A 55,860-nucleotide genomic window follows, 5' to 3' on the forward strand; every position below is an offset into this window, starting at 1 on the left:
AGCGCTACGCGTCGGGGAGCAGGTCCGGGCGGACGCGACGGGTGCGCTCGAGCTGCTGCTCGTGCCGCCACGCGGCGACGCGGCCGTGGTGGCCGCTCAGCAGGACGTCCGGGACGTCGAGGTCCCGCCAGGACGCCGGCTTCGTGTACGAGGGGTACTCGAGCAAGCCGTCCTCGTGGGACTCCTCGACCAGGGACTCGGGGTTGCCGACGACGCCGGGCACCAGGCGCCCGACGGCCTCGATCATCGCCATCGCCGCGACCTCGCCGCCGTTCAGGACGTAGTCGCCCAGCGAGAGCTCGACGACGGAGCAGCGGGACGCCGCCCACTCGAAGACGCGGGCGTCGATGCCCTCGTACCGCCCGCAGGCGAACACGAGGTGGTCCGAGGTCGACGCGAGCGAACGCGCGATCGACTGCGTGAACGGGGTGCCGGCCGGTGTCGGGACGACCAGGGTCGAGGACCCGTCCGGTCGGAGCAGGGCCTCGAGTGCCTGGGCCCACGGCTCGGGCTTCATCACCATGCCGGCGCCACCGCCGTACGGGGTGTCGTCGACGGTGCGGTGCCGGTCGGTCGTCCAGGAGCGCAGGTCGTGCACGTGCAGGTCGAGCAGGCCGCCGGAGCGGGCCTTGCCGAGCAGGGACACGTCGAGCACGGAGAAGAACTCCGGGAAGATCGTGACGATGTCGATCCGCACGGGCTAGTCCGTCACCGTCTCGGGGCGGGACGTGTCCTCGGGGTCCTCGAACAGGCCCTGCGGGGGCGTCACGGTGACGGTGCCGGCCGCGATGTCGACGGCGGGCACGATGGCCGAGACGAACGGCACCAGGACCTCGCCGCGGGACGGGGTGTCGACCGCGAGCAGGTCCTGCGCGGGCAGGTGGTCGACGCGGGCGACGGTGCCGACCTCGACGCCGTCGCGGAGGACACGCAGTCCGACCAGCTGGTGGTCGTACCAGGCGTCGTCCTCGCCGGTCTCGGCGTCGGCGTCCTGCTCGACCCAGAGGATCGCGCGGGCGAGCGACTCGGCGCCGGTGCGGTCGTCGATCCCGGCGAAGAACGCGACGGGGTGACCGTTGTACCAGCGGAGCTCGTCGAGCTCGAGGGTCTTGCCCGACCACGGTGAGTCGTCGGGGACCTGGAGCGTGAACGTGGCGCCCGGGGTGAACCGACGATCCGGGTCGTCGGTGTAGAGCTCGAGCTTGATGCCGCCCTTGAGCCCGTGCGCCTTGGTGATCCGACCCACCCGGAGCTGGGTCGTCTCCCTAGGAATCGGTGTCCACCACGTCGACCCGCACGCGCTTGCCGTCGGCCAGGGCCGAGACGAGGGTGCGGAGCGCCTTGGCAGTGCGCCCGGCGCGACCGATCACGCGGCCGAGGTCCTCGGGGTGCACACGCACCTCGAGGACCTCGCCCCGCGCAGAGGTGGAGCTGGCGACGCGCACGTCGTCAGGGTGATCGACGATCCCCTTGACGAGGTGCGTCAGCGCGGATTCGAGCAAGGAATTACGCCTCGGTCGTCTCGGCGTCGGTGGCGGCCTCGTCGGCAGCCGGGGCGGCCGGAGCGGTCTTCTCCGACTTGGGCTTGAGGACGGCCTTCTTCGACGAGTCGGCCACGAAGGCCTGCTTCGGCTCGGCGACCTTGACCTTGGACTCGGTGTCCTTCTCGCCCTTGAACTTGGCCCAGTCGCCGGTCAGCTTGAGGAGGGCCGCGACCTGCTCGGTCGGCTGCGCGCCGACGCCGAGCCAGTAGAGCGCACGCTCGGACTCGATCTTGATGACCGAGGGCTCCTCGGTCGGGTGGTACTGACCGATCTCCTCGAGGACGCGACCGTCGCGCTTGGTGCGCGAGTCGGCGACGACGATGCGGTAGTAGGGCGCACGGATCTTACCGAGACGCTTCAGACGGATCTTGACAGCCACAATTGCTCCTGTTTGCTTTCGTTGTGGTTGAACTGGAACCGCGGGCGTGGGGGCACACACGGCGAAAGCTCGAGAGAGATCGCTCACAGCTGGATAGAGGGTCGAGCTGCGGCGATTCGACCGTTCATTCTTGCAGATTCCCGGCCGTGATGCGAGCCGACTCGCTACGGCGCGAGTCGGCGAACGGCTTCGAGTGCCTCGGACGTCGCGCGGACCGCGTCGACGCTCCGCGCGTCGCGGGCGCCGCCGACGACGGCGACCGACACGCCGGCGGCCTGGAGGCCCGTGATGAGTCCGTCGGTCGGCCGGCCGTCCGCCTCGTCGCCGGTCGGGAGCGCGGGCTCCTGCCCGGCGCAGACCACGACACTGTCCGCCGGCACGCCGACCTCGTCCCCGTGCTCGTCGCGGATCCACAGCACGCCGGGTTCGATGCGCAGGTACTCCTGCACGCCGCCGACCATCCGCACCCCGGCGTCGCGCAGCCGGCCGAGCGCCACCCAGCGCGAGGTGATGCCGACGCCCTGGCCGAACTTGCCCGACCGGCGGAGCACGGTGACGTCCGGACCGGGCCGGAGCGTGCGGTGCGCGGCGGGGAGCCGCTGCGGCATGTCGCCCACGACGGTCTCGGCGACGTCGACGTCCCAGCGCGCGCCGAACTCGGTGGCCCGACGTGCTTCGTCCGGTGACTCGGTCAGGAAGGCCGCCGTGTCGACGCCGATGCCGCCGCCGCCGATGATCGCCACCGTGCCGGCGGGGACCCCGTCGCGCAGGGCCTGCTCGTAGGACAGCACGTGCGGCAGGTCGGCGCCCGGCACGTCGACCGCCCGTGGCACGACGCCCGTGGCGACGACCACGGCGTCGCTGCCGACCAGGTCCGCCGCGGTGGCCGGGTGCCCGAGGTGCACGGTGGCGCCGCGGTCGGCGAGCTCGGCGCGGGCGGCCCGGACGGTGGCGGCGTAGTCCTCCTTGCCGGGCACGAGCGCGGCGAGGTCGAACTGTCCGCCGAGCCGGTCGGAGGCCTCCCACAGCGTGACGTCGTGACCGCGTCGCGCGGCGTCCACCGCTGCCGCGAGCCCCGCCGGTCCCCCGCCGACGACGTCGACCCGCTTCGGGTCGGTGGTCGGTCGGGCCGGGAACGCGACCTCGCGCGCCGCCCGCGGGTTGACCAGGCAGGACACCGGTGCGCCGATGATCGACCGGTCGAGGCAGGCCTGGTTGCAGCCGATGCAGGTGTTCACGAGGTCGAAGGACCCCGCGAGCGACCGGTCCACGATCGCGGGGTCGGCGAGGAACGGGCGCGCGAGGGCGACGGCGTCGAGCAGCCCGTCGGCCAGCACCGCCTCGCCGTCGCGCAGGTCGGTCATCCGGTTCGAGGCGATGACGCGGACCTCGGGGTGGTCCGAGGCGCGCACGACCCGGGCGATCCGCGACGCGTAGGCGAGCCACGCCCCGTGCGGCACGGCGGCCTGCACGGTGGGCGTGCGCGACTCGTGCCAGCCGATGCCGACCGAGATCCCGTCGAGCCCGAGGGGCAGCAGGTCGTGCACGAGGGCGTCGACCTCGTCGTCCGTCGACGACCCGGGCATGAGGTCGGCTCCGGAGAGCCGGATCGTCACGGCCAGGTCGGGCACCGCCGCGCGGACGGCCTCGACGACCGCCACCGTGAAGCGCCGTCGCCGTTCCGGCGAACCGCCCCACTCGTCGTCGCGCAGGTTCGTCAGCGGCGACTGGAACTGGTTGATGAGGTAGCCCTCGGACGCCATGATCTCGACGCCGTCGAACCCGGTGTCGCGTGCGGAGCGGGCCGCGGCGGCGAAGTCCTCGATGGTCCGTTCGACCTCGGCGGCCGTCAGCTCGGTCGGCACCACGCCGCGCGCCGCAGCCCACGGCAGTGCCGAGGGCGCCACGACCCGCTGGGGTGCCCCGTGCCGGTCGACCATGCCCGCGGCGAGTGCGTACCGACCGGCGTGGAACAGCTGCGCGAGGATCGTGGAGCCCTCGTCGTGCACGGCGTCGACCGCGGCGCGGAAGCGCTCGTCCGCTCCCCCGACGCCGAACACGGCGAAGTCCGGACCGCCGCGGGCCTCGTCGCTCACGGCGATGCCGCCGGTGATGATGCAGGCCGCCCCGCCCGCCGCGCGCTCGCGGTAGAAGGCGGCCATGCCCGCCCCGCCGTCGTCCTGCACCTCGAGTCCGGTGTGCATCGACCCCATCACCACCCGGTTCGACAGGTGCAGGGGACCGAGGCTCCACGGCGAGGAGACGACGGCGAGCTCGGGTACGGCGACGGTGCTCATGTGCCTACTCTGCCGGAGGCAGCACCGCGTCGCGAAGGGGCGACGTCGTGTCCGCCCAGAACGGCGGCGCGACCACGGTGAGTCCGCCGTCGACCGAGAGGGTCTGCCCGGTGATGTAGGACGCCTTGTCGGACAGCAGGAAGTCGACCGCGTCCGCCATGTCGTCGGCGGTGCCCGGGCGCTGCAGCGGCAGCTTCGACAGCACCGAGTCCATCGGCGCCATCCCCGGCACCGAGTTGTAGAAGTAGTCGAGCGAGTCGGTGTCGATGAGGCCGCCGTTCACCGCGTTGACGGTGATCCGGCGCGGACCGAACTCGACCGCCATGTACTGCATGTAGGACTCGCTCATCGCCTTGGCGGCACCGAGCGCGGCGTAGGTCGGGAACGCCCGGAGCGATCCGTACGAGGTCACGACGACGATGCGGCCACCCCGGTCCATGAGTTCCGCGGCGCGCTGGGCGCCGAGCACGAACGAGCGGGCGTTCGTGGCGTAGCTGCGGTCGAGGTGGTGCAGCTTGAGGTCGGCGACGGGCTTGAACGCGCTGGCGGCAGCGTTCGCGACGAAGTAGTCGAGGCGGCCGTAGGTGTCGCGCACCAGGTCGAACAGGGCGTCGATCGACTCCGGCTGCTCGATGTCGACCTGGGCGGTGATGCCGTCGCCGCCGGCGGCCCTGACGTCGGCCAGGGACTCCTCGGCCAGATCGGCGTTGCCCTTGTACGTCACCACGACGGTGACGCCGCGCTGGCCGAGCTTCTGTGCGAGCAGGCGGCCGATGCCGCGCGAGGCGCCCGTGATGAGCGCGATGGGTGCGTTGGTGCTGTCGGTCACTGCTGTCCTCTGCCTGTGTCGGGGAGTGCGTGGGATCGGACGGGAGGCGCGGGACGGGCCCGCCACGGGCCTCCCGTCCGGTGGGTGGTGGCGTCCTAGAACCCGGCCGCGCCGGTCACGACGGCGCGGCCGACGACCAGCTTCTGGATCTCGTTGGTGCCCTCTTCGAAGCGCTGCGCGCGCGCGTCGCGGTAGACGCGCTCGATCGCGTTGCGCTTCCAGTAGCCCTGGCCGCCGTGCACCTGCAGCGCCTTGTCGGTGACGCGGGCGAGCATGTCGACGGCGACCATCTTCGAGGCGCTCGACAACGTGCCGGCGTCGGGGCGCCCCTCTTCGTAGGCGCGTGCGGCCTCGAGCACCAGGGCGCGGGCGGCGGCGATGTCGGCGTAGTTCTCGGCCAGGTAGAACTGGATCGCCTGGCGGCTGGAGAGCTGCTTGCCGAAGGTCTCGCGCTTGTTCGCGTACTCGACGGCGAGCTCGTTCGCCCGCTCGGCGAGGCCGACGGCGCTCATCGCGACGGAGACGCGGCTCGGCAGCAGGAAGCCGCCGAGTGCGACCTCGAGGCCCTGGCCCTCCTCGCCCAGGCGGGCCGAGGCCGGGATCGGCGTCTCGGTGAAGCGGAGGATCGCGTGGTCGGTGCCGCGGATGCCCATGGTGTCCGAGTCGTCGATCACCTCGGCGCCCGGCAGCCCGCTGTTCGGCATGAGGAACGCGACCGTGCCGTCCTGGCCGGTGGTGCCCTCGAGGCGGGCGGCGATGAGCCAGTAGTCGGCCTTGACCCCGAACGTGATGAGGTGCTTCTCGCCGTTCATGACGTACGTGTCGCCCTCGCGGCGGACGGTGGTGCGGATGTCCGCGCCGGTGCCGGCCGTCGCCTCGGTCAGGGTGAACGCGACGAGCGCGTCGCCCGCGACGGAGGGCTTGACGACGTGCTCGATCTGCTCCGGCGTCGCGTAGGGGGCCATCGCGCGCCACGTGCCGTTGATGACGTGCACGAGCATCCGGATCGACGCGTGTGAACGCGAGACGATCTCCATGATCTCGAGGTAGCGCGAGAACGGGATGGCCCGTCCGCCGAGCTCGGTCGGTGCCGCGAGCGACAGCCAGCCCTTGTCCTTGAGCTCCTGGAAGAGCTCGGGGGCGACCTGGCCGGTGCGTTCGATCTCCTCCGCCCACTCCTCACCGCGGCCGCGGACCCACTCGGTGACCTCGGCCTTGAGCTGCTGGAAGGCCGTCTCGGTGTCCGGCTCCGTGACCATCGTCATCGTGTCTCGTTCTCCTTCGTCGCGACGAGTGCCGCTGCCTGGTCCCGCAGGACGTTCTTCTGCACCTTGCCGACCGCGTTGCGGGGCAGCTCGTCGATGTACTCGAGTCGCTCCGGCCAGTAGTACTTGCTCACACCCGCCTTGTCGAGCGCCTGCTGCATCGACGCGAAGTCGAGCCGGTCGGCTCCGGCAGCCGGCACGACGAACGCGCAGGCCCGCTCGCCCAGCCGCTCGTCGGGCATCGCCACGATCGCGACGTCCGTGACGAGGGGGTGCTGGTAGAGCAGGTTCTCGATCTCGACCACGGGGATCTTCTCGCCACCGCGGTTGATGACGTCCTTCACCCGGCCGGTGATCGACAGGAAGCCCTTGGCGTCGACCTTCGCCAGGTCCCCCGTCCGGTACCAGCCGTCCTCGGTGAAGACGTCGTCGGTCAGGTCCTGGCGGTCGAGGTAGCCGTCGAACATCGTCGGCGAGAGCAGCTCGAAGTTGCCCTCGGTGTCGGCCGGGAGCTCGTGGCCTTCGTCGTCGACGATGCGGATCCGGATGCCCGGCAGGGCGCGGCCGTCGTGCCCGTACGCGTCCGTCGGGTCGTCGGACGGGCTGGACAGCGCCCCGAGGCAGGTCTCGCTCGTGCCGAACGCACCGAGGATCGCGCTGCCGAGCACCGTGCTCGCCCGCTGGGCCAGCGCCCGCGGGACGGCCGCACCGGTCGGCACGAACACGCGCAGGCTCTCGGGAGCCGGGGCGCCGGCCTCGACCAGGTCGACGAGGTCGGTCAGGAACGGGGTCGCGCACTGCACGAACGACGCCTTCGCGACGCCGAACGCCTGCTCGAGCGCGACGGTGCCGTCCCACACCGGCTGGATGACCTGCGGCGCACCGAGCCGGAACGCGAGCAGCATGCCGTAGAGGAACCCGGTCTGGTGGGCGAGCGGCGACGGGATGTAGATCCGGTCCTCGCTCGTCAGGCCGGACTGCGCGACGTGCATCGCGGTCGCCAGGCCGAGGGTGCGGTGCGGGTGCTGCACGCCCTTCGGCTCCCCCGTCGTGCCGCTCGTGAACAGGAGCTGGCAGACGTCGTCGGGGCCGGGCGCGTGCGAGGTGATCTGGTCGACGTCCACCTGGACCGCGTCGATCGCGGTGTCCCAGTACCGCCAGTGCCAGTCGCTGGCGGCCACCCGGTCCAGGGCGTCCGCGGGCAGCGGCGGCTGGTTCGTCGGGGTGTCCGCGCGGCCGCGCGCCTCGGCACGGAGCACGATGACGTGCTCGACGGACAGGCGGCGGTGCTGCGCCTTCGCCTCGTCGATGACGTCGAGGAGTTCGAGCGCCGGGCGGCGCTTCCGGAACACGTTCGGCAGGAACACGACCCGGGCGCGCGACCGAGCGAGGGTCATCGTCGTCTCACGCGGGCCGAAGACCGGCATGATCGGCGTCGCCACCGCGCCGATCTGGATCGCACCGAGCGTGATCGACACGAACTCGCGCCAGTTCGGCAGCTGCATGGCGACCGACTCGCCCCGGCGGACGCCGAGCTCGAGCAGGAGCGCGGAGACCTTGTCGGCCTCGTCCTGCAGTTCCCGCCACGTGGTGTCCACGGGAGCCGCTCCGCCCACCTCGATGACGGCGAGGCCGTCGGGGTCGCTCGTCGCGAGCGCGCGGACCTTCTCGCTGAGCACCAGCGGGTCGGCGTCGACGCCGGCGAGCTCGGGCAGTTCCGGACCCGCGGCGTCGTCAGGCTGCGCACCGACGCCGGAACGGTCGCCCGGGCGGGTGTGCTCACCGAGGTCCGTGCCCTCACCGAGGTCGGTGCCCTCACCGAGGTCGGTGCGCTCGCCGGCGGCGTCGGCGGCGTCGATCCGGTCGTCGCGGGCGGCCCGTGCGGCGAGGCCGTCGCCGACCTCCATGTCGAGTCCGACCGAGTTCATCGCCTCGAGGAACGTCGGGTACGAGATCCGGTAGGCCCGCGGGTAGGTGAGCGCCGACGTCCCCTCGGCCTTCGAGGCGGCGACGGCCAGCGACATGAGCACGCGGTGGTCGTTGAACGAGGACATCGGCGCGCCCCGCAGGTCGCCGGGCCGCACGCCGGTGACGCGGAGCTCGTCCGCGCCCTGCTCGGCGCGGCCGCCCAGACGGTTCAGCTGGAGCATCGCGGCGACCCGGTCGGACTCCTTCAGGCGGATGTGCGCCACGTTCCAGAGCCGCGTCGTGCCCTCGGCGAAGGTCGCCATGGTCGAGAGCACCGGCAGCAGGTCCGGGATCGGCTGGCAGTCGATGTCGAGGGCGCGCAGGGGCGAGCCGTCGTGCTGGATCCGGACGAAGCCGGTCTCCTCGTCGATGCGCATCGGCACGCCCATCGCCGTCGCGAGGTCGAGGAACTCGCTCTCCGGGTGGTCCGTCTCGGCGGTCGTGGTGGCCGTCACACCGCGGAGCAGCAGGTCCGACTCGCGGATGCCCGCCGCGGCGATGCCGAACGCGGCCGAGCCGATGTCCGGCGGGATGACGTAGTCGTGCGGGGTCGCCTGCTGGCCCGCCGGGATCCGGTACTCGAGCCAGTCGTCGGAGACCTCGACGGTCAGCCCGAACTGCCGCATCATGCGCACGGTGAGCTCGACGTAGGGCTGCTCGTTGAGCCGGCCCCCGGTGATGTGGATCCGGGTCTCCTGCTCGGCGAACGGTGCGACCAGGAGCAGGCCGGACACCCACTGGGACAGCGTGCCGGCGATCGAGACGTCACCGCCGCGGGGTCGGCGGGGCTGGACCGTGACGGGCGGGCAGTCGTTCGTCGCTTCGAGCTCGACGCCCATCTGCGTGAGCGAGGTGAGCAGCGCCTTGATCGGCCGGCGCTGGAAGTACTTCATGCCGGAGAGCGTCATCGGCTCGTCCGCGAGCGACGCCAGGCCGGTCATGAAGTAGAGCGTCGTGCCCGAGGACCCCATGTTGAGGATGCCGTCGGCACCGCGGGACCCGTGGTCGACGACGTCGGTCGCCTCGTACCGGCCGCCGAGCCCGGTCACGTGGTACTCGTCCCCGCGACGCTTGACGTCGACACCGAGGGCACGGAGGGTACCGACGGTCCACTCGACCTGGCGGGTGGCGCTGATGCCGGAGACGATGCTCGTCCCCTTCGCCAGCGACGCGAGCACCAGGGCACGGTGCGCGTGGTACTTCGAGACCGGGATGTCCAGCGCTCCCACGAGCGGTGCGGACGTGCCGCGCACGACCAACTGCATGCGTACCTCTTCCTTCTTCGACATATCAACGGTACGCCCGCTGTGGAACTACTGTGGATCGGATCCGCACGACCGGGATCCGCCTTCGTTGTGCGTGTCCGACAACCTTCCGGGCAGGATGTACAGCATGGACATCCGCTTCACCGAGTCCCGCCCGTCGACCATCGGCGTGGAGTGGGAGCTCCCCCTGGTCGACCGCGCGACCGGCGACCTCACGCCCCGCGCCCCCGCCGTGATAGCGGCCGTCCACGAGCGGCTCGGTGACCGCGAGCGCGTCACCGAGGAGCTCCTGACGAACACCGTCGAGGTCGTCTCGAGCGTGCACTCGCGGGTGCGGGACGCCACGAGCGAGCTGTCCGGCATCATCGGCGAGGTCATCGACGCCGCCGAGCCGCTCGACGCCCAGGTGATGTGCTCCGGCACCCACCCGTTCGCCGTGTGGGACCAGCAGGAGATCACCCCGGACAGCGAGCACTACACGACGCTCATCGACCGCACGCGCTGGTGGGGGCGGCAGATGCTCATCTGGGGCGTCCACGTGCACGTCGGCATCGACGACCGCGACAAGGCGCTGCCCATCCTCGGCGCGATGCTCGCCTACGTGCCGCACCTGCAGGCGTTCACCGCGTCGAGCCCGTTCTGGGCCGGCATCGACACCGGGTACGCGTCGAACCGTGCGCTCATGTTCCAGCAGCTCCCGACCGGCGGCCTGCCCCCGCAGCTCGGCGCCTGGGCGAACTTCGAGGAGGTCGTCGACGACCTCACCCGCACCGGCGTCATCGACGGCGTGAAGGACCTGCGGTGGGACGTCCGGCCGTCACCGGGCTGGGGCACGCTCGAGAACCGCGTGTCCGACGGCATCTCCACCCTGCACGAGGTCGGCGCGGTGACGGCGCTCGTGCAGTGCCTCGTCACGTCGATGTCCGACCGGCTCGACGCCGGCGAGACCCTGCCGACCATGCAGCCCTGGTTCATCCGCGAGAACAAGTGGCGTGCCGCCCGGTACGGCATGGAGGCCGAGATCATCACGAACACCGCCGGCGACGAGCGGCTCGTCACCGACGAGGTGCACGACCTCGTGCAGCTGCTCGACCCGGTGGCCGAGCGACTCGGCTGCCAGGAGGAGCTCCACCACCTCGACACGATGATCGAGCGCGGCGCGTCCTACCAGCGGCAGCTCGCGGTCGCGCAGGAGCACGGCGGCGACCTGCGCGAGGTCGTCCGCCACCTCGTGACGGAGTTCCGCGACTCGCTCTAGCCCGCACGCGGTGCTGTTCCGCGCGTGGTGGGCTGTTCCGCGCGCGGTGCTGATCCGTGCGTGGTGGGCTGTTCCGCGCGTGGGAGGCAGTTTCGCGCGTAGGAGGCCGTTTCTTCCGCCCTCCTACGCGCGAATCCGCTTCCTACTACGCGCGCGATGGGACGGAACGCGCGCCGTGCACGCGCGCGTGGACGCACGCACAGACGGACGGGAGGCCCGGTGCCAGCTGGCACCGGGCCTCCCGTCCGTCAGGTGGTCGCGACTAGCGACCCAGGAACTTCTGCAGGCTGGCGAGCTCTTCCTCGGTCGGCGCCTTGCCGCCCTTGGCGGCGCCGCCGAGCCCGAGGCCCGATCCCTGCGGGGCCTGCTGCGGCGCGGCCGCGGCACCGGCGGCGAGGGCCGCACGCTTCGCCGGGTTGCCGACCTTGGACTTCTTCTTGCCGCCCTGCTGCTGCTTCTTGCCGCCGTGCATGCCCGGGATCGGGCCCATGCCCGGCATCTGCGGCACGCCACCACGGGCGACGGTCTTCATCATCTTCGCGGCCTGCTCGAACCGGTTCACGAGTGCGTTGACCTCGGTCACGGTGGACCCGGCACCCTTCGCGATGCGCAGTCGGCGAGACCCGTTCAGCAGCTTCGGGAGCTCGCGCTCCTGGGGGGTCATCGACTGGATGATGGCCTCCGTGCGGACGATCTCGCGCTCGTCGAAGTTGTCGAGCGCCTCGCGCATGCCCTTGGCGCCCGGGAGCATGCCGAGCATGCCCTTGATCGAGCCGGCCTTGCGCAGCTGCTGCATCTGGCCGAGGAAGTCGTTCAGCGTGAACGAGTCGGTCGCGATCTTCTCGGCGACCTTGCGGGCCTCGTCCTCGTCGAAGGCCGACTGGGCCTGCTCGATGAGCGACATGATGTCGCCGAGGTCGAGGATGCGGCTGGCCATGCGGTCCGGGTGGAACGGCTCGAAGTCGTCGAGCCCCTCGCCGGTGGAGGCGAACATGATCGGGCGACCGGTGACGCTGGCGACCGAGAGCGCGGCACCACCGCGGGCGTCGCCGTCGAGCTTCGACAGGACGACGCCGGTGAAGTCGACGCCGTCCTGGAAGGCACGGGCGGTGACGACGGCGTCCTGACCGATCATCGCGTCGATGACGAACAGGACCTCGTCGGGGTCGACGGCCTTGCGGATGTTCGCGGCCTGCTTCATCAGCTCGGCGTCGACGCCGAGACGACCGGCGGTGTCCACGATGACCGTGTCGTACTGCTGGTCGACGGCGGCCTTGATCGCGTTCTTGGCGACCTTGACCGGGTCGCCGACGCCGTTGCCGGGCTCCGGCGCGAAGACGTGGACGCCGGCCTGCTCACCGACGACCTGCAGCTGCTGCACGGCGTTCGGACGCTGGAGGTCCGCCGCGACGAGCATCGGCGTGTGGCCGTCCTTCTTGAGCCACTTGCCGAGCTTGCCGGCGAGGGTGGTCTTACCGGCACCCTGCAGACCCGCGAGCATGATGACCGTCGGCGGCTTCTTCGCGAACTCGAGCCGACGCTGCTGGCCGCCGAGGATGCCGACGAGTTCCTCGTTGACGATCTGGACGACCTGCTGCGCCGGGTTGAGCGCGCGGTTGACCTCGTCGGAGAGGGCACGCTCGCGCACCGCTGCGGTGAACGCCTTGACGACCTCGAGCGCGACGTCGGCGTCGAGGAGCGCCCGCCGGATCTCGCGGACGGTGCCGTCGACGTCGGACGGAGTCAGCCGACCCTTGCTCCGCAGGTTGCGGAAGGTCTCGGTCAGCCGATCGGAGAGTGAACCGAATTGCGCCATGATCCGTCGATTCTACCGGGTCGCCCTCCCGCTCGGGTGCCGCCGCCCTCGGTATCGTCTCGACATGCGTGCCGTACCAGCAGGACTCGACCCCGCCGTGGTCGCCGAGATCGACGACCGACTCGCCCGGCTGCAGACCGACCTCGGGGTCACGATCCCGTGGGCGGTCGAGAGCGGCTCGCGCGCGTGGGGGTTCCCGTCGCCGGACAGCGACTACGACTGCCGCTTCCTGTACGTGCGTCGACCCGACGACTACCTGTCGCTGTGGCCCCGCCGCGACGTCATCGAGACACCGGTCGACGAGGTGTTCGACGTGAACGGGTGGGACCTGGCGAAGACGGTCCGGCTCGCCGTGAACGGGAACGCCACGGTCGGTGAGTGGCTCCGCTCCCCGATCGTCTACACGGGCGACGAGGCGTTCCGCGACCGGTTGCTCGCGTTCGTCGCGAGCGTCGCGGACCGGGGTCGCATCGGCCGCCACCACCTGCACGTCGCGGACCGCCAGGCGGAGCGCGGAGTCACCCTGAAGCGGTTCTTCTACATCCTCCGGACCGCGGCCTCGCTGCGGTGGCTCCGTGACCACCCCGAGAGTGCGACCCCGCCGATGGACCTGCCGACGCTCCTCGCCGAGTCGTCCGCGCCCGAGGCGGTCCGGGAGGCCGCCGCGGAGCTCATCGTCGTGAAGGCCCGGACGCGTGAGCTGGGGCACGGTGAGCCGCCCGCGGTCCTGGCCCTGTTCGTGGCCGACGAGCTCGAGCGGGCGCGCTCCTTCGACGACCTGCCGCCGGAGAACAGGTCGGCCGAGGCCCGCGAGCGCGCGGACGCCTACTTCCTCGGCGAAGTGGAGCGGTTGCGCTGAGGCCGTCGGGCCCACGGCGGCGGCTCCGATCGGGGAGACCGCCCGGCGTGTGACCCCCTGTTGCGTCGTGTTTCGGCCCGTTGCGCACCTCGTTGCCCGGTCGTCACCGGGCCTCGTACGGTCACGCCATGACCGAGTCAGCAGAGGTGACAGCCCGCCCACGTGGCGCGCTCGTGTTCCGCACCGTCCGACCGGACGACCCGGCTGCGGCACCGATGCTCGCGGACCTCGAACGCGAGTACGACACCCGGTACGGCGACCACTCCGGCGAGCCGGCCTCGGTGGAGCTCGCGCGCTACCCGGTCGAGGACTTCGTCGCACCCCGTGGTGCGTTCGTGCTCCTCCACGAGGACGACCGGCTCGTGGCCGGCGGCGCGTTCAAGCCGTACGACGACGACACCGTCGAGTTGAAGCGCATCTGGACTGCTCGCGACGCCCGCGGGCGCGGGCTCGCCGGACTCGTGGTCGCGGAGCTCGAGGACGAGGCGCGCCGCCGGGGCTTCCGCCGCGTGTACCTGACCACGGGGCCTCGACAGCCGGAGGCGGTGTCGCTCTACCTGCGCGCCGGGTACTCCCCCCGCTACGACGTGACGCGGTCGCCGGAGGAGATCGGCATCCACCCGTTCACGAAGACCATCGCGGGGGACGCGACGGAGCCGCACCGCGCCTCCGGCGCGACGACCGGGACCGCGCCGACCACCACCATCGACGCTGCCGGCCGCGCCGCGCTGGACCGGCCGGTCCTCCCGCTGCGCCACCCCGTGCGGTGGCTCGCCGCTGCGGTGGTGCTCGTCCTCCTGCTCGACTTCGTCGAGACCCTCTTCACCAACGCCGCGTGGGGCTGGTCCACCGTCGGCAAGTGGCTGTTCAGCCCGGCGATCCTGACCGGCCTGCAGCTGACGCTCGTCGCGACCGCGCTCAGCGCCGTGATCAGCTTCGCGGGCGGTGTGCTGGTCGCCGTCGGCCGGCTGTCGCGGAACCCGGTGCTGTCCGGGCTGGCCTGGGGCTACGTCTGGTTGTTCCGGTCCGTGCCGCTCATCCTGGTGCTCGTCTTCCTCTACAACCTCGGGTCGCTCTACCCGAGGATCGGGATCGGGATCCCGTTCGGGCCACAGCTCGAGGTGCCCACCACGAACGTGCTGAGCGACCTGGCCATCGGTGTCGCGGCGCTGAGCCTCACCGAGATCGCCTACGCGTCGGAGATCGTCCGCGCCGGGGTGCTCGCCGTCGACCACGGGCAGCACGAGGCCGCCCAGGCGCTCGGCCTGCCCCGCCGCCGGCAGTTCGTCCGGGTGATCCTGCCCCAGGCGCTGCGCTCGATCGTCCCGGCGTTCGTCAACCAGGTGGTCGGGTTGCTCAAGGCGTCGTCGCTGCTGTTCTACGTGTCGCTGCTCGACCTGTTCGGTGTCGTGCAGAACCTGTCGAGCACCTACCCCACGGACATCATCCCGCTGCTCGTGGTCGCGACGATCTGGTACCTCGCGCTGACCAGCGCGGTGTCGGTCGTGCAGTACCACGTCGAGCGCTGGACGGCTCGCGGGTCCGTGCGGACGCTGCCACCCACGCTGTTCGGACGGGTCCGGGCCGCGGTCCGTCGTCGGTCCGGACGCGGTCCGGGCCGACAGGCAGCCGCAGCCGCCCCCTCCGGCAACGCTCCCACCATCGACGACGGGGCCGTCCGATGAGCGCCGACATCGCGATCCACGGAGCCGTGAAGGCGTTCGGCGACCAGCGCGTCATCGACGGCGTCGACCTGACGTTCCCGGCGGGCAGCGTCACCGTGGTCCTCGGGCCGTCCGGGTCCGGCAAGTCCACCCTGCTGCGGGCGATCAACCACCTCGAACCGCTCGACCGCGGGGTGGTCACGATCGGGGGTGAACCGATCGGCGTGCGGCTGCGGACCGGCCGGGACGGGACGCCGCGGTTCAAGGAGCTGCCCGAACGGCTGATCCTGCGGCAGCGTTCCCGGATCGGGTTCGTGTTCCAGCACTTCAACCTGTTCCCCCACCTCACCGCGCTCGAGAACGTCGCCGAGGGGCTGCTCGCGGCCGGGGTCGACCGCGCCACCGCCACCGCGCGGGCCCGTGACCTGCTCGGTCGGGTCGGCCTCGCGGAGCGGACGGACGCCCGTCCGCGACAGCTCTCCGGCGGCCAGCAGCAGCGCGTCGCCATCGCCAGGGCCCTGGCGCTCGAACCTGCGGTCGTCCTGCTCGACGAGCCGACCTCGGCGCTCGACCCGGAACTCGTCGGCGAGGTCCTCGACGTCATCGCGTCGCTCGCCGAGTCCGGCACGACGCTCGTCATCGTCACGCACGAGGTCGCCTTCGCGCGCGACGTCGCCGACCACGTGGTGTTCCTCGACCACGGCCGGGTCGTCGAGCAGGGACCACCGTCCCAGGTCGTCGACGCCCCCCGGCACCCACGGACCCGGGACTTCCTCGCACGCGTCCGCTGACCGCCCAGTCCGCCCTCACGAACCCAGGAGCACCATGCCCACCACCACCAGCACCACCACCCGCTGGCGCCACCGTGCCGGAGCCCTCGTCCTCGCGACCGGCGTCGTCGTCGCCCTGGCCGGGTGCTCGGCGGGCGGGTCCGCCGGCGACGGGGACCCCGGCTCGTCGGACGGTTCCGTCACCATCGGCGCGGCCTCGAACGGCGCCGGGACCGAGACGACCGTCACGGTGACCGAGGACGAGGCGCTGCACGACTCGCTGCCCGCCGCGGTCAAGGAGTCGGGCGAGCTGGTGATCGGCGTCGGCGCGCTCCCCGCCGGGTTCCCGCCGCTGGCGTTCACCGGCGACGACCAGAAGACGCTGACCGGGTCCGAGCCGGACCTCGGGCGTCTGGTCGCCGCGAAGCTCGGCCTGCAGCCGAAGGTCGAGAACGCGACGTGGGACAACATGTTCGTCGGCATCGACGGCGGCAAGTACGACGCCGCCTTCTCGAACATCACGGTGACCGAGCAGCGCAAGGAGAAGTACGACTTCGCCTCCTACCGCCGCGACGAACTCGCCCTGCAGGTCCTCCGGGGCTCGGACCTGACGTTCGAAGGCGACCCGTCCGTGCTGGCCGGCAAGACGATCGCCGTGAGCTCCGGGACGAACCAGGAGAAGATCCTCCTCGAGTGGAAGTCGCAGCTCCAGGCCGCCGGCGAGGACGTCACCGTCAAGTACTACCCGGACGGCAACGCCGTGGAGCTGGCGCTCGATTCCGGCAAGATCGACGGCTACTTCGGCCCGAACCCGACGATCGCGTACCAGAACACGCAGAGCGCGGGGAGTGCGCACCCGTCGGACACGGCCGGCACGTACTCGGGCGCCGGGTCGACGCTGCAGGGCCTGATCGCGGCGACGACGAAGAAGGGCAGCGGGCTCGCGGAGCCGATCCGGGGCGCGATCGACGAGCTCATCGAGGACGGCACGTACGCGAAGTGGCTGCAGGCGTACAACCTGTCGAACGAGGCCGTCGAGCAGTCCGAGGTCAACCCCGAGGGGTTGCCGCTCGACAACAGCTGACGGCGGTCGCCGGTCGGGACGGGAGGCGCGGTGCCAGCTGGCACCGCGCCTCCCGTCGTCCGTCCTCCGTCGTGTCACACACTGCTCGCGACCGGCCTGTCGGACGCCGCGGCCCGCCGGACCCACTCCGCCGCGAGCAGCTCGTGGGAGCGCACGCGCGCCGCGTGGTCGTGCGTGATCGTCGTGACGAGGAGCTCGTCGGCGCCGGTGACGCGGCCGAGGACCTCGAGCCGATCGGCGACGTGTGCCGGGTCACCGACGAACCGAGCGGCGAGCCGGTCCCGTACCGCGGCCGCCGCGTCGCCGACCAGGGGTGTGGCCCTGGCCTCGTCCGGCGTCGGGTACGGGATCGCACCGGTACCCGACCGGATCGACCACACCCACTGGCCGTAGCCGAGGGCCAGTTCGTCGGCCTCGTCGGGGTCCCGTCCGACGACGACGTCCGCCGAGACGATCACGTGCGGTGCCCGCAGGACCCCTGGTCGGAACGCCGCCCGGTACGCCTCGACCGAGGCGAGGACGGTGCCGGGCGACGAGTGGTAGTTGGCGCCGTACGGCAGGCCGAGCGCGCCGGCGATCCGGGCGCTCTCGCCACCGGTCGAGCCGTGGATCCACAGCTCGACGTCGACCCCGGTGGCGGGCGGGGCCTCGACGACGACACCGTCGCGCGTGTGGGTGCCCGCGAACAGCTGCCGGATCAGGGTGAGCTCGTCCTCGAACCGTTCCACGTCGCCGGGGACGCGACCGAGCAGTTCGCCCTGCAGCGCGAACCGGCTGCCCGGGGCGATGCGGAACTCGAAGGGGGCCGGGAGCAGCAGCCCGTCGACCTCCTCGTCCGCGCGCGGAGCCAGTGCCGGCGGCCTCGGGGTCCCCGCCGCCGGCGCTCCCGAACGCCCGAGTCCGAGGTCGAAGCGCGAACCGTACAGGCCGGTGAGGGTGCCGAAGGTCTCGGCGATCTGCAGGCCGCGGACGTTGCCGACGAGGGTCGCGGCGCTGCCGACCCGGATGGTGCTCGTCGCCGCGGCGACCGCACCGAGGACGACGAGTGGTGCGCTGCCGGCGACGCCCGGGTTGAGGTGGTGCTCGGCGAGCCAGTACCGCGCGTACCCGGCACGCTCGCTCGCCCGGGCGAGCGCGATCGTGTTGTGCAGGGCTGCGCCGGGCGTCGAACCGGACGACACCGGCACGAGGTCGAGCACGGACAGCGGGACGGCCGCTCGACCGGTCGCCGATGGGGTCGTCGGGGTCATGCGAGCGCCCCTCGCCGGTCGCGCACGTGCCCGGGCAGGCCGAGGGTGCTGCGGAGGGTCGCGCCGTCGTCGTACGCGGTGCGGTAGACACCGCGCTCCTGCAGCAGGGGGACGACCCGGTCGACGAACTCGTCGAGTCCGTGCGGGTTGGTGTGCGGCACGACGACGAAGCCGTCCGTGGCGCGCTCCTGCACGTACCGGTCGATCTCGGCGGCGATGTGCGACGGGGTCCCGACGAAGCCGCCGCGGGTCGACACCCGGATCACGAGGTCGCGGATCGACAGGCGTTCCGCCTCCGCCAGTTCACGCCAGGTCCGCACCGTGGCGCGCGGGTCCTGGGCGAGCCGGACACGACCGCGCGTGATCGCGTCGGCGTCGACGTCCGGCTCGACCTCGGGCAACGGCCCGTCGACGTCGTACCCGGACAGGTCGCGGTTCCAGACCTGCTCGAGGAACGCGATCGCGGTCGCGGGGCTCACCTGTGCGCGGCGGATCGCGCGGGAGCGGTCCTCGGCGTCGGCCGTGGTGTCGCCGAGGACGAAGGTCGCACCGGGCAGGACCAGCAGTTCGTCACGCGTCCGGCCGACGCGTTCGAGGCGCTGCGCGACGTCCGCCGAGAAGGCCTTCGCGTCGTCGAACTCGGTGTGCAGCGAGAAGACGACCTCCGCCTGACGGGCGGCGAGGTCGCGTCCCTCGTCGGAGTCGCCGGCCTGCACGACCACGGGGTGCCGCTGCGGGCTCCGCGGGACGGGGAAGGTGCCGGTGACGTCGAACTGCGGCCCGTGGTGGTCGACGTCACGGATCCGCGACCGATCGGCGAAGCGGCCCGAGGCGGCGTCCGCGACGACCGCGTCCGGCTCCCACGAGTCCCACAGCTCCCGTGCGAGCGAGACGAACTCGTCGGCGCGCGTGTACCGGTCGGCGTGGTCGAGGAAGCCACCGCGTCGGAAGTTCGCGCCGTGGAACGCGTCCGAGCTCGTCACGACGTTCCAGCCGGCACGCCCGTCGGAGAGGTGGTCGAGCGTCGCGAGCTGCTTCGCGAGCTCGACCGGCTCGTTGAACGTCGTCTGCAGCGTGCCGACGAGGCCGATGTGCTCGGTGACCCCGGCCAGGGCGGCGAGGATCGCGAGGGTGTTCGGGCGGCCGACGACGTCGAGGTCGTGGATGCGGCCCTTCTGCTCGCGGAGCCGGAGCCCCTCGGCGAGGAACAGGAAGTCGAAGAAGCCGCGCTCGGCGTTCCTCGCGAAGTGCTCGAACGACGAGAACGCGATCTGGCTCTCGGCTCGCTCGTCGCTCCACACGGTGGTGTTGTTGACCCCCGGGAAGTGTGCGGCGAGGTGGACCTGGCGCTTCGTGCTCATGCTGGGACCCCCTGGGCAGCGGTGGTGCGGGCGTACCGGCTGACGGCCGGGGCGATGCCGAGCCGCGTGCGCAGGTCGGCGGTGGGGCGGGACGCGACGTCGGCGCGCAGGCCCGCGGTGACCAGCGCTGGCACGAGCTGCCGGGCGATCGCCGTCGAGTCGACCGGGATGCGCAGCGGTCGGAGCCGGACACCGGCGTAGCCGAGGCCGCCCAGGTCGCCGATCCGTGCGACGAGGTCCGCGACGGTCGTCGCGAGCACCGTCGTGTCGGAGCCGGAGCCGACGGCGTAGGGCGCGCCGGCGGCGCGGTCGAGCGCGGCGAGGTCGTCCTCGGCCTCGGCGGTCGAGGACCCGATGAGCACCGCGAGGTCGGCGAGGACCGGACGTGTCACGTCCGACCCGGCCTCCTGCTCGAGGTGACGGACCTCGTCGAGCAGGTCCCGCGCTCGCCGGCCGGCGAGGCCCGGGGTGACCAGGACGACGTCCGCGCTGTCCACCGCGAAGGACGCTGCGTCCGCGCGGTGTGCCAGCGAGAACACCGGCGGCCGCCCCTGCGGCGACCGCGGCACGATCGACGCACCGTGCACCGCCACGTGCTCCCCGACGAACGCCGCGCCGTGGATCCGGTCGCGGTCGATGAACCGGCCCGTGGCCACGTCGCGGATGATCGCGTCGTCGTCCCAGCTGTCCCAGAGGCGGGAGACGACCTCGGCGACCTCCCGGGCCTCGTCGAAGAGCGGCGCGGTCGCCGCCGGGTCCGCCGTGCCGGTCCACGCCGGCAGCTCCCGGCGCCCGAACAGCGCCGCTTCCCGCGGCGTGGGGCTCACCTGGATCCGCCAGCCGGCACGTCCGAGCGAGACGTGGTCGAGGGTCTGGAGGCCCGTGGCGACGTGGAACGGCTCGGTGTGCGTCACCGAGACGGTCGGCACCAGGCCGACGGCCCGGGTCGCGGGCGCGACCGCGTTCGCGACGAGCAGGGCGTCGAGCCGCCCGACGACGGTCCGGGTGTCGAGGTCACCGTCGGCGGCCACCGGGCCGGCCGTGAAGGCGTCCTCGATGGTGACGGCGTCGACGCCGAGCCGGTCCTGCTCGACGACGACGTCACGCCAGTGGCGGAGGCTGCTGAGCCGCCGGGCGGCCGGCCCGGCGACACGCCAGGCGGCAGGGTGCCACCCGGCACCCTGCAGGGCGGTGACCAGGACCGGGCGCGCGGTCACGGACGGGCCTCGGGGTGGTCGTGCTCCGGCACGGCCGGCGCGGCGTCCGCGCCGAACTTGAAGCCCAGTCGACCGTGGGCGAACCCGCCGCCGGCGCGGATCGCCGTGGCGACCCACGCCGCCTCGGCGAGCTCCGCCTCGGAGGCCCCCGCGGTCACCGCGCGCTGGCTGTGCGCGTCGATGCAGTAGACGCACTGCGTGGTGATGCCCACGGCCAGGGCGATGAGCTCCCGGTACCGCAGCGGGATCGCCCGGCCCTCCGCCTGGAACACCGCCGAGTCGAACTGCAGGAACGCCTGCAGGATGTCCGGGGTCTGCTGCTTGTAGACCTTCGTGAAGGTCGCGTCCTGCTCGCGGTCGAGGTAGTCGGTCATGGGTTGACGCTACGAGCAGGACGGCGCCGGGGAGCCGATGTTGCACCGCGTGACGTCCCGGCTCCGAGCACACCGACCACTCACGTGCTGCAGGTTCTTGTACTCCGTCCAACAACCGGCGTACGCTCCCCTCATGCCGCCACTCGAACTCGTGCGGCCCCCGGGGCTGCTCGACCACGCCAAGGGGCTCGCACTGCAGCGGGCCCTCCACGCCGACGTCGTCGCCGGCCGCTCCCCCGGAGCGCTCGTCCTCTGCGAGCACCCGTCCGTGTACACCGCCGGTCGCCGCACCGAGGCCTCCGACCTGCCGACGGACGGCTCCCCCGTGGTCGAGGTCGACCGCGGCGGCCGGATCACCTGGCACGGGCCCGGGCAGCTCGTCGTGTACCCGATCGTCCGGCTGGCCGAGCCGATCGACGTCGTCGCCTGGGTGCGCGACCTCGAGCAGGTCGTCATCGACGCGGCGGCGTCGGTCGGCGTCGACGCCCGGCGCATCGACGGCCGCAGCGGCGCGTGGACGACCGACGTCCCGCCCGCCAAGGTCGGCGCGATCGGCCTGCACGTCGCCGAGGGGGTCTCGAGCCACGGCATCGCGATCAACTGCGACAACGCCCTCGACGCTTACGCCGCGATCGTGCCGTGCGGGATCACGGACGCCGGCGTCACGACCCTCAGTGCGGCGGCCGGTCGGCACGTCGGCCCCGACGACCTCGTGCCGCTCGTCGCGCGACGCGTGCAGGACGCCGTCGACGGCATGCACACCGGCCACCGGATCAGCAGCACCGCCACGACAGCCGCCCCCGCACGTCAGGAGACCCTCGTATGACCCTCGCCCCCGACGGCCGCCGCATGCTCCGGGTCGAGGCCCGCAACGCCGAGACCCCGATCGAGACGAAGCCCGCGTGGATCAAGACCCGCGCCACCCAGGGTCCGGAGTTCCGCGAGCTGTCGGCCCTGGTGAAGACCAAGCAGCTGCACACCGTCTGCCAGGAGGCCGGCTGCCCCAACGTCTTCGAGTGCTGGGAGGACCGCGAGGCGACCTTCCTCATCGGCGGCTCGCAGTGCACCCGCCGGTGCGACTTCTGCCAGATCGACACCGGCAAGCCCGAGCCGCTCGACCGCGACGAGCCGCGCCGCGTCGCCGACTCCGTGGCCGAGATGGGCCTGAAGTACGCGACGGTCACCGGGGTCGCCCGCGACGACCTGCCCGACGGTGGTGCGTGGCTCTACGCCGAGACGATCCGTGCGATCCACGAGCACTCCCCCGGCACCGGCGTCGAGATCCTCCTGCCCGACTTCAACGGTCGGCCGGACCAGCTCGGCCAGGTGTTCGACGCCCGCCCCGAGGTCTTCGCCCACAACGTCGAGACGGTGCCGCGGATCTTCAAGCGCATCCGGCCCGCGTTCACGTTCGAGCGGTCGCTCGACGTCATCAGCCAGGGCCGAGACGCGGGGCTCGTCACGAAGTCGAACCTCATCCTCGGCATGGGCGAGGAGCGCGTCGAGATCGAGGACGCCCTGCAGCGCCTGTTCGACGCCGGTACCGACATCATCACCTTGACGCAGTACCTCCGCCCGTCGCCGCGGCACCTGCCGGTGGCGCGCTGGGTCACGCCCGACGAGTTCGTCGCATTGCGCGAGGTGGCCGAGGCGATGGGCTTCGCGGGGGTGCTCGCCGGACCGCTGGTGCGGTCGTCGTACCGCGCCGGTCGCCTCTGGGCCCGGGCCACGGTCGCGCGCGGCGGCTCGGTGCCGGAGCACCTGTCGCACCTGCTCGACGCCGCTCCGGGTCGCCAGGCGGTCTGAGACCTGGAGACGGACGGACGGGAGGCACGGTGCCAGCTGGCACCGTGCCTCCCGTCCCGGATCTGCGCCCGTGCAGGGCGCGTCCTGCTCAGGCGCGGCCGCGGATGCTCCGCAGGAGCCAACCGATGATCGAGAGCAGGATCAGGGCGATCCCGATGAACAGCAGGAACTTCAGGGCGCTGACGAAGATGCCGCTGAAGAGCAGGACCAGGCCGACGATGATCGCGATGATCAGGAGAGCGGGCATGTGGGGCTCCTTCCGGTGTACCTGGACGATCCCTGTACTGCGGAGACGGTACCCGGGATCAGCCGACGAGGTTCTGCACGAACACGTGCGGCGTGAAGCCGGTGAGGTCGTTGATGCCCTCGCCCTGGCCGATGAGCTTGATCGGGATGCCGGTCTTCTCCTGCACGCTGAGCACGAACCCGGCCTTGGCGGAGCCGTCGAGCTTCGTGATGACGAGCCCGGTGACACCGGCGCCCTCGATGAACGCCTGCGCCTGGGCGAGGCCGTTCTGCCCGGTCGTGGCGTCGAGCACGAGGAGCACCTCGCTGATCTCGACCTGCTTCTCGACGACGCGCTTGATCTTGGTCAGCTCGTCCATCAGGCCGGCCTTCGTGTGCAGACGGCCCGCGGTGTCGATGACGACGATCTCGGTCTGGTCGCGGATCGCCTTCTCGACCGTCTGGTAGGCCACCGACGCCGGGTCCTGCCCGGGCTGTGCGGGTCGGACGACGTCGACACCGGCGCGCTGGGCCCAGGTGGCCACCTGCTCCACCGCGGCCGCACGGAAGGTGTCCGCGGCGCCGACCAGCACGGAGCGGTCGTAGGTCCGGAGGAACTTGGCGAACTTGCCGATGGTCGTGGTCTTGCCGACGCCGTTCACGCCGACGACGAGCACGACGGCGGGGCGCGCGCTGAGCTTGAGCGTGGTGTCGAGCTTCGAGAGCCGCTCCTCGAGGACCTCGCGGAGCATGCGCTGCAGGTCGGCGGGGTCGGTCGTGCCGTACCGGTCGACGCGGGCGTGCAGGTCCTCGATGATCGCCTCGGAGATGTCGGGACCGAAGTCCGCGCCGATGAGGGCGGTCTCCAGGTCCTCCCACGTGGTCTCGTCGATCGTCTTGCGCTGGAACAGCCCGCGCAGCCGGGAGGACAGTGACCAAGAACTCGCCATGTTCCCAGCTTAGAGCGCACCGCTCGCACAGGGCGTCCGCTACGCTCGGTGGTGCGAAGGGGAGTATTCCCTCTCGGCGACCCCGTCAGTACGGCCCGGAACGACCCGGACCCGGGGCGTCGGTCGCGGCACGTGGCCTCCGGCAACAGTCAGAGCACACGGTCCGCGGCGGAAGAGACCTTCAGGCTTCAGCGCACCCGTTTTCCGGGGCGCTCCTACCTGAAGGAAATCCGTGGACGTCCCACTCGCAGTCTGGCTCATCACGATCGCCGGCATCCTCGGCCTGCTCGTGTTCGACTTCTTCTCGCACGTGCGCACACCGCACGTGCCGCACATCCGTGAATCGGCCTTCTGGTCGGTCGTCTACATCGCCCTCGCGATCGCCTTCGGCGTCGGCGTCTGGGTCTTCGGCGGCGGGCAGGCCGGTGGCGAGTACTTCGCCGGGTGGCTCACCGAGAAGGCGCTGTCCGTCGACAACCTGTTCGTCTTCCTCATCATCATGACGTCGTTCGCGGTGCCGAAGGAGTTCCAGCAGAAGGTCCTGCTCGTCGGCGTCGCGATCGCCCTCGCCGCCCGCGGTGTGTTCATCGCCCTCGGCGTCACGATCATCGACAACTTCTCGTGGGTCTTCTACCTGTTCGGCGCCCTGCTGTTCTGGCTCGCCTGGTCGCAGGCCCGCAGCGGCAACGACCACAGCGGTGACGAGGCCGACTCCCGCCTGATCCGTCTGCTCAAGCGCATCATCCCCACGTCGGACCACTACGACGGTGACCGCCTGACGACCAAGGTCGACGGCAAGCGCCTGTTCACCCCGATGCTCCTCGTCATGGTCGCCATCGGTCTGACCGACGTGCTCTTCGCGCTCGACTCGATCCCCGCCATCTTCGGGCTCACGCAGGACGCCTTCATCGTGTTCACCGCGAACGCGTTCTCGCTGCTCGGTCTGCGTCAGCTGTACTTCCTCATCGCGGGGCTGCTCGAGCGCCTCATCTACCTCGGTCAGGGGCTGGCGGTCATCCTCGGCTTCATCGGTGTCAAGCTCGTGTTCCACGCGATGCACGTCAACGAGCTGCCCTTCATCAACGGCGGCGAGCACATCGAGTGGGCCCCCGAGATCCCGATCTGGTTCTCGCTCGGCTTCATCATGCTCACCATCGCCGTCGCGACCGTCGCCTCGCTCGTCGTGTCGAACAAGCGTCGGAAGCGCGGCCTGACCCCGTCGGGCGAGCCCGCGGAGGCCGTCGAGGCGGACGCGAAGTAGTCCAGACCCCCCTCTCGGACAGGAGGCGCGGTGCCAGCTGGCACCGCGCCTCCTGTCCGTCGCTGGGGGCGTCCAGGGCCGCGCGCTCGTTGCTGCGAGAGCGACAGTTGTCCGCGTGGTCGTTCGGACAGTTCCGTGAAAGCGACTGTCTGCCGCGAACTGTTGGCGGGAACCTGTCGCTTTCGCAGAGCGCCCCGGTGAACGGCTGCGGCGAGCTACGCGACCGCGACCGCGTCGGCAGGCTCGGGCTCGGGCTTCTGCACGCGCTGTCCGACGACGGCCGAGACGCCGTCCTGCCGCATCGACACCCCGTACAGGGCGTCGGCGATCTCCATCGTGCGCTTCTGGTGGGTGATGACGATGAGCTGCGAGGTCTCGCGCAACCGCTGGAACACGGTGAGCAGACGGCCGAGGTTCGCGTCGTCGAGCGCGGCCTCGACCTCGTCCATGATGTAGAACGGCGACGGCCGCGCGGTGAAGATCGCGACGAGCAGCGCCACCGCGGCGAGGGACCGCTCACCGCCGGACAGCAGCGTCAGGCGGTCGATCTTCTTGCCGGCGGGCTTCACCTGGACGTCGATCCCGGTGCCGAGCAGGTCGGTCGGGTCGGTGAGGGTGATCGACCCCGAGCCGCCCGGGAACAGGATCGGGAAGACGACGTCGAAGGCTTCCTTCGTGTCGTTGAACGCCGACTCGAAGATCGTCTGCATCTTCGTGTCGAGCTCGTCGATGATCGTCATCAGGTCGGTGCGGGTCTTCTGCAGGTCCTCGAGCTGCTCGGCGAGGAAGGCGTGCCGCTGCTCGAGGGCCTGGAACTCCTCGAGGGCGAGCGGGTTCACCTTGCCGAGCTGCCCGAGGTCGCGCTCGGCGGCCTTGAGCCGTCGCTCCTGCTCGGCGCGGACGTAGGGGACGGTCTCGACGTCGGCGGGGTCGATCTCGTCCGTGGTGTCGAACTCCGGCAGTGCGGGTCCGCCGGGCAGCGTCGAGGCCGCCTCGACGAGCGCGAGGTCGTCGGCTTCCTCGGTGCCCACGCCGTCTCCGGTGTCCTCGGTGTCGTCGGCGGCCTCGCCGGTGGGGGCGTCGGGGTCGCTCGACGCTGCGGCAGCGGCGGCGCGCTCGGCCTCGCGGTGCTTCCGCGCGAGCACCCGCGGGTCGACGAGCACGTCGACGGGCACCGGCACGTGCGGGCCGTACTCGGCGACGAGCACCGCCTCGGTCAGCCCGAGGTCGCTCTGCGCCCGGTCGAGCACGCCGGACACGTGCAGCTTCTTCTCGTAGATCTCCATCTCGAGCGAGTGCACGCCGTCGGTGATCGTCTGCAGGCGGTCCCGGAGCTCGCGTTCCTCGTTGCGGATCGCCTGGAGCTCGGTGTTGCGCTTCGCCCGCTCGGACTCCTCCGTCGCGAGCCGCACCCGGGCCTCGGCGAGTGACCGGTCGACGGCGCCGAGCACCTCGGGCAGGTTGGCGAGGACGCCCTCGGCGGTCCGGATCTGCCCGCGCCGGATGACCGCGAGCCGGGCGGCCTCCTCGGCGGCGGCACGCTCGGCCTCGAGCTGCCGGTCGAGCTGGTCGGCCCGGTTGCGCTCGGCCCGGACACGCTCGCGGACGGTCTCGACCTGGATGCGGTGCTCGACCTCGGCGGCCCGCGCGGCCTCGAGGGCGTCCTGCAGCGCCGGCCGCTCCGAGGCGTCGACCACGGGTCGCTCCTGCGCCGTGAACGCGCGGTGGGCCGCCTCGGCCTCGGCGAGCGATGCCTCCACCGCCTCGACCGCGCCGTCCGTCTCGGCCAGGGCGGCCCGGAGCCGCTCGACCTCGGCCACCGCGTTCTCCGCCTTCGCACGCGTCGACGCGCTCGTGCGGTCGTACTCCGCCTTCGCCCGGGTGTACGCACGGGATGCCGCGTCGGCCTCGTCCACCGCGCGGCGCGCGTCCTCGACGGCCACGCGCGCGGACTGGAGGCCCGTGGCAGCGTCCTCGGCGTCCGTCGCGATCGCGTCGCGCCGGCTCACGGCGTCGTCGCGTTCCGCGGCGAGCTCGATGCGCGAGGTCACCCGCTCGCCGCCGCCCGTCACGCGCACCGCACGGACGAGGTCACCCGACCGCGTCACGACCGTCGCCAGCGGGGCGGCGGCGAGCACCTCCTGCAGGTCGACGTCCTCGGTCTCCGCGACCAGCGTGTCCCGCAGCACGGACGCGAGCGCGGGCGGACCCTGCACCAGGTCGAGCGCACGTCGGACGCCTGCGGGCAGGGTGTCCGGCAGGCTGCTCGTCCCGACGACGGCGTCGGCGACGACCACGTCGATGCGCCCGATGTCCGACGACCGTGCGTGCGCGACGGCGTCCGTGGCGACGTCGCGGTCGTCGGCGAGCACGGCGTCGGCGAGCCCGTCGAGGGCGATCGCGACGGCCGCCTCGAAGCCGGGCGTCACCGTGAGGTGGTCGGCGAGCCGGCCGACGATCCCGGCCCGACCGGCGTCGATGAGCGCCTGCGAGCCGTCGCGCACGTCGATCGACATGCCGAGCGCCGCCACCCGGGCGTCGAGGGCGTCGCGCTCGCGTTCCAGGCCGTGCAGCCGGTCGCGCTGTCCGTCGCGGAGGGTCTGGGCCTGTTCGAGGGCGGCGCGGGCGGCCTCGAGCGCGGTCGTGAGTGCGTCCTCGTCGACACCCTCCGAGGGGTCGGTCCCGAGGTCGGCCAGCGCCGACGCCGCCCGCTCGGCGCGTTCCCCGGCCTCGGCGAGGGCACGCTCGCGACGCTCCCGGTCCGCCACGGCCGACCCGCGTCGTGACCGTGCGACGTCGACCGCGTTGGCGAGCCGCTGCGCCTCGAGGTCGTGCCGGGACACCCGTGCGGCCTGCTCGGCGATGCGCTCGTCGAGGGCGTCCAGGGCGTCGCGGGCCTGCTGCACGGCCCGCGCCGTCGTCGCCGCACCGCCCTGCACCTCCTCGGCACGGGCCGCGAGCCGCTCGGCCTCGGCACGGACCCCGGCGACCTGCTCGGGCGTGACGGTCGGACCCTGCTGCGGTGCGTCGGCCTGCTGGGCGAGGAACATCAGCCGCTGGTTCGCCAGGCTGGACAGCCCGCGCAGCCGCTCCTGCACGCTCTCGAGCCGGTGCACGACGGTGCGAGCACGGTCGACGTCGTCGCCGACCATGCTCTGCTCGACGTGCTGCTGCCGCACCCGCGTCTGGTCGAGCCGCTCGGTGAGCACGATGCGCTCGGACTTGCGGCCGGCCTCGACCTCCTGGTGGTCGTGCAGCTCGCGGCGCAGGCGGACGACGTCGTCGGCCAGGATGCGCGCCTTCGCGTCGCGCGCCACCGCGGCGACGGACTGCGCCTTGCGCGCGACCTCGGCCTGTCGCCCGAGGGGCTTCAGCTGCCGCCGGATCTCGCCGGCCAGGTCGGACAGGCGGGTCAGGTTCATCTGCATCGCGTCGAGCTTGCGGAGGGTCTTCTCCTTGCGACGGCGGTGCTTGAGGATGCCGGCGGCCTCCTCGATGAAGCCGCGGCGGTCCTCCGGGGTGGCGTGCAGCACCTTGTCGAGCTGCCCCTGCCCGACGATGACGTGCATCTCGCGGCCGAGGCCGGTGTCGCTCAGCAGTTCCTGGACGTCGAGCAGCCGGCAGTTCTCGCCGTTGATGGCGTACTCGCTGCCGCCGTTCCGGAAGAGCGTGCGCGAGATCGTCACCTCGGAGTACTCGATCGGCAGCAGCCCGTCGGTGTTGTCGATCGTCAGGAGCACCTGCGCGCGACCGAGCGGGCCGCGGGTCGAGGTGCCGGCGAAGATGACGTCCTCCATCTTGCCGCCGCGCAGGGTCTTCGCCCCCTGCTCCCCCATCACCCAGGCCAGGGCGTCGACGACGTTCGACTTCCCGGAACCGTTCGGACCGACGATGCACGTGACGCCCGGCTCGAAGGCGAACGTCGTCGGCTGCGCGAAGGACTTGAACCCCTTGATGGTCAGGCTCTTCAAGTACATGCGGTCTCCGGATGCTCTGGTTGGGCGTCAGGCTAACGCGTACGCCGACGAGGGCGCGGTTGGCACACGGGGCAGATGTGGCTCGACCGGTTCATGAAGGCCTCACGCACGATCGTCGTCCCGCACCGGGGGCAGGGCTTTCCCTGCTGCCCGTAGACGTTCAGCCGCTGCGAGAAGTACCCGGACTGCCCGTTCACGTTGACGTACTGCGCGTCGAAGCTCGTGCCGCCGTCCTCGAGCGCGCGCCGGAGCACGAGCCGCACCTCGTCGAGCAGCAGGCGCAGGTCGCCGCGGGTCAGGCGGTCGGCGGGTCGGTCGTAGTGCAACCTCGCGGCCCAGAGGGACTCGTCCGCGTAGATGTTGCCGATCCCGCTGACGACGCCCTGGTCGAGCAGCACGCGCTTGATCCCGCTCGAACGCTTGCGGGCCATCGCGGTGAACCGGTCGTCGTCGAAGGCGGGGTCGAGGGGGTCCCGCGCGATGTGCGAGACCTGGCCGGGCACCCACCGGCGCCACGGGGCGTCCGGGTCGGCGTCGTCGACGTGCCCGGCGGACCCGGCCGGTGCGCCGTCGACCGTCGGGACCATCGTGTCGATCGCCATCGACCCGAACGTCCGCTGGTCGACGAACTCGAGCTCGACCGGCGGCTCCTGGGCACCGTCGCGACCGGAGCCGGACGGCTGCACGTCGATGAGGATCCGGCGGTGCCGCGCGGCCTCGCGCCCGCGGCCGAGCAGGATCTGCCCGCTCATGCCGAGGTGGGCGACGAGTGCCTCGGGGCGGTCCCCCTCGTGCTCGGGCAGCAGCGGCATCCAGAGGAACTTGCCCCGGCGCACGGCGGCGGCGATGGTGCGCCCGGTCAGCCGGTCGGCGAAGTCCTCGGACGGGCCGTCGTGGCGGGTGAGCGCGCGGTCGTCGACGACGTCCACGTGCAGCACGCGCGCGCCGCTGACGGCGGGTTCGAGGCCGGCGCGGACGACCTCGACCTCGGGGAGTTCGGGCACGCGGTCAGGCCGCTCGGCCGGAGAGCCGGGTCCACGCGTCGAGCGCGGCGGCCATCTCGGCGGCCTTCTTGCTCGAACCGGTGCCGGCGGCGACGTCCTCGCCCTGCAGGACGACGGTCGCGCTGAAGGTCTTGTCGTGGTCCGGGCCGGTCTCGGTGACGCGGTACGCCGGGTTGCCGAGCGACAGGCTCGACGCGAGCTCCTGCAGGCTCGTCTTCGGGTCCATCGCGGCGCCGAAGCGGTCGGGGTCGATCATGAGCGGTTCGACCAGCCGCAGCACGAGCTCGGTCGCCGGGTCCGCGCCGGACGACAGGTAGGTGGCGCCGATGACGGCCTCGACCGTGTCCGCCAGGATCGACGACTTGTCGCGGCCGCCGGTCTGCTCCTCGCCCTTGCCGAGCCGGAGGTAGGCGCCGAGGCCGATCATCCGGGCGATCTCGGCGAGGGCGACGGTGGACACCAGGCTCGCCCGGCGCTTCGCCAGGTCGCCTTCGTCCAGGTCGGGGAAGGACCGGTAGAGCTTCACGGTCACGGCCTGGCCGAGGATGGAGTCACCGAGGAACTCGAGGCGCTCGTTGTGCTTGATCCCGCCGTGCTCGTACGCGTAGGAGCGGTGTGTCAGGGCGAGCTGGAGCAGCTCGAGGTCGATGTCGACCCCGAGGATGCCCTGCAGACGGACGACGTCCGGCCCCACGGGGCGGGACCCCGCGGCGCCGGACGTCGTCGTCATGCGTTCGGTCCGATCAGACGTCGGCGACCTTGCGGCCCTTGTACTCCATGTACAGGGGGGTGCCGGCCGAGTCCTCGACGACCTTCGCGCGGTGCGGGAGGCTGTACGTGACCTGGCCGTTCTCGACGGTCTTCACGAGCTGGATCGGCGTGGCCTTCCACTGCGAACGACGGGCGTGCGTGTTCGCACGGGACTGCTTGCGCTTGGGAACGGCCATGGTTGATCTCTTTCGGTTGGTCGGTGGTCGGTACGGGGGCTGGCGGTCGCGGGGCCTACTCGGCCTCGGCCCGCTCCTGACCCTCGGTGGTCGTGTCGGCGGTGGGGGTGTCGTTGTCCAGCTGGACCGCGCTCAGCGCTGCCCAGCGGGGATCCAGTGCCGGTCGGGCGGGCTGTTCACCGAGGTCTGCCAGGCGTTCGCCCGTCTCCGGGTCGAGTCCTGGGCAGTCCGGACGACAGACCGGCTGGAACGGCAGCGCCAGCACCACCGCATCTCGAACGACCTGTTCGGTGTCCACGTGGTCATCGCGAACGAAGAAGTCGAAATCCTCCGAGACATCGTACGCGAACAGCTCGGCGAAATCGACCTCGACCGGCTCGCTGATGTCGATGAGGCAGCGCGAGCACTCCCCCGTGGCGTCCGCCGAGGCGTGGCCGGAGACCAGGACGCCCTCGTGCAGGCCCTCGAGACGGAGGTCGATGCGCAGCTCGGCGCCCTCGCGGACGGCGATCACGCCGGCACCCATCGCGTCCGGCACCGTGACGTCGAGCGTGTGCTCACGCATCTCGCCCGGACGGTGCGCGAGGTCGCGCACCCGGAGGGCGTAGGGGCTGTTCACGTGGGAAGACACGATCGACGATCCTAGCGCGATCGGGACCGGGAGTCGAGGCAGCGCGGGGCGTGTCCGGGACCGGTCGTGCGCCTGCGTCCTGTCCGGGGCCCGTGCGGCGGTCCGGTCAGCGGGCCGCGAGTGCCGCTGCGACGACCCGGGGCACGTACGGCGTGACGTCGCCACCGAGCGACGACACCTGCCGGATGAGGGAGCTCGACACGTGGGCGCGCGACGCCTCGGGCAGCAGGAAGACGGTCTCGACGTCGGCGAGGTGGCGGTTCATGATCGCCATCGGGGTCTCGTACGCGACGTCCTCGCCGGAGCGCACGCCCTTGACCAGGACCGTCGCGCCGACCTGCCGGCAGTAGTCGACGAGGAGCCCGGCGGTCCACTCGCCCACCGTCACCGTCTCGGGAGCGCCGACCTCGACGAGCGACTCGCGGATGAGCCGCACGCGGTCGACGGCCTCGAACATCGCCGGCTTCTTGTCGGGGTTGTGCACCACGAGGACGTGCACCTCGTCGAACAACCCGGCCGCGCGGCCGATCACGTCGAGGTGCCCGAGGGTGACGGGGTCGAAGGAACCGGGGACCACCGCGATCTGCGCCATGCGAGCGACGATACCGGTCCGCGGCGTGCCGGAGGCCCCCGTCAGTTCTTGCCGAGGAACGCCGCGTCGGACTCGTCGAGCCGTCGGCCCAGTGCCTCGCGCAGCGCGGGACTGCCCTGCAGGTCGGGATCGCGCTCGAGCACCCGTTCGGCCTCGCCGCGGGCGTCGACGATGAGGTCGGCGTGCTCGACGACGCGCAGCAGGTTCAGCGACGACCGTCCGCCGGACTGCCGTTCGCCGAGCACGTCCCCCTCGCGGCGGAGCTCGAGGTCCACCCGGGCGAGCTCGAAGCCGTCGTCGGAGGCCGACACGGCGTCCACCCGCTCGCGCGACGTGGTCTCGAGTTCGGCGGTGGTGACGAGCAGGCACACCCCGGCCCACTGCCCGCGGCCGATGCGTCCGCGGAGCTGGTGCAGCTGCGAGACCCCGAAGCGGTCGGCGTCGAGCACCGCCATCATGGCTGCGTTCGGGACGTCGACGCCGACCTCGATCACGGTCGTCGCGACGAGGACGTCGAGGTCACCGGCCGCGAACGACGTCATCACGCGGTCCTTCTCGTCCGCGGTCATCCGGCCGTGCAGCACCGCGATCCGCCGGCCCGCGAGCACGGGAATCGTCCGCATCCGCTCGGCTGTCGCGAGCACGGTCGCCGGCGCACGCTTCGGCGCGTCGGGCTCCGCCGCGGCGTCGGTCGGCGCGGGCTCGCCGTCGTCCTCGGTGTGGGCGTCGTCGATCGCAGGGCACACCACGAACGCCTGGCGGCCCTTGTCGAGCTCCTCGGCCATCCGTGACCAGATCCGGGACTCCCAGCCAGGGTGCTCGGCGAGCGGCACCGTGAAGGTCTCGACCCCGGCGCGGCCGGACGGCAGCCCGGTGATCGTCGAGACGTCGAGGTCGCCGAACACGGTCATCGCGACGGTGCGCGGGATCGGCGTCGCGGTGAGGACGAGGACGTGCGGCGGGGTCGCGCCCTTGGTGCGCAGGGCCTCGCGCTGCTCGACACCGAACCGGTGCTGCTCGTCGACCACGACGAGCCCGAGCTCGGCGAAGTCGACGCGGTCGCCGAGCAGCGCGTGCGTGCCGACGACGAGCCGGGAACTACCGGACGCCGCGGCGAGCAGCGCCCGACGACGTTCGTCGGTGCTCTGCGAGCCGGTCAGGATCACCGGGCGGAGCTCGGCTGCCAGGTCGGGTCCGAGGAACTTCACGATGGAGCGGAGGTGCTGCGCCGCCAGCACCTCGGTCGGGGCGATGAGCGCGGACTGGCCGCCGGACTCGGCCACCGTGAGCATGGCCCGGATCGCCACGAGCGTCTTGCCGGAACCGACCTCGCCCTGCACGAGACGGTGCATCGGCCACGTACGGGCGAGGTCCTGGTCGACCTCGGCGCCCACGGTGCGTTGGTCGTCGGTCAGCTCGAACGGCAGGGTCGCGTCGAACCGCTCGAGGATGCCCCCGGGGGACGCCACCCGTGCGGTGGCGGCGGTGCGCCGTGACCGGATCCGGCGCTGCACCAGTGCGGTCTGCAGCACGAACGCCTCGCGGTAGCGCAGGGCGTCCTGCGCCCGCTTGAAGTCGGCGACCTTCTCGGGGCGGTGCAGGAGCTCGAGCGCGCGACGGAACGGCACGAGGTCGAGCCGCCCGCGTGCTGCGGCCGGAACGGGGTCGGGCAGGTCCGGCAGGGTGTCGAGCACGATCGCGATGGACTTCGCGATCTGCCACGACGACAGGGACGCGGTCGCCGGGTAGATCGGGATCGGCTGCCGCGACCACCGGATGGCTTCGTCCGAGCCGGGCTCGGCGGTGGCGCGCGGGTCGTCCGCGTCGAAGAGCTCGTAGTCGGGGTGCGCGAGCTGCCGGGCGCCGCGGTAGTCGCTGACCTTGCCCGCGAAGATGCCGCGGGCCCCGGGCACGAGGTCCTTCGTGCGCCAGCCCTGGTTGAAGAACGTGAGGGTGAGCAGCCCCTTGCCGTCGCCGATCTTCGCTTCGAGGATGGACCCGCGCCGGGCACGCATCGTGCGTTCGCGGACGTCGACGACCTCGGCGACGATGGTGACCGGCTCGCCGATGGCGAGCGAGTCGAGCGCGGTCAGTGCCCCGCGCTCGGCGTACCGCCGCGGGGCGTGCTCGAGGAACTCGCCGACGGTGCGGTAGCCGAAGGCCTTCTCGATCGCGCTCGCCGTCCGGCCGCCGAGGACGCTCGCGAGCCGTGCGTCGAGGGGCGCCGGACCGAGGTCGGCCGCGGGCGGCACGGCGGGGGTTGCGGAGGTGACCACGGCGTCAACGGTACCCGGCGGGACCGACGGCCACGCGCCTCCCGACCGGCCTGTGGAGAACGCCCGGACGGTCCGGTGGGGCCGCTACGGTGGCTGCATGACCCGCATCATCGCCGGTGCCGCCGGCTCCACGACGCTCCGGGTGCCGAAGTCCGGCACCCGGCCGACGAGCGACCGCGTGCGCGAGGCCCTGTTCTCCTCGCTCGAGTCCCGCGGGCTCGTGCAGGGCACCTCCGTCGCCGACCTCTACGCGGGCACCGGCGCCCTCGGGCTCGAGGCGGCATCGCGCGGCGCGGCCGAGGTCGTGCTCGTGGACCGGGCCTCCGCGGCGGCGCAGGCGTGCCGGGCGAACGCGCGCGCGGTGCAGCAGCGGGTGCCCGGCGTCCGGATCGACGTGCAGCCGCAGCCCGTGCTCGGCTACCTGCGCGGGACCGTGCGCACGTTCGACCTCGTGTTCATCGACCCGCCCTACGACGTCACCGAGCACGAGCTGGCCGAGGTGCTCGAGACCCTCGCCCCGCGGCTCACCGCCAACGCCGTGGTCGTGGTCGAGCGCAGCAAGCGCTCCCCCGAGCCGACGTGGCCAGCCGGCCTCGAGCCGTTCAGCAAGCGCAGCTACGGCGAGACCCTGGCGTGGGAGGCCGTGGTCCCCTCGTCCTGAGCGCGGTGCCGCGGGGCCGGCGGGCTGACGGGGCCGGGGCCGGCGGGCTGGCGGGCTGGCGGGCTGGCGACCAGCTCGTAGGACGACGTTGCTGTCGCACGACGTCGACCATGTCGAGGGACGGCGGTGCGCCTGCCCCGGACTCCGCTGCCCGGCGCTCGTGCGGGACTGTGCGACAACGCCGCTGTCGCACGACGTCGACCATGTCGCAGGACGGCGCCGCGACCGCCCCGGCCTCCCCTGTCCGATGCTCGTGCGGGGCTGCGCGACAACACCGCTGTCGCACGACGCCGACCATGTCGCAGACACGGCCGTACGCGCCCGTTCCCGAGGCACCGGGCACCGGCGCGCCGGTCGCGGCAGCTCAGCCGGCGGCGCCGTCCCAGTCGGCGTAGGGGTCCCAGCCGGTCGTCGGCACCGCGGATCCGCCACGCACCAGGTCGTGCTCGCCGCGTTCGCGCACGACGCCGATCCGGCGGAAGCCGCCGGGCAGCACCGCACCGGGCGGGAACGTCGCGAGGAGGCCGTGGTCCTCGCCGCCGTGCACCGCGGCCGTGTCGAGTGCCTCGTCGTCGTCGAGCTCGAGCGTCACGCGGCTCGCTCGGGCCAGCCGCCCGGCGTCGATCGCCAGGCCGTCCGACAGGTCGAGCATCGCGGTCGCCCCGGCCGAGGCGGCCAGGGGGCCGTCCGCGATCGGGGGCACCGGCCGACGCTGCCGCGCGACGTCGGGGTCGGTGTCCGCCCCGCTCGCCACGACGGCCGCCCGTGAGGGCTCCCCCTCGGCGTCCACACCGTCGCGGAACAGACGCGACAAGCCGCGCGCGGCCGGTCCGAGTGCGCCGGAGACGGCCAGCACGTCGCCGACGCGGGCACCGGAACGCAGCACCGCGGCACCGCCGCCGAGGTCGCCGAAGGCCGTCACCGTGACCGTGAAGGTCGCCGAGGTGGACAGGTCGCCGCCGACGACCCCGCACCCCGGCGCGAGGGCCTCGACCCCGGCGCGCACCCCGTCCGCGAACGCCTCGAGCACCGCCACCGGGGTCTCCTGGGGTGCGGCCAGCGCGACCACGAGCCCGCTCGGCACGGCCCCCATCGCGGCGACGTCGGACAGGTTCGTCGCTGCGGCCTTCCAGCCGACGTCGGCGGGCGAGGACCACGCCCACCGGAAGTCCGGACCGTGCACCATCATGTCGGTCGTGACGACGAACCGGCCGTCCGGGGCGGCGACCACGGCGCAGTCGTCGCCGGGTCCGACGAGCGGGGAGCCGGTGGGCAGCCGTCGTGTGACCGCCTCGAGCACGGCGAGTTCGCCCACCTGCCCCACGGTCGGTCCGGCCCAGGCGTCGTACGTCGCGTCCACACGAGAACGGTAGCCTGGACGGCGATGGACACCGCGCGCCGCACCCCTCGCACCCTCGCGATCGTGGGGGCCGTGATCGCCCTCGCCGCCGGTCTCACGGGGTGCACGAACACGGTCGGGATGACCGCGGCGCCCTCGGCGAACGCGGCCGCGTGCGCGTCGGCCCAGGTGCGGCTGCCGACGACGGTCGACGGCACGCTCCCGCTGCGGAACACGAACGCGCAGTCGACGGCGGCCTGGGGCGACCCCACCGCGGCGCTCTGGCACTGCGGGGTCGCCGTGCCGACGGTGTCCGACCTGCCGTGCTTCTCGCTCGGCTCGGTGGACTGGATCCGCGACGACCGCGGCGCGCAGATCGTCTACACGACCTTCGGGCGCTCCCCCGCGGTGCAGGTCGTCGTGGACACCGCGAAGACCGCCGGCAACCAGGTGCTGCAGGACGTCGGCACGGCCGTGTCGACCCTGCCGACGGACGGGCACCGGTGCCTCGACCCGTCCGACGTGGACGGCTGACGCCGTCCCGCGGACTCAGCGGACGGCGGCCCGACCCAGCTCGAGGAGCTCGGTGACGAGCTCGGCGTAGGACACGCCCGATGCTTCCCAGCACCGCGGGTACATCGACAGCGGGGTGAAGCCCGGCATCGTGTTCACCTCGTTGACCACGAAGCCGTCGTCGGTGAGGAAGCAGTCCACCCGCGCGAGTCCGGAGCCGCCGATCGCCTCGAACGCCCGCGCGCCGATCGACCGGATGGCGTCGGTCTCGTCCTCGGTGAGCGGCGCCGGGCACAGCAGCGACTCGTCGCCGCCGAGGTACTTCGACTCGAAGTCGTAGAAGCCGGACTCGTCGACGACGATCTCGCCCGGCAGGCTCGTCCGCGGCACACCGTCGCGGCCCTCGAGCACGGCGACCTCGACCTCGCGCCCGACGACGCGGGGTTCGACGATCACCTTGGAGTCGTGCTCGAACGCCAGCTCCATCGCCGCGGCGAGCTCGTCCGGGCCGTCGACCCGCGACACACCCATGCTCGAACCGGCACGGGCGGGCTTCACGAAGAGCGGCCAGCCGTGTGCCGCGACGGTCTCGGCGACCCCGAGGGGCTCGGCGGCCCACTCGCGGCGCAGGACGGTGGTCCACGGCGCGACGCGGAGTCCGGCGTGCTCGAGCACGGCCTTCGCCGCGTGCTTGTCCATCGCCAGGGCGCTCGCGAGCACGCCGTCGCCGACGTACGGCAGGCCGGCGATCTCGAGCAGGCCCTGGATCGTGCCGTCCTCGCCGAACGGGCCGTGCAGGATCGGGAAGACCACGTCGACGGCGACAGTCGTGACGGACCCGTCGGGGTGCGACACGACGAGTTCGTTGGTCGCCGGCGAGGTCGGGAACGCCACGCGCGTGCCGTTGTCCGGCACGGTCGGCAGGGCGCCGTCCCGGATCGTCCACTGGCTCGGGTCGTCGGACTGCAGCGTGAACGCGCCGTCCTTCGTGATGCCGATCGGGACGACCTCGTACGCCGTGCGGTCGACGACGTCCATGATCCCACCGGCCGTCACGCAGCTGATCTCGTGCTCGCTGGAGCGGCCGCCGAACAGCACGGCGACGGTGGTCGTGGGCATGAGGACTTCCTCGGGGATCGTTGGCACGACTGTCCCTCCGTGGCTCGGGTGCGGACCGGTCACTCGCCCTGGGGTTCGTCGGTCTCGGTGAGGTGCGGCGCGATGTTGCGCGGATCGAGCCTACCGGCGAGCACCTCGGCGACCTGGCTCACGATGGGCATGTCGACGCCGTTCGCGGACGCGAGCTCGAGGATCGGGGCGACCGACGCCAGTCCCTCGGCCGTCTGGTCCATCTGCCGGACGACCTCGTCGAAGCGGTACCCCTGGCCGAGCAGCCGCCCGGCGGTGTTGTTGCGCGACAGCGGCGACTGGCACGTGGCGATGAGGTCGCCGAGGCCGGCGAGCCCGGAGAGCGTCGAGGGCTGGGCGCCGAGCGACACGGCGAAGTCGGTCATCTCGGCGAGACCGCGCGTGATGATCGACGCCTTGGTGTTCTCGCCGTACCCGACGCCGTCGACGATGCCGATCGCGACGGCGATGAGGTTCTTCAGCACGCCGCCGAACTCGGTGCCGATGACGTCGGTGTTGATGAACGACCGGAAGTACGGGTTCGTCGCCACCGCTGCGACCGCGCTCGCGGTGTCCGCGGACGACGACGACACGACGGCCGCGGTCGGCTGCCGCCGGGCGATCTCGAGCGCCAGGTTCGGTCCGCTCGCCACGGCGATGCGGTCGCGGTCGATGCCGAGCCCCTCGAGCAGGACCTCGCTCATCCGCAGCCCGGTGCCCTTCTCGACGCCCTTCATCAGGCTGACCACGGGCACGTCGGCCGGCAGCAGCCCGCGGATCGCGTCGAGGTTCGAGCGGAGGGTCTGCGACGGCACCGAGACGTAGACCTGCGAGGCGCCGTCGAGCACCTGCGCGAGCGACGTCGACGCGGTGAGCGTGCGCGGCAGGTTGATGCCGGGCAGGTAGTCGGAGTTGCGCTTCGTCTCGGTGATCTCGCGGGCCACCTCGGGGCGACGGGCCCACACGACGGTGGAGGCGCCGCCCTCGGCGAGCACCTTGGCGAACGTGGTCCCCCAGCTGCCGGCGCCGATCACGGCGACCCGCGGCTTGTCGGTCGACTGCATCACCACCCGGATCGCGGCGGTGTCGATCGCTCCCGGCGCAGCGGCCGCGGGGTCCGGACGGTCCTCGTGCGGGCGGAGGCCCGGTCCCTGGTCACTCAAACTTCCCGGTCTCCTTCTGGTTGTTCGCCGCCGGGTCCCAGCGGGTGGCGGGTGCCCGTTCGCCGCGCAGCTGCTCGAGCAGCTCGGTGATGCGCTGCATGAGCACCTCGGTGGCCTCGATGAGCGTCTGCTGGTCGACCGGACGCCCCCGGTACGCCGACAGGTCCACCGGGTCGCCGACGATGACGTCGACGCGCGAGCGCGGGAACAGCCGGAGCTTCTTCGAGTACCGCGCCATGATGCCCTGCGTGCCCCAGTGGGCCATCGGGATGAGCGGCACGTCGTTCTCGAGTGCGATGCGGACGGCTCCGGTCTTGCCCCGCATCGGCCACAGGTCGGGGTCACGCGTCAGCGTGCCCTCCGGGTAGACGATGATCGCGCCGCCCTGCTCGATGAGCGAGCGACCGCCGCCGAGCGGGTCGCTCAGCCGGGTGCGCCCGGAGCGCTCGACCGGGATCTGGCCCATGCCGGACATGAGCCCGCCGAAGACGGGCACCTTGAACAAGGACGCCTTCGCCAGGAACCGCGGGGCCCGACGGCTCAGGTAGACGGCGGTGCCGACGACGAGCGGGTCGATGTTCGTGAAGTGGTTCGGCGCGAGCACGAACGCCCCGTCCGCCGGCAGGCGGTTCGGGCCGACCCAGTGGTAGTTCGACGAGAACCGGAACGTCGGGATGACGATCGAGGCCACGATGCGGAACGCGGGGTTGAGCTCCCCGCGCTTCCAGCGCCGTCCACGCACCGGCACACCGGTCGCGACGGGCAGGGCGGACGCACCACGGGCCTCCCGGCCGTCCGGGCGCGCCGATCCGTCACCCGTCTGCGGAGCCGACACCGCGCTCAGCCGGCGAAGTCGAAGTCGGCGCCGAGCTTCCGCAGCTTCGGGATGAAGTGCTCGTAGCCGCGGCTGATGATGCCGACGTTGGTGATGTGGGACTCGCCGTCGGCGGTGAGCGCCGCGATGAGGTGACTGAAGCCACCGCGCAGGTCCGGCACTCGGACGTTCGCGGCGTGCAGCTTCGTCGGGCCGGTGATGACCGCGGCCTGCTCGAAGGGGCGGCGGGCGACGCGGCGGTCGTGGCCGGGCAGGCCCTCCTTGTGCACGACGATGTCGGCACCCATCTCGTTGAGCGCGTCGGTGAACCCGAAGCGGTTCTCGTAGACGGTCTCGTGCACGATGCTCTGGCCCTCGGCCTGCGTGAGCGCCACGACGAGGGGCTGCTGCCAGTCGGTCATGAAGCCGGGGTGCACGTCGGTCTCGATGACGACGGGCTGCAGGACGTCGCGCTCGCGGTAGAAGCGGATGCCGTCCTCTTGGATGTCGAACCCGCCGCCGACCTTGCGGAAGACGTTGAGGAACGTCATGAGCTCCTGCTGCTTCGCGCCCTCGACGAAGATGTCGCCGTCGGTGGCGAGCGCGGCGGAGGCCCAGCTGGCGGCCTCGTTGCGGTCGTTGATCGCGCGGTGCGTGTAGCCGCGGAGCGACTCGACGCCCTCGATGAAGATGACGCGGTTCGGCTCGACCGAGACGATCGCGCCCATCTTCTGCAGGATCGCGATGAGGTCCATGATCTCGGGCTCGATCGCCGCGTTCCGCAGTTCCGTGACCCCGGAGGCCAGGGTCGCGGAGAGCAGGACCTGCTCGGTCGCCCCGACGCTCGGGTAGGGCAGCTCGATGTAGGCGCCCTTGAGGCCGTCCGGGGCCGTCAGGTGGATGCCGTTGACCTGCTTGTCGACGACGGCGCCCATGGCGCGCAGGGCGTCGAGGTGGAAGTCGATCGGACGGTCGCCGATGCGGCAGCCACCGAGGTCGGGGATGAACGCCTCGCCGAGCTTGTGCAGCAGCGGACCGCAGAACAGGATCGGGATGCGGCTCGACCCGGCGTGCGCGTCGATCTCGGCGAAGTGGGCCGACTCGACGTTCGACGGGTCGAGGATGAGCTCGCCGCGGGCGGGGTCGGTGATGCGCACGCCGTGCACCTCGAGCAGCCCGCGGACCACCTTGACGTCGGAGATGTCCGGCACGTCCTTGAGGATCGACGGGGTGTCGCCGAGCAGCGACGCCACCATGGCCTTGGTCGCGAGGTTCTTCGCCCCGCGGACCTCGATGCGCCCCACGAGCGGCTTGCCCCCGCGGATGACGATCTCGTCCGACTTGAGGCCGACGCGCGCCCCTGCGGCCGCTGCGTCCTGTACGAGAGAGTTCACTACTTCACCGGCAATGTCTTCGGCCGCCAACTGGAGCGGCGGGATTCGAACTCCGTGATCGAGGTCTCGTCACGGAGGGTGAGCCCGATGTCGTCGAGCCCTTCCATCAACCGCCAACGAGTGTAGGCGTCGATCTCGAAGGGGACGTCCACATCCCCGAGCGACACGCGCTGCTCCACCAGGTCCACGGTCGCCGACACCCCGGGGTTCCGCTCGATCTCGGCCCAGAGCCGCTCGACTTCCGGTTCGGTCACGATCGCCGTGACCAGCCCCTGCTTGCCCGCGTTGCCCTTGAAGATGTCGGCGAACCGGGGTGAGATGACGACCCGGAACCCGAAGTCACGGAGCGCCCAGACGGCGTGCTCGCGCGACGAGCCGGTACCGAAGTCCGGACCGGCGACCAGGACCTTCGCGTTGTCGTACGGAGCCTGGTTGAGCACGAACGAAGGGTCCTGCCGCCAGCCGGAGAACAGGGCGTCCTCGAAGCCGGTCTTCGTGACGCGCTTGAGGTAGACCGCGGGGATGATCTGGTCGGTGTCGACGTTGGACCGCTTGAGCGGGGCGGCGATGCCGGTGACGGTGGTGATCTTGTCCATCAGAAGGTCCCCTCGGTGGTGTTCGCTGTGTCGGTCACGTTCGCCAGGGCGTCGTCCGTCGCCAGGTCCCACGGGCTGGACAGCGTGCCGCGCACCGCGGTGGCGGCGGCGACGAGCGGCGACACCAGGTGGGTGCGGCCGCCCTTGCCCTGGCGCCCCTCGAAGTTGCGGTTCGACGTGCTCGCGCAACGCTCCCCCGGGGCGAGCTGGTCGGGATTCATGCCGAGGCACATCGAGCACCCGGCGAAGCGCCACTCGGCGCCGAAGTCGGTGAACACCTTGTCGAGTCCCTCGGCCTCGGCCTCGAGCCGGACCCGCGCGGAGCCGGGCACGACCATCACCCGGACGCCGTCGGCCTTCGTGCGCCCCTCGATGACCGACGCGAAGGCCCGCAGGTCCTCGATGCGCGAGTTCGTGCACGACCCCATGAAGACCGCGTCGACCGCGATGTCCTTCATCGGGGTGCCGGCCGCGATGTCCATGTACTCCAGCGCACGCTTCGCGGCGGCCTGGTCGTTCGGGTCCTCGAAGTCGGTGGGCGACGGCACGCTCTCGGACAGCGAGACGCCCTGGCCCGGGTTCGTTCCCCAGGTGACGAAGGGCTCGAGCTCGTCGGCGTCGATGAAGACCTCCGCGTCGAACACGGCGTCGTCGTCGGTCGCCAGGGTGTCCCAGTACGCGACGGCGTCGTCCCAGTCCTGGCCGGTCGGCGCGTGGTCGCGGCCCTGCACGTAGTCGTAGGTGGTCTGGTCGGGAGCGACCATGCCGGCGCGGGCGCCGGCCTCGATCGACATGTTGCAGATCGTCATGCGGCCCTCCATCGAGAGCGCACGGATCGCGGAGCCGCGGTACTCGAGCACGTACCCCTGCCCGCCGCCGGTGCCGATCTTCGCGATGACGGCCAGGATGATGTCCTTCGCGGTCACCCCGGGGCGCAGCGTGCCCTCGACCGTGATCGCCATCGTCTTGAAGGGCTTCAGCGGCAGGGTCTGCGTGGCGAGCACGTGCTCGACCTCGGAGGTGCCGATGCCGAACGCCATGGCGCCGAAGGCCCCGTGGGTGCTCGTGTGCGAGTCGCCGCAGACCACGGTGATGCCGGGCATCGTGAGGCCGAGCTGCGGGCCGACCACGTGGACGATGCCCTGCTCCTTGTCGCCGAGCGAGTGCAGGCGGACGCCGAACTCCTCGCAGTTGCGGCGCAGGGTCTCGATCTGGGTGCGGCTCGTCGGGTCCGCGATGGGGCGGTCGATGGCGAGCGTCGGGGTGTTGTGGTCCTCGGTCGCGATCGTCAGGTCGAGGCGGCGGACGGGCCGGCCGGCCTGCCGCAGGCCGTCGAACGCCTGCGGGCTCGTGACCTCGTGCACGAGGTGGAGGTCGATGTAGAGGAGGTCCGGCTTCCCGTCCTCGCCCTTGACCACGACGTGGTCGTCCCAGACCTTCTCGGCGAGCGTCTTTCCCATCGGCTCGGCCTCCCTCGTTCTCGTGTCGTCGGGCGCCGCTGACGCGACGCTGCGGTGGCAGCCTACCAGGCTGGTATACCAACGTGCGTCCCGGGACGGTGGGCGGTCGGGAGGCCCGGCTCGACTCCCCGACACCCGTCGCGGTGGGAGGATGGTCGCGACATGACGACACCTGCGCACTCGACCCGGACGACCAACCTCGAGGGCGCAGCACGCGCCGCGATTGCCGGCGGCGCCCCGCTCGCCCTGCTCATCGCCCTCGGTCTGCCGCAGTACGCGGCCTTCGGGGTGTTCGCCGGGTTCACCGCGATCTTCGGCGCGACCGAGCCCTACCGGCAGCGCGCCGTCACGACCGGCGTCGCCGGCGGCATGCAGGCGCTGTGCATGTTCGCAGGCATCGGCGTCGGGCTCCTCGGCGCGCCGCTCTGGCTGCAGGCCCTCGGCCTCGTCGCGGTGCTCGTCTTCGCGGTGTGCACGCTCTCGACGCTCCGGGCCATCCCGGCACAGCCGATCTTCCCGACGTTCGCCTTCCTGGTGTCCGCCCTGGTGCCGGCGCAGCCCGCCGACCTCCCGCTCGTCACGACGATCATCGTCTGCTCCGTGGCGTGGGCATGGCTCGTCGCGATGTCCGGCGCCGTGCTCCGTCGGCTCCTGCACCCGCACGCCCCGCACCGGTTCCGCCCGCTCGCCGACCGCAAGCACCGTTCCTTCGCGGTCCTCGGCACCGCGGCGCTGTGGGAGACCGTCCTGCTCAACGTCGTCGGCGCGCTCGCCGCCGGGGCCGTGGCGTCGATGATCCCGTGGCTCGGGCACCCCTACTGGGCGGTCATCGCGGTCGTGTCGACGCTGCCCGCGATCCGGCAGCGCCACACCGTGCTCCGGGCGTTCCAGCGCTTCATCGGGACGATCGGCGGCACGGTGATCGCCGTCGGCATCCTGCTGCTCGAGCCGTCAGCCTGGTGGGTGGTGGTCATCGCGGTGGTCGGCCAGTTCTTCGCAGAGATCTTCGTCGCCCGGAACTACGCCGTGTGCCTGCTCTTCCTGACCCCGCTCGCCCTCGCCGTGTCGTGGCTGAGCCTGCCCGAGGCCCCCGAGCTCCTGGCGCTCGACCGCGTCGCCCAGACCACCCTCGGCGCCGTGGTGAGCGTGGCGCTGCTCGTCGTCGGCCGGGCGATCGAGCGGCGCCGCGGCCGGGCCCTCGGCGCCACGAGCGCGATCCGCACGGTGTGAGCGCCGGCGCCGGGGTGGGCGCCGGGGTGCTGTTCTGCGCGTAGGTGGTCGTTCCGCGCGTCGGGAGCTCTTTCGCGCGTAGGAGGCCGATCGTTCCGCCTCACCACGCGCGTTTCCGCTTCCCATCCCCCGCGCGATGGGAACGACTGCGCGTGGCAGGTCGTTCCGCTCGCGGGAGGCCGTTCCGCGCACGGCAGGCTGTTCCGCGCGTAGGAGGCCGATCGTTCCGCCCCACCACGCGCGTTCCCGCTTCCCATCCCCCACGCGATGGGAACGACTGCGCGTAGCAGGGCGTTCCGCGCACGGCAGGCTGTTCCGCGCGTGAGAGGCCGTTCCGCGCACGGCAGGCCGTTCCGCGCACGGCAGGCTGTTCCGCGCGTCGGAGGCCGATCGTTCCGCCCCACCACGCACGTTTCCGCTTCCCATCCCCCACGCGATGGGAACGACTGCGCGTGGTCGGACGATCCCCGCACGGTCGGACTGTTCGCACTTGGTCGGACAACCTCCGCGGAGTCAGACGATCCGCACCGCATCGCTGCGCCACGCGGCGCCACGCGATGCGACGTCGACGACGAGGACAGCAGGTGCGGACCCGGGCACACCGGGGGCGGGAGGCACGAGACGGAGCCGCCCCGGGCCTCCCGGCCGACCACATGGACCACGGGACCAGCGCGCGCCCGCTACCAGGAACGCGCGCCGTCGCCTCAGTCGCGCGGCTGGATGTTCCAGGCGTCGATGACGGGCCGGCCGTGCTCGTAGCCGAGGACGCTCACCGACGCGGTCGACAGTGCGAGCACGGCGCCGTCCTGCGGGGCGAGGCGGATCCACGCGGCGCCGAGCGCGCGCAGCACGTGGCCGTGCGCGACGACGACGGCGTCGTCACCCTCGGCGAGCACCGGCCGGACCCGGTCGAGGACGCGCTCGACGCGGACGCGGACCTCGGCGGCGGTCTCCCCCGGGGTGTCACCGGCCGGGACGCCGTCGGTCCAGAGGTCCCACGGGCCGTGTCGGAGCACCTTGATCTGCGGGGTGGTCAGGCCCTCGTAGGCGCCGTAGTCCCACTCGTACAGGTCCTCGTCGAGCTCGGGGTCGACGCCGATGAGGCGGGCGGTGTCGCGGGCGCGCTGCAGCGGGCTGGACAGGGCCGTCGCGAACGTGCGGTCGGCGAGGTACCGGCCGGCGCGTTCGGCTTGCTGGATGCCGGCGTCGGTGAGCGGGATGTCGGTGCGGCCGGTGTGCTGACCGCTCTTCGACCACTCCGTCTCCCCGTGACGGACGAGGACGAGTTCGCCGGGGCGTTCCGAGGTCATGTGTTCCTTCCGAGCCAGAGGCCGAGCGCAGCCGCGCCGACCGAGACGACGAGCATGCCGAGGCCGTTCAGGACGGCGAGCCGGGGTCTGCCGGATCGGAGGAGCTGGACGGTCTCGACACTCGCCGTCGAGAACGTCGTGTACCCGCCCATCATGCCCGTCCCGAGCACGGCGACCGCCGGGAGCGGGATGGTCCCGGCCTGTCCGAGGCCGGTGAGCACGCCGAGCACGAGCGATCCGGAGACGTTGATGACGAGGGTGCCGAGCGGGAACCCGGTCACCCGCGCCTTGACGACGCCGTCGAGCACGAAGCGCAGGGCGGCACCGACGCCGCCGCCCACCGCGACGAGCAGGAGTCCGAGGGCCGTCATCGTGCCCGGCTCGCGATCCAGGTGCCGGCCGCGACGGCGACGAGTCCGAGGAGCACCGAGAGCAGGGCGTAGCCGCTGCCGGCTCCCCAGCGACCGGCGACGAGCAGCTGCGCGGTGTCGTCGGCGAGGGTGCTGTACGTGGTGAAGCCGCCGAGCACCCCGGTGCCGACGAACAGGCGGAGCAGCCGTCGCCGGCCGGCGTCGGGACCGAGGCGGGCGAGTCGCTCGAGCAGGAGTCCGAGGCAGAAGGCGCCGACGACGTTGATCGCCAGGATCGCCCAGCTGATGCCGTCGTGCGCTGGGAACGCCTCGGCGAGCGCCGCCCGCGCACCGGTGCCCATCGCGCCGCCGATCGCGACGAGGGCGATCAGCCGCCACCGCCGGTGCAGTGGTCGGTCGTCGCGCACAGCGATCAGGCTAACGGAAGGAGTCGGCGCCGGACGGCCCACACGCACACGCCAAGTCGTATTATGAATAGACACATTGAGGAGCGATGATGCTGTACCAGTCGACCTTCGAGGACCTCCGCGCACGGATCCGGAGCGGGGAGTTCGCCGTGGGCGACCGGCTCCCCACCGAGGCGGAACTCCTCGAGCACTACCGCATCAGCGCCATCACGCTGCGCCGCGCGCTCGACATGCTGCGCGCCGAGGGCTACGTCGCCCGGCGTCCCCGGGTCGGCACCACCGTCGTCAGCGTCGACGCGACCGCTCCGACGGACCCGACCGCGCAGGTCGACATCGGCGTGGTGCTGACGAACTTCGACGACACCTTCGGGACGCGTCTGCTCGAGGGGATGCTCGACGAGGCCGGTACCGGCGCGAACGTCATCCTGAAGCGCACGCACGGCGACCACGACGCCGAGGACGCCGCGATCCGCTCCCTGGCGTCCCGCGTGCAGGGGCTCATCGTGCTGCCGAGCAGCTCTGAGTTCATCCCGCCGGCGGTGCTCGAGCTGCTGCCGGCCGGGTTCCCGGTGGTGATCCTGGACCGGCGGTACGAGGGGATCCCGGTGTCGGACATCTCGACCGACAACATCGCGGCCGGGTCGGCCGCGACCGAGCACCTCTTCGCGCTCGGGCACCGCGCCGTCGCGCTCGTGACGTCGGACAGCCGGGTGACGTCGAACGACGACCGCCGCCGCGGCTGGGTCGGCGCGCACGCGCGCAACGACAAGGCGCTCGACGACGGGCTCGCCTTCCACGACGTCGAGTCGACCCTGCCGGGTGCGACGGACCGTCCCGAGGACGACGTCGCCCGGTTGGTCGCGTTCGTCGAGTCCCACCCGGAGGCGACCGGCTTCGTGGCCGGTGAGTACAACATCGCACTGCTCCTGCGGGACGCCCTGGAGGCACTGGGCAAGCGGGTCCCGGAGGACGCGTCCGTCGTGTGCTTCGACCACCCCGCCGCCACCTTCGACCGGCGCATGTTCCGGTTCACGCACGTGGCGCAGGACCAGCCCGGCGTGGGACGCCGGGCTGTCGAGCAGCTGCTGCGGCAGGCACGGGGCGAGACGGCGTCCCGGAAGATCCTCGTGCCTGCCGAGCTGGTGCCGGGGGCGTCGACGGCTGCGCCGCCTACGCGTCGAGGCGGGCGCGCAGCTCCGTCGCCATCGCGGCGCTGAGCTGGGTCGAGTACGGCACCCGCCCCTCCGCCCGGTGGTTCCAGTCGTTCGCGGCGGGACGGTCGAGCGCCTCCGGCACCGATGCCCACAGCGCGTCGGTGCTCGCGCGGAGGAAGTCGAGCAGCTCGGTACGGCGCGGGTCCTGCTCGGGGAGCCGGTCGAGCAGGAGCCCGAGGTAGCGGTAGTAGACCCCCTTGAACAGCCCTTCGTCGCCGCCGTCCCCCTCCTGCCGGAACACCGTGCCGTCGGACAGCTCCCGCACGGCCGTGACGGCGGTGCGGGCGGCGACGTCGAGCAGCGCTGCGTCGTCGTGCGTCGCGGCGAGCTCGACGGCGGCGCCGACCCAGAGGCCCTGGTTGTAGGTGAACCGCCACTGGGTGTCGACGCGGCCGTCGTCCTCGCGGTTGATCCCGTCCTCGACGAAGCCGTCCTCGCCCACCAGGGTGCGGCGGAGCCAGTCGAAGGCCGTGTCGGCGTAGCGCAGGAACCGGTCGTCGCCGGTCAGCCGGTGCAGGCGGGCACCGAGGATGACGAGCGGCCCGTTCGCCGGGGTGTTCTTGTACGCGAGCTGCTGCTTGCGCCAGGCGAGGCTCTCGCCGCCGCGGTCGTTCCAGCCGTGCTCGACGACGTGGTCGAACAGGGCGACGGCGTCGTCCCGGTAGGCGACGTCCCCGGTGGCGTCGTGCAGGCGGAGCGTCGCGAGGGCGAACCAGAGCATGTCGTCGAAGTAGTCGTTGTACAGGCTCCCGCCGTTGCGTTCGACGATGTTCCGGTGCGCCTGCCGCGCCTGTTCGAGCCGTTCGGGGTCGCCGCTGCGCTCGTGGGCGTCGAGGCGCACGTCGATCAGGTGGGCGAGCCACCAGTAGTTGAACGTGGCGTCGTCGCTGTCGGCGGTGGGCCAGGAGTTGTGCAGGTACTGGGGCCACGGCGCTCCGAAGATCTGCTCGATGCTGTCCTGGATCCGGTCGGCCCGGTCCGTCCAGGTGGCGGTGTCGGTGGCTGCGGTGGTGGTCACTTGCGGTTCTCCTGGAGGATCTGGTCGCCCTGCTTCGCGGCCTGGGCGAGTGCCTGCTCGGCGGTGAGCTGTCCGGACATGAACTTCTCGAGCGCCGGGGTGAGCGCCTTGCCCTCGACGTCGCTGTACCCGGGGACGTCGGGGCGGACCTTCGCGTACTCGAGCGTCTTCACGAAGCCGGCGTACCGGGGGTCGTCGGTGAAGAACGGGTCGTTGGCCGAGGCACGGTTGGCGGGGATCCAGCCGGAGATCTTGGCGAAGTCGACGCCGTTCTCGGCCTTGGTGGCCCACCACTTCTCGAAGGCCCACGCGCCGTCGGCCTGCTTCGCGCCGGTCGGGATCGCGAGGCCGAAGCCGCCCATCACGGCCCCCTTGTCGCCGCCGGGTCCGGCGACGGGCTCGGTGACCGCCCAGTCGAGGTCGTCCGCCTTGTCGAGGTTCGGGACGTCCCACGGGCCGTCGTACTTCATCGCTGCCTGACCGGCGGCGAAGACGTCGTTGCTGTCGCCGAAGCCGTTCGTGTAGACGCCGTCGTCCATGAGGGACTTCCAGAAGTCGAGCACCTCGACGCCCTCGGGGCTGTCGTAGGCGGTCTTCGTGCCGTCGTCGCTGAGCAGCTGCCCACCGGCCTGCTGCAGCCACATCGAGAACAGGCCGGGGTCGTTGAGCATGAAGCCGGACTGCTGCAGCTTGCCGCCCTTGTCGACCGTGAGCTTCTGCGCGTCGGCCTTCAGTTCGTCCCAGGTCGTGGGCGGGGTGAGCCCGGCGTCCGAGAAGAGCTTCTTGTTGTAGACGAGCGAGCGGTTGTCGACGAGCAGCGGCAGCCCGTACAGCTTGCCGTCGTACCGCATCTCGGACAGGGCCTGCGGGTAGAAGTCGTCGGTGTCGACCTTGTCCGACTCGACACGGTCGTCGATGGCCTGCAGGGCGCCCTTCGGCGCGTAGAGCGAGGTCTGGTAGCGGTCCCAGAGCACGAGGTCGGGGACCTGTCCGCCCGCGATCGCGGTGAGGAGCTTCTGCTCGACGAGCTCCTGCGGCACGTACTTGACCGTGTACTCCTTCTGCGAGTCGTTGAACGCGGTGGTCATCTGCTCGATCTGCTTGACCTGGTCACCGGACCAGGATCCCCACATCGTGACCTGCTGGCGGCCGTCGGCACCGGTGGTGCCGCTCGAGCCGGACGAGCAGCCGGTGAGGACGAGGGCCGCGGCGGCGAGGGCCGCAGCGGCTCCGAGGAGACGTCGTGACTTCATTGTCGTGTTCCTTTTCGTTGCGTGGGCGTCGCGCGGACGGCGACGCCGTGGTGGTCGGGTGTCAGACGGTGGGGGGGGCTCTCCCGGAGGTCTCACTTGGTGCCGGCGTGCGCGATGCCCTCGATGATCCAGCGCTGCGCGAGGATGAAGACCACGAGCACCGGGACCATCGTGATGATCGTGCCGGCCATGAGCGGGCCGTAGTTCGTCGTGTAGTTGTTCACGAAGCCGGCGAGCCCGACCTGGACCGTCATCATCTTCGGGTCGTTGAGGACGATGAGCGGCCACAGGAAGTTGTTCCACCCCGCCTGGAAGCTGAGGAGTCCGAGCACGGCCAGTCCGGCCTTCGTGAGCGGGAAGTAGATCGACGTGAAGATGCGGAACTCCCCCGCTCCGTCGATGCGCGCGGCCTCGCCGAGTTCGTCGGGCAGCGACTCGAAGAACTGCTTCATGAAGAAGACCGCGAACGCGCCGGCGGCACCGGGGACGATGACGGCCCAGTACGTGTTGATGAGGCCGAGTCCACCGTTGCCGCTCAGGTCGTTGCCGCCGAGCAGCGGGAAGTGCCGGAGCACCAGGAACGTCGGGATCATCGTCACGATGCTCGGCACCATGAGCGAGGACAGGAACGTGATGAACACCGCCTGTCGGCCTGCGAACCGGAGCTTCGCCAGCGCGTAGCCGGCGAGCGACCCGAAGAACAGGTTCGCGACGGCACCGCCGACGCCGAGGATGAGCGTGTTGACGAAGTACCGCCCGTACGGCACGGTCGTCACGGCCTGGACGTAGTTGTCGACGGTCGGCCGCAGCGGGACGAGCGAGAGCGAGTGCGCGAGGATCTCCCCCGCGGGCTTCAGCGACGTCGCGAGGGTCCAGACGAGCGGCGCGACGGTGACGACGCTGACCAGCACGACACCGATCCACCAGGCGACGGTCTTGACCCGCCCGACGGTGGTCGCCCGGCGGCGGAGCCGCGAGGGCCCGGGCGACGCCGGGCGAGCGGAGATGGCGGTGGCGGTGGCGGAGGCGCGGGGTGCGGTGGCGGTCATCGTTCGGAGTCCCGGTTCGTGAGGCGGGCGTTGATCAGGGAGAACGCGAGGATGATCACGAACAGGACGAACGACAGCGCGGAGGCGTAGCCCATCTGCAGGGATCCGAACCCGCGGTCGTAGATGTAGTAGACGATCGTGACGGTGGAGTTGCCCGGCCCGCCCTTCGTCAGGACGTAGGCCTGGTCGAACACCTGGAACGCGTTGATGATGAGCAGCGTCGACACCAGGAAGGTGGTGCGTCGGATGCTCGGCAGGACCACGTAGCGGAACACCTGCCACGCGTTGGCGCCGTCGAGCCGGGCCGCTTCGCGCAGGTCCGGCGAGACACCCTGCAGGCCGCCGAGGAAGATCATCATGTTGCCGCCGAAACCGGCCCAGACGCTCATCATGACGATCGCGAACATCGCCCAGTGCGAGTCGTACAGCCACGCGGGCCCGTCGATGCCGAACCACCCGAGTGCGGCGTTGAGCAGGCCGTGCTGGGGGTTGAGCACCCAGTACCAGACGGTGGCGGTCGCCACGGTGGACGAGACGACCGGGATGTAGAAGAGCGTGCGGAAGATCCGGACGGCCCGACCGCTGCGGTTGAGCAGCAGCGCGGTGGCGAGCGCGATGACGAGTCCGAGCGGCACGTAGAGGGCCGTGTAGTACACGGTGTTGCGCAGCGCCGTCCAGAAGAACGGGTCGCCGGCGATCCGCGTGTAGTTGTCGAACCCGACCCATCTGAGGTCGCCGATGACCGCGTAGTCGCTCAGGCTGACGACCGCCGCGACGACCACGGGCAGGGCGGTGAAGAGCAGGAACAGCGCGCCGGGCAGGGCCAGGAAGACCCAGGCCGCACGGGTCTGCTGCTTGCGGGTGGCGCTCACCCCCGTGCCGCGTTCGGTCCGGCGACGCTGCGGCCCCGGAGCGCCGACGGCCTCGGCGGCCTCGCCCCCGACGACGGCCTGCGCCTCCGGGGTGGTCACGACGCTCACCGGGTGCTCCGCTCCGGCTGACGGGCGCCGGTCCGCAGGTCCGCCACGTCGAGGACGAACTCGCAGAACATCGCGTTCGCCCACGAGAACCACGGCCGGGTGAACTCGGCGGGGTCGTCGACGTCGAAGGACTCGTGCATGAGCCGGGTACCGGCGTGCGTGGCGCAGAGCTGCGCGAGCACCGCGGCCCGCTCGTCGGCCGAGGTGGACGTCAGACCCTGCACGGCGAGGGCGATCGGCCACACGTTCCGGCCCGGGGTGTGCGGGCTGCCGATGCCGCTGCCGGCCGCACCCGCGTACCAGTACGGGTTCGCCGGGGACAGCACGGCGGCGCGGGTGCGCAGGTAGAGCGGGTCGTCGACCGCGCACCAGCCGAGCATCGGCAGCGACAGCAGGCTCGGCACGTTCGCGTCGTCCATGACGAGCGCCGAGCCGAGCCCGTCGACCTCGTAGGCCAGGACCTCGCCGTGCTCCGGCAGCAGGACTGTTCCGTGCCGGTGGATCGCCGCGTCGATCTCGTCCGCCAGGGCGGTGGCGCGCTCGGCCAGGTCGTGGTCGTCGAGCACGACCGTCGCGATCTCGGCCACGTGCCGGAGCTCGGTCACGGCGAAGGCGTTGCCGGGCACGTTGTAGCCGTGCGTCGTCGCGTCGTCGCTCGGACGGAAGGCGCTCCAGGTCAGGCCGGTCCGGGCGGTCAGCGGGCCGGCACCGTCGCGCACCAGGGTGTCGGACGGCAGCAGCGGATCGGGCCGTTCGAACCGGTAGCCGGAGGCCGCCTCGTGGTCCTGCTCGAGGGTCCAGAGGTCGACGGCGGCCGACGCGACGGCGCGGAAGTCGGCGAGGTGGTCCGTCCGCCCGGTGCGCGACCACAGCGCGTGGGCGAGCTGGATCGGGTAGCAGAGCGAGTCGATCTCGTACTTCCGCTCCCAGACCCACGGGCTCATCGGCGTGTGGTCGTCGGTGTGGCCGGCGCCGTCGGGTGCGCGGTTGAAGGCGTTCGCGTACGGGTCGACGAGCACGAAGGCGAGCTGGCGTCGCGAGACCGCCGCGACCGTGTCGGCCAGTGCCCGGTCGTCCGCGACGAAGTGCAGGTACGGCGTCAGTTGCGCCGTGGAGTCCCGGAGCCACATCGCGGGGATGTCGCCGGTCACCATGAAGGCCGTCCCGTCCGGCATCGCGGTGATGGTCGTCGACAGTGTGTTCGCGAAGCAGTTCGCGAAGAGGTCGCCGACCTCGCTGCCGAGCCGGTCCGTCACCTGTGCTGCGACCTGGTCGACCAGGTCCTGATGCGTCTGAGCCACGTTGCTCCCCTTGACTTCTCTCGGTGTGGCTCCAACTATATTGATTAGCCTCATCCGCGCAAGAAGTAGTTTGAGTATACTTTTTACTGATGCGCAGGGCATCGGGATGAGGCGTGGATCGAAGGAGATTCCATGCAGCACAGACTCGTCGGCCTGCTCGTCGCGGGGGCGCTCGCCACCGCCGGGCTCACCGGGGCCGGTCTCGCGACCGCACCGGACCGGGCCTCCGCGCTCACCACGACCCAGGCGACGGACGCCTACGAGTCGTTCGTCGACACCTACTGGGACCCGGACGCGAAGTACTTCACCACCTGGAGCGACCACCAGGTGCACGCAGAGCACGCCGTCGGCCCGCAGGGCGGCGCGTACACCGACTACTGGTGGGAGGCCCAGGCCTGGGAAGCCGTGATGGACCGGTACGAGCGCGCGCACGACGCGGCGAGCCGGCAGATGATCGACGACGTGTTCGACGGCTGGCGTGCGGCGTACCCGGACTTCCGCGAGAACGACTGGAACGACGACATGGGCTGGTGGGCGCGGGGCAGCATCCGTGCCTACGAGCTGACCGGCGAGGCCCGGTACCTCACCGAGGCGCAGGACATCTTCGCGTACATCGCGCAGTACGAGGACACCACCTACGGCGGCGGGATCTGGTGGAAGAACGTCGACGTCGGCGACGGCACCCGCAACGAGAAGAACGTCGCGACGAACGGCACGGCGGTCTGGACCGCGCTGCGGCTCTACGCCGCGACCGGGGACACCACCTACCGCGACACCGCCGAGCGTCTCTACGCGTGGCTGCAGACGAACTTCGACCGTGACGGCCACATCCGCGACCACGTCAGCGGGACCGGGCAGTTCACCGACTACGACTGGACCTACAACCAGGGCCAGTTCGCCGGCGCCGCCCTGCAGATGTACCTGCTCACCGACGACCAGCAGTACCTCGACCGCGCGACACGTGCGACCGACTGGGCCGTCGACAACCTGACGGTCGCGGGCACCTTCCTGAACGAGGGCACGAGCGACACCGAGGGCTTCAAGGCGATCCTCACGCGCGACATCCGGGCCCTCATCGACGACGCCGGGCAGACCCAGTACGAGGCGGTGCTCACCCGGAACGCCTCGCAGGCCGCGAACCACGTCTCCCCCGAGGGCATCGGCGGTGCGGACTGGGCCGCTCCGACGCCGTCCGTGACGACCACGCCGCAGCTGTCGCTCGGCGCCGCGGCGACCGTCGCGATCACGCAGCAGGCCGTGCCGGACGGTTCCACTGCGGTCGTCGAGGGCGACGGCGTGTACCAGGCCGAGAACGTCGACCACCCGGGCATCTCGACGGAGTCATCGAACACGGGGGCGACCGGCCGCGGGTACCTCGCCGGCTGGAGCACCGCCGGTACCGCGGCCACGTTCCACGTGAACGTCGCCACCGCGGGGCCCCACACGCTCACGTTCCGTTCCGCCGCTGCGGCCGGCACTGCCGTCCGGTCCGTGCGGGTCGGCAACGGCCCCACGACGACCGTGTCGTTCCCGGGCACGTCGTCCTGGTCGCAGTGGACCACCACGACGGTGACGGTCGACCTGGCCGCGGGCTCGAACGCGGTGGTCGTCTCCGCCGGGTCCGGGAACGCGAACTACCTCAACCTCGACGCGATGACCGTGTCGCACTGAGCGCAGCGAAGCAACCCCGGAAGACACTGAGCAGAGCAGAGCGACCCCGGAACGCACGGAACCCCGCCGGACAGGAGTCCGGCGGGGTTTCGTCGTGCTGGTGACCCCAGCGGGATTCG

General features: G+C 71.8%; 50 protein-coding genes. 13 read left to right on the forward strand and 37 right to left on the reverse strand.

What is annotated here, in order from left to right:
* Positions 1–4 precede the first annotated feature (4 nt).
* The 8 genes from trmD to aroA all read right to left on the reverse strand — a co-directional run bounded on the left by trmD (position 5) and on the right by aroA (position 9,547).
* Positions 5–697, reverse strand: a complete 693-nt coding sequence (gene trmD, locus BIU94_RS02305) for a tRNA (guanosine(37)-N1)-methyltransferase TrmD (RefSeq protein WP_071253803.1) — start codon at positions 695–697, stop codon at positions 5–7.
* Positions 698–700: 3 nt separating this feature from the next.
* Positions 701–1,273: a ribosome maturation factor RimM gene (gene rimM / locus BIU94_RS02310; protein ID WP_071253805.1), complete on the reverse strand. Its 573-nt coding sequence runs from the start codon at positions 1,271–1,273 to the stop codon at positions 701–703.
* Complete coding sequence (locus BIU94_RS02315) at positions 1,266–1,502, reverse strand: RNA-binding protein (RefSeq protein ID WP_022902329.1); 237 nt, start codon at positions 1,500–1,502, stop codon at positions 1,266–1,268. Before BIU94_RS02315 ends, rimM begins: the two co-directional genes overlap by 8 nt.
* Before the next feature lie 4 nt (positions 1,503–1,506).
* Positions 1,507–1,923 (reverse strand): 30S ribosomal protein S16, encoded by a 417-nt coding sequence (gene rpsP, locus BIU94_RS02320; RefSeq protein ID WP_071253807.1) that lies wholly within the window; start codon positions 1,921–1,923, stop codon positions 1,507–1,509.
* 164 nt (positions 1,924–2,087) lie between these two features.
* Positions 2,088–4,220 (reverse strand): FAD-dependent oxidoreductase, encoded by a 2,133-nt coding sequence (locus BIU94_RS02325; protein ID WP_071253809.1) that lies wholly within the window; start codon positions 4,218–4,220, stop codon positions 2,088–2,090.
* A 4-nt stretch (positions 4,221–4,224) separates the two neighbouring features.
* Entirely contained in the window at positions 4,225–5,049 is an 825-nt protein-coding gene (locus BIU94_RS02330) for an SDR family oxidoreductase (RefSeq protein WP_071253811.1), read from the reverse strand.
* A gap of 95 nt (positions 5,050–5,144) precedes the next feature.
* Positions 5,145–6,314 (reverse strand): acyl-CoA dehydrogenase family protein, encoded by a 1,170-nt coding sequence (locus BIU94_RS02335; RefSeq protein ID WP_071253813.1) that lies wholly within the window; start codon positions 6,312–6,314, stop codon positions 5,145–5,147.
* On the reverse strand, positions 6,311–9,547 hold the full coding sequence (aroA, locus tag BIU94_RS02340; RefSeq protein WP_071253925.1) for a 3-phosphoshikimate 1-carboxyvinyltransferase: 3,237 nt from the start codon (positions 9,545–9,547) through the stop codon (positions 6,311–6,313). The genes BIU94_RS02335 and aroA overlap by 4 nt, the downstream gene beginning before the upstream one ends.
* A gap of 118 nt (positions 9,548–9,665) precedes the next feature.
* Here aroA and BIU94_RS02345 point away from each other — a divergent pair, with 118 nt between their 5' ends.
* Complete coding sequence (locus BIU94_RS02345; RefSeq protein ID WP_217639468.1) at positions 9,666–10,805, forward strand: glutamate--cysteine ligase; 1,140 nt, start codon at positions 9,666–9,668, stop codon at positions 10,803–10,805.
* A gap of 262 nt (positions 10,806–11,067) precedes the next feature.
* On the opposite strand, the gene ffh is transcribed toward BIU94_RS02345, so the two are convergent.
* Positions 11,068–12,621 (reverse strand): signal recognition particle protein, encoded by a 1,554-nt coding sequence (gene ffh / locus BIU94_RS02350; RefSeq protein WP_071253817.1) that lies wholly within the window; start codon positions 12,619–12,621, stop codon positions 11,068–11,070.
* Positions 12,622–12,685: 64 nt separating this feature from the next.
* Here ffh and BIU94_RS02355 point away from each other — a divergent pair, with 64 nt between their 5' ends.
* The 4 genes from BIU94_RS02355 to BIU94_RS02370 all read left to right on the forward strand — a co-directional run bounded on the left by BIU94_RS02355 (position 12,686) and on the right by BIU94_RS02370 (position 16,998).
* Positions 12,686–13,480 (forward strand): nucleotidyltransferase domain-containing protein, encoded by a 795-nt coding sequence (locus tag BIU94_RS02355; protein ID WP_071253819.1) that lies wholly within the window; start codon positions 12,686–12,688, stop codon positions 13,478–13,480.
* Between the two features lie 128 nt (positions 13,481–13,608).
* Positions 13,609–15,165 (forward strand): GNAT family N-acetyltransferase, encoded by a 1,557-nt coding sequence (locus BIU94_RS17965; protein ID WP_083404533.1) that lies wholly within the window; start codon positions 13,609–13,611, stop codon positions 15,163–15,165.
* Positions 15,162–15,935, forward strand: a complete 774-nt coding sequence (locus tag BIU94_RS02365; protein WP_071253822.1) for an amino acid ABC transporter ATP-binding protein — start codon at positions 15,162–15,164, stop codon at positions 15,933–15,935. Before BIU94_RS17965 ends, BIU94_RS02365 begins: the two co-directional genes overlap by 4 nt.
* 34 nt (positions 15,936–15,969) lie before the next feature.
* Positions 15,970–16,998, forward strand: a complete 1,029-nt coding sequence (locus tag BIU94_RS02370; RefSeq protein WP_071253823.1) for a transporter substrate-binding domain-containing protein — start codon at positions 15,970–15,972, stop codon at positions 16,996–16,998.
* Between the two features lie 74 nt (positions 16,999–17,072).
* Here the strand turns inward: BIU94_RS02370 and BIU94_RS02375 are convergent, their stop codons facing one another.
* From BIU94_RS02375 to BIU94_RS02390, 4 genes are read right to left on the reverse strand one after another with little or no spacing between them, the layout of a single operon-like run.
* A complete protein-coding gene (locus BIU94_RS02375) occupies positions 17,073–18,248 on the reverse strand; it encodes an LLM class flavin-dependent oxidoreductase (protein ID WP_071253825.1) in 1,176 nt (391 codons plus the stop codon).
* Complete coding sequence (locus BIU94_RS02380) at positions 18,245–19,609, reverse strand: NtaA/DmoA family FMN-dependent monooxygenase (protein WP_071253827.1); 1,365 nt, start codon at positions 19,607–19,609, stop codon at positions 18,245–18,247. Before BIU94_RS02380 ends, BIU94_RS02375 begins: the two co-directional genes overlap by 4 nt.
* Positions 19,606–20,826 carry an LLM class flavin-dependent oxidoreductase gene (locus tag BIU94_RS02385; RefSeq protein WP_071253829.1) on the reverse strand — a complete coding sequence of 407 codons (1,221 nt, stop codon included), beginning with the start codon at positions 20,824–20,826 and terminating at the stop codon, positions 19,606–19,608. The genes BIU94_RS02380 and BIU94_RS02385 overlap by 4 nt, the downstream gene beginning before the upstream one ends.
* Positions 20,823–21,200, reverse strand: a complete 378-nt coding sequence (locus tag BIU94_RS02390; RefSeq protein WP_071253831.1) for a carboxymuconolactone decarboxylase family protein — start codon at positions 21,198–21,200, stop codon at positions 20,823–20,825. Before BIU94_RS02390 ends, BIU94_RS02385 begins: the two co-directional genes overlap by 4 nt.
* Positions 21,201–21,333: 133 nt before the next feature.
* On the opposite strand from BIU94_RS02390, the gene lipB reads away from it, so the two are divergent.
* Together lipB and lipA are read left to right on the forward strand one after the other, a co-directional pair.
* A complete protein-coding gene (gene lipB / locus BIU94_RS02395; protein WP_071253833.1) occupies positions 21,334–22,026 on the forward strand; it encodes a lipoyl(octanoyl) transferase LipB in 693 nt (230 codons plus the stop codon).
* Positions 22,023–23,006 carry a lipoyl synthase gene (gene lipA / locus BIU94_RS02400; RefSeq protein WP_071253835.1) on the forward strand — a complete coding sequence of 328 codons (984 nt, stop codon included), beginning with the start codon at positions 22,023–22,025 and terminating at the stop codon, positions 23,004–23,006. The genes lipB and lipA overlap by 4 nt, the downstream gene beginning before the upstream one ends.
* Positions 23,007–23,094: 88 nt before the next feature.
* On the opposite strand, the gene BIU94_RS17630 is transcribed toward lipA, so the two are convergent.
* Together BIU94_RS17630 and ftsY are read right to left on the reverse strand one after the other, a co-directional pair.
* On the reverse strand, positions 23,095–23,253 hold the full coding sequence (locus BIU94_RS17630) for a hypothetical protein (protein ID WP_175472147.1): 159 nt from the start codon (positions 23,251–23,253) through the stop codon (positions 23,095–23,097).
* A gap of 58 nt (positions 23,254–23,311) precedes the next feature.
* Positions 23,312–24,181 carry a signal recognition particle-docking protein FtsY gene (gene ftsY / locus BIU94_RS02405; RefSeq protein WP_071253838.1) on the reverse strand — a complete coding sequence of 290 codons (870 nt, stop codon included), beginning with the start codon at positions 24,179–24,181 and terminating at the stop codon, positions 23,312–23,314.
* A gap of 232 nt (positions 24,182–24,413) precedes the next feature.
* Here ftsY and BIU94_RS02410 point away from each other — a divergent pair, with 232 nt between their 5' ends.
* Positions 24,414–25,442, forward strand: a complete 1,029-nt coding sequence (locus tag BIU94_RS02410) for a TerC family protein (RefSeq protein WP_071253840.1) — start codon at positions 24,414–24,416, stop codon at positions 25,440–25,442.
* A 215-nt stretch (positions 25,443–25,657) separates the two neighbouring features.
* Here BIU94_RS02410 and BIU94_RS02415 read toward each other — a convergent pair whose 3' ends face one another.
* The 7 genes from BIU94_RS02415 to BIU94_RS02445 form a co-directional block, all read right to left on the reverse strand.
* A complete protein-coding gene (locus BIU94_RS02415; RefSeq protein WP_071253842.1) occupies positions 25,658–29,419 on the reverse strand; it encodes a chromosome segregation SMC family protein in 3,762 nt (1,253 codons plus the stop codon).
* Between the two features lie 32 nt (positions 29,420–29,451).
* A complete protein-coding gene (mutM, locus tag BIU94_RS02420; protein WP_071253844.1) occupies positions 29,452–30,423 on the reverse strand; it encodes a bifunctional DNA-formamidopyrimidine glycosylase/DNA-(apurinic or apyrimidinic site) lyase in 972 nt (323 codons plus the stop codon).
* A gap of 4 nt (positions 30,424–30,427) precedes the next feature.
* Positions 30,428–31,153 (reverse strand): ribonuclease III, encoded by a 726-nt coding sequence (gene rnc / locus BIU94_RS02425; RefSeq protein WP_254782848.1) that lies wholly within the window; start codon positions 31,151–31,153, stop codon positions 30,428–30,430.
* A gap of 13 nt (positions 31,154–31,166) precedes the next feature.
* Complete coding sequence (gene rpmF, locus BIU94_RS02430; RefSeq protein ID WP_071253846.1) at positions 31,167–31,370, reverse strand: 50S ribosomal protein L32; 204 nt, start codon at positions 31,368–31,370, stop codon at positions 31,167–31,169.
* A 55-nt stretch (positions 31,371–31,425) separates the two neighbouring features.
* Entirely contained in the window at positions 31,426–31,989 is a 564-nt protein-coding gene (locus BIU94_RS02435; RefSeq protein WP_071253848.1) for a DUF177 domain-containing protein, read from the reverse strand.
* A 118-nt stretch (positions 31,990–32,107) separates the two neighbouring features.
* On the reverse strand, positions 32,108–32,593 hold the full coding sequence (gene coaD, locus BIU94_RS02440) for a pantetheine-phosphate adenylyltransferase (protein ID WP_071253850.1): 486 nt from the start codon (positions 32,591–32,593) through the stop codon (positions 32,108–32,110).
* 41 nt (positions 32,594–32,634) lie between these two features.
* A complete protein-coding gene (locus BIU94_RS02445) occupies positions 32,635–34,845 on the reverse strand; it encodes an ATP-dependent DNA helicase RecG (protein WP_071253932.1) in 2,211 nt (736 codons plus the stop codon).
* Between the two features lie 121 nt (positions 34,846–34,966).
* On the opposite strand from BIU94_RS02445, the gene BIU94_RS02450 reads away from it, so the two are divergent.
* Entirely contained in the window at positions 34,967–35,530 is a 564-nt protein-coding gene (locus tag BIU94_RS02450; protein WP_071253934.1) for an RsmD family RNA methyltransferase, read from the forward strand.
* A 364-nt stretch (positions 35,531–35,894) separates the two neighbouring features.
* Here the strand turns inward: BIU94_RS02450 and thiL are convergent, their stop codons facing one another.
* Complete coding sequence (gene thiL / locus BIU94_RS02455; protein WP_071253852.1) at positions 35,895–36,890, reverse strand: thiamine-phosphate kinase; 996 nt, start codon at positions 36,888–36,890, stop codon at positions 35,895–35,897.
* A 24-nt stretch (positions 36,891–36,914) separates the two neighbouring features.
* Here thiL and BIU94_RS02460 point away from each other — a divergent pair, with 24 nt between their 5' ends.
* Positions 36,915–37,403, forward strand: a complete 489-nt coding sequence (locus tag BIU94_RS02460) for a DUF3515 family protein (RefSeq protein WP_071253854.1) — start codon at positions 36,915–36,917, stop codon at positions 37,401–37,403.
* A 15-nt stretch (positions 37,404–37,418) separates the two neighbouring features.
* On the opposite strand, the gene BIU94_RS02465 is transcribed toward BIU94_RS02460, so the two are convergent.
* The 6 genes from BIU94_RS02465 to leuC all read right to left on the reverse strand — a co-directional run bounded on the left by BIU94_RS02465 (position 37,419) and on the right by leuC (position 43,937).
* Positions 37,419–38,501, reverse strand: coding sequence for a D-alanine--D-alanine ligase family protein (locus BIU94_RS02465; protein ID WP_071253856.1), 1,083 nt, complete (start codon positions 38,499–38,501; stop codon positions 37,419–37,421).
* A 59-nt stretch (positions 38,502–38,560) separates the two neighbouring features.
* Positions 38,561–39,574 carry an NAD(P)H-dependent glycerol-3-phosphate dehydrogenase gene (locus BIU94_RS02470; protein WP_071253936.1) on the reverse strand — a complete coding sequence of 338 codons (1,014 nt, stop codon included), beginning with the start codon at positions 39,572–39,574 and terminating at the stop codon, positions 38,561–38,563.
* Positions 39,575–39,665: 91 nt separating this feature from the next.
* On the reverse strand, positions 39,666–40,508 hold the full coding sequence (locus BIU94_RS02475; protein WP_254784710.1) for a 1-acyl-sn-glycerol-3-phosphate acyltransferase: 843 nt from the start codon (positions 40,506–40,508) through the stop codon (positions 39,666–39,668).
* Between the two features lie 5 nt (positions 40,509–40,513).
* Positions 40,514–41,881, reverse strand: coding sequence for a UDP-N-acetylglucosamine 1-carboxyvinyltransferase (gene murA, locus BIU94_RS02480; RefSeq protein ID WP_071253857.1), 1,368 nt, complete (start codon positions 41,879–41,881; stop codon positions 40,514–40,516).
* Positions 41,881–42,477 carry a 3-isopropylmalate dehydratase small subunit gene (gene leuD, locus BIU94_RS02485; protein ID WP_071253858.1) on the reverse strand — a complete coding sequence of 199 codons (597 nt, stop codon included), beginning with the start codon at positions 42,475–42,477 and terminating at the stop codon, positions 41,881–41,883. The genes murA and leuD overlap by 1 nt, the downstream gene beginning before the upstream one ends.
* Positions 42,477–43,937: a 3-isopropylmalate dehydratase large subunit gene (gene leuC, locus BIU94_RS02490; RefSeq protein ID WP_071253860.1), complete on the reverse strand. Its 1,461-nt coding sequence runs from the start codon at positions 43,935–43,937 to the stop codon at positions 42,477–42,479. Before leuC ends, leuD begins: the two co-directional genes overlap by 1 nt.
* A gap of 162 nt (positions 43,938–44,099) precedes the next feature.
* Between leuC and BIU94_RS02495 the strand changes: the two genes are divergently transcribed.
* Positions 44,100–45,167 (forward strand): FUSC family protein, encoded by a 1,068-nt coding sequence (locus BIU94_RS02495; RefSeq protein WP_071253862.1) that lies wholly within the window; start codon positions 44,100–44,102, stop codon positions 45,165–45,167.
* Between the two features lie 704 nt (positions 45,168–45,871).
* On the opposite strand, the gene BIU94_RS02500 is transcribed toward BIU94_RS02495, so the two are convergent.
* From BIU94_RS02500 to BIU94_RS02510, 3 genes are read right to left on the reverse strand one after another with little or no spacing between them, the layout of a single operon-like run.
* Positions 45,872–46,477 carry a histidine phosphatase family protein gene (locus BIU94_RS02500; RefSeq protein ID WP_071253864.1) on the reverse strand — a complete coding sequence of 202 codons (606 nt, stop codon included), beginning with the start codon at positions 46,475–46,477 and terminating at the stop codon, positions 45,872–45,874.
* Complete coding sequence (crcB, locus tag BIU94_RS02505; RefSeq protein WP_071253866.1) at positions 46,474–46,848, reverse strand: fluoride efflux transporter CrcB; 375 nt, start codon at positions 46,846–46,848, stop codon at positions 46,474–46,476. The genes BIU94_RS02500 and crcB overlap by 4 nt, the downstream gene beginning before the upstream one ends.
* Positions 46,845–47,255 (reverse strand): CrcB family protein, encoded by a 411-nt coding sequence (locus BIU94_RS02510; RefSeq protein WP_071253868.1) that lies wholly within the window; start codon positions 47,253–47,255, stop codon positions 46,845–46,847. The genes crcB and BIU94_RS02510 overlap by 4 nt, the downstream gene beginning before the upstream one ends.
* 86 nt (positions 47,256–47,341) lie before the next feature.
* Between BIU94_RS02510 and BIU94_RS02515 the strand changes: the two genes are divergently transcribed.
* Positions 47,342–48,472 carry a GntR family transcriptional regulator gene (locus tag BIU94_RS02515; RefSeq protein WP_071253870.1) on the forward strand — a complete coding sequence of 377 codons (1,131 nt, stop codon included), beginning with the start codon at positions 47,342–47,344 and terminating at the stop codon, positions 48,470–48,472.
* Here the strand turns inward: BIU94_RS02515 and BIU94_RS02520 are convergent.
* From BIU94_RS02520 to BIU94_RS02540, 5 genes are all read right to left on the reverse strand, one after another.
* Positions 48,426–49,487 (reverse strand): glycoside hydrolase family 76 protein, encoded by a 1,062-nt coding sequence (locus tag BIU94_RS02520; RefSeq protein ID WP_071253873.1) that lies wholly within the window; start codon positions 49,485–49,487, stop codon positions 48,426–48,428. The two genes, BIU94_RS02515 and BIU94_RS02520, sit on opposite strands and share 47 nt — an antisense overlap.
* Entirely contained in the window at positions 49,484–50,740 is a 1,257-nt protein-coding gene (locus tag BIU94_RS02525) for an ABC transporter substrate-binding protein (protein ID WP_071253875.1), read from the reverse strand. The genes BIU94_RS02520 and BIU94_RS02525 overlap by 4 nt, the downstream gene beginning before the upstream one ends.
* Positions 50,741–50,832: 92 nt before the next feature.
* Positions 50,833–51,789 carry a carbohydrate ABC transporter permease gene (locus BIU94_RS02530; RefSeq protein WP_083404535.1) on the reverse strand — a complete coding sequence of 319 codons (957 nt, stop codon included), beginning with the start codon at positions 51,787–51,789 and terminating at the stop codon, positions 50,833–50,835.
* Complete coding sequence (locus BIU94_RS18180) at positions 51,786–52,769, reverse strand: carbohydrate ABC transporter permease (RefSeq protein WP_302846887.1); 984 nt, start codon at positions 52,767–52,769, stop codon at positions 51,786–51,788. Before BIU94_RS18180 ends, BIU94_RS02530 begins: the two co-directional genes overlap by 4 nt.
* The gene (locus BIU94_RS02540; RefSeq protein WP_071253877.1) at positions 52,766–54,070 is read right to left on the reverse strand and encodes a glycoside hydrolase family 125 protein; all 1,305 of its coding nucleotides are present in this window, start codon (positions 54,068–54,070) and stop codon (positions 52,766–52,768) included. The genes BIU94_RS18180 and BIU94_RS02540 overlap by 4 nt, the downstream gene beginning before the upstream one ends.
* 132 nt (positions 54,071–54,202) lie before the next feature.
* Between BIU94_RS02540 and BIU94_RS02545 the strand changes: the two genes are divergently transcribed.
* A complete protein-coding gene (locus BIU94_RS02545; RefSeq protein WP_071253879.1) occupies positions 54,203–55,741 on the forward strand; it encodes a glycoside hydrolase family 76 protein in 1,539 nt (512 codons plus the stop codon).
* Positions 55,742–55,860 lie beyond the last annotated feature (119 nt).

The organism is Curtobacterium sp. MMLR14_006, from assembly GCF_001864985.1.
Taxonomy (GTDB): Bacteria; Actinomycetota; Actinomycetes; order Actinomycetales; family Microbacteriaceae; genus Curtobacterium.

Excerpts from the sequence above, each read along its gene's own strand:
- BIU94_RS02355 (WP_071253819.1), top strand. The coding sequence starts at position 12,686 with ATGCGTGCCGTACCAGCAGGACTCGACCCCGCCGTGGTCGCCGAGATC.
- BIU94_RS02415 (WP_071253842.1), bottom strand. The coding sequence starts at position 29,419 with ATGTACTTGAAGAGCCTGACCATCAAGGGGTTCAAGTCCTTCGCGCAG.
- BIU94_RS02365 (WP_071253822.1), top strand. The coding sequence starts at position 15,162 with ATGAGCGCCGACATCGCGATCCACGGAGCCGTGAAGGCGTTCGGCGAC.
- ffh (WP_071253817.1), bottom strand. The coding sequence starts at position 12,621 with ATGGCGCAATTCGGTTCACTCTCCGATCGGCTGACCGAGACCTTCCGC.
- lipB (WP_071253833.1), top strand. The coding sequence starts at position 21,334 with ATGCCGCCACTCGAACTCGTGCGGCCCCCGGGGCTGCTCGACCACGCC.
- lipA (WP_071253835.1), top strand. The coding sequence starts at position 22,023 with ATGACCCTCGCCCCCGACGGCCGCCGCATGCTCCGGGTCGAGGCCCGC.
- BIU94_RS02335 (WP_071253813.1), bottom strand. The coding sequence starts at position 6,314 with ATGACGATGGTCACGGAGCCGGACACCGAGACGGCCTTCCAGCAGCTC.
- leuD (WP_071253858.1), bottom strand. The coding sequence starts at position 42,477 with ATGGACAAGATCACCACCGTCACCGGCATCGCCGCCCCGCTCAAGCGG.
- BIU94_RS02465 (WP_071253856.1), bottom strand. The coding sequence starts at position 38,501 with ATGCCCACGACCACCGTCGCCGTGCTGTTCGGCGGCCGCTCCAGCGAG.
- BIU94_RS02345 (WP_217639468.1), top strand. The coding sequence starts at position 9,666 with ATGTACAGCATGGACATCCGCTTCACCGAGTCCCGCCCGTCGACCATC.
- BIU94_RS02450 (WP_071253934.1), top strand. The coding sequence starts at position 34,967 with ATGACCCGCATCATCGCCGGTGCCGCCGGCTCCACGACGCTCCGGGTG.
- crcB (WP_071253866.1), bottom strand. The coding sequence starts at position 46,848 with ATGACGGCCCTCGGACTCCTGCTCGTCGCGGTGGGCGGCGGCGTCGGT.
- BIU94_RS02390 (WP_071253831.1), bottom strand. The coding sequence starts at position 21,200 with ATGACCGACTACCTCGACCGCGAGCAGGACGCGACCTTCACGAAGGTC.
- leuC (WP_071253860.1), bottom strand. The coding sequence starts at position 43,937 with ATGGGAAAGACGCTCGCCGAGAAGGTCTGGGACGACCACGTCGTGGTC.
- BIU94_RS02460 (WP_071253854.1), top strand. The coding sequence starts at position 36,915 with ATGGACACCGCGCGCCGCACCCCTCGCACCCTCGCGATCGTGGGGGCC.
- BIU94_RS02515 (WP_071253870.1), top strand. The coding sequence starts at position 47,342 with ATGATGCTGTACCAGTCGACCTTCGAGGACCTCCGCGCACGGATCCGG.
- BIU94_RS02545 (WP_071253879.1), top strand. The coding sequence starts at position 54,203 with ATGCAGCACAGACTCGTCGGCCTGCTCGTCGCGGGGGCGCTCGCCACC.
- BIU94_RS17965 (WP_083404533.1), top strand. The coding sequence starts at position 13,609 with ATGACCGAGTCAGCAGAGGTGACAGCCCGCCCACGTGGCGCGCTCGTG.
- ftsY (WP_071253838.1), bottom strand. The coding sequence starts at position 24,181 with ATGGCGAGTTCTTGGTCACTGTCCTCCCGGCTGCGCGGGCTGTTCCAG.
- BIU94_RS02375 (WP_071253825.1), bottom strand. The coding sequence starts at position 18,248 with ATGACCCCGACGACCCCATCGGCGACCGGTCGAGCGGCCGTCCCGCTG.
- rnc (WP_254782848.1), bottom strand. The coding sequence starts at position 31,153 with ATGACGACGACGTCCGGCGCCGCGGGGTCCCGCCCCGTGGGGCCGGAC.
- BIU94_RS02500 (WP_071253864.1), bottom strand. The coding sequence starts at position 46,477 with ATGACCTCGGAACGCCCCGGCGAACTCGTCCTCGTCCGTCACGGGGAG.
- coaD (WP_071253850.1), bottom strand. The coding sequence starts at position 32,593 with ATGGCGCAGATCGCGGTGGTCCCCGGTTCCTTCGACCCCGTCACCCTC.
- BIU94_RS02370 (WP_071253823.1), top strand. The coding sequence starts at position 15,970 with ATGCCCACCACCACCAGCACCACCACCCGCTGGCGCCACCGTGCCGGA.
- BIU94_RS02325 (WP_071253809.1), bottom strand. The coding sequence starts at position 4,220 with ATGAGCACCGTCGCCGTACCCGAGCTCGCCGTCGTCTCCTCGCCGTGG.
- BIU94_RS02530 (WP_083404535.1), bottom strand. The coding sequence starts at position 51,789 with ATGACCGCCACCGCACCCCGCGCCTCCGCCACCGCCACCGCCATCTCC.
- BIU94_RS02470 (WP_071253936.1), bottom strand. The coding sequence starts at position 39,574 with ATGCAGTCGACCGACAAGCCGCGGGTCGCCGTGATCGGCGCCGGCAGC.
- BIU94_RS02525 (WP_071253875.1), bottom strand. The coding sequence starts at position 50,740 with ATGAAGTCACGACGTCTCCTCGGAGCCGCTGCGGCCCTCGCCGCCGCG.
- aroA (WP_071253925.1), bottom strand. The coding sequence starts at position 9,547 with ATGCAGTTGGTCGTGCGCGGCACGTCCGCACCGCTCGTGGGAGCGCTG.
- BIU94_RS17630 (WP_175472147.1), bottom strand. The coding sequence starts at position 23,253 with ATGCCCGCTCTCCTGATCATCGCGATCATCGTCGGCCTGGTCCTGCTC.
- rpmF (WP_071253846.1), bottom strand. The coding sequence starts at position 31,370 with ATGGCCGTTCCCAAGCGCAAGCAGTCCCGTGCGAACACGCACGCCCGT.
- BIU94_RS02495 (WP_071253862.1), top strand. The coding sequence starts at position 44,100 with ATGACGACACCTGCGCACTCGACCCGGACGACCAACCTCGAGGGCGCA.
- BIU94_RS02380 (WP_071253827.1), bottom strand. The coding sequence starts at position 19,609 with ATGAGCACGAAGCGCCAGGTCCACCTCGCCGCACACTTCCCGGGGGTC.